The following is a 57,671-nucleotide window of genomic DNA, read 5'->3' as shown; positions in this document are numbered from 1 at the left end:
ATTTTAGAGCGGTTCATAATCCATTCTGCTCCACCACGTGCCTGTTCGTGCCCCTTATAAACACCGCCAAACTGCGCATATACTCCCCAATGGATAAACATGCCAAACCGGGCTTCCTCCCACCATTTCATGCGTACACTATCGGGCAAGCGGTTCACTTGCGCAGTCAATGATCCCCTACCTATCACCATGATGAGGACAATTGACAAGAACATATTATATATAGCTTTCATACCTGAATTTTTCTTTTTCTTAATTTAGAAACCTGGTGTTTGCTTAAAATTGTCATTGCCTAAACTTTTGGCCATATCTACCTCAGATTGAGGTACTGGCCATAAGGTATCTCTTGCCATGAATAACCGTGAAGCTCCATCGGGATCCTTGGTTTTATCCATCACCTCTTTGATCATCCCCCAGCGTTTCAAGTCAAAATAACGTTGCCCTTCCAAAGCCAATTCAATCCTCCGTTCATGACGGATAATATCGCGGAATTCATTTTTTGTCAAGGAACCGCTAAACTCTAAGAGCGGCATTTTCACATCAGCCCTGGATCTTACCTTATTCAACGCGTCTACAGCTGTCTGATCAGGCCCGGCACTTTCATTTTTCGCTTCTGCGTACATCAATAAAATATCTGCATAACGTAAGAATACCCAATCCTGATCACTTTGTGTCGCGTAACTGGTTGGCCATTTCGATTCGTTGATATATTTTCTCGGTAAAAAACCACCCAAAACCCCTTCGGCAACCGGATCAAAAGCTGAAGATGCAGTGGTACCTCTCCATACACCGCGGTACATGATTGTCGACTTCAACCGTGGATCTCTATTTTCGTAAGGATTTTTAGCATCGTAAACCGTCGATTCCTTAATATCTTTTCCATCGATGGCATAATAAGAATCCACCAGATACCCCAACGGTTGTATTGTCTTCAGATAAGAATACATCATATCTGCTGGGCTATACATATTGGGCGGTAAAAATCGAGCGGAGAACATGATTTCGGGATTGTTATTTTGTCCAGGTTTTCGGAACAGATCACGGTAACCACCCTGATAGATCGAAAACTTGTTTTCATCCATAACAATCTTCGCTGTTGCCGCTGCCTCGGCCCATTTTTTTGCAGTCAACAACACCTTTGTTTTGTAGCCTAATGCAGCTCCCCTCACAGCATGCCCCTTATATCCTGTATTTGGCAGTTTTTCACTCGCGTAATCTAAATCTGCTAAAATCGCTTCGATAACGTTGGTTTTAGGTGTTCTACCCAACCGAATACTCGCATCGTCCATACCTAGGGGTTCTAAAGTCAATGGCACATCACCGTACAGATTGGTCAACAAAAAGTAGTAATGGGCCCGGATAAAACGAGCCTCTGCTTTATATCGGTCACGGTCCTGCTGGCTCATGCTTGTAATGCGGTCAATATTGGCAATCAATTTATTACATGCAGCAATGGCCTGATACGAAATCTCATACCCCTCAGATTGCATTCCGCCGGTTGTTGAGGAGATTCCGGATCGCGAAATAATATTGAAGTTATTGGAGGTACTGGACACAAAGGCATCGTCTGAAAGCCCATCCCAAAACATACTTGCTCCCCCCCAACCACCGCGTGCATTGGATGAAGACGTCGAATTGTATCCCCGGCAAAGAAATTCATAACAGCCCGATAGTGCCAAATCAGCATCAGTCTGCGTTTTCCAAAAGGTTGATTCCGAAATTTTATCCGTTGGGTTTTTATTTAAAAAATCTTTTGTACAACTACCTAGTGAAGCTAGGGTAGCTAAGCTTAGGTATAGATATGTTTTTTTTACGCTATTTTTCATCTTTATTTTTTTTTAGTTACCACTAGATTAGAATGTGATGCTCGCTCCAAATGCGAATACTTTATTCTGAGGATGAGTCACATAACGTCCTGATGTTGCACCACCACTTGATGAAACGCCACGTTCGGGATCTAAACCGGGGAACTTGGAGAATGTGACCAGGTTATCCGCCGCAAAATAGATGCGAAGGCCAGAAATACCAGCTTTGGACAAGGTGCTCTGTGGAATAGAATAGCCTACCTGAATATTTTTAAGACGCAGGAACGATCCATCTTTTAAAAAGAAAGTCGACGCAGTCCTTACGTTATTTGCGGCAGGGGTATTTTCAGCACCGACTATTGGAAGCGATGCATTGGGGTTTTCTGGAGTCCAAGCATCCATCCAGTCGCGGGTGAATGTACCACCTTGCCTGAAAGGAACTATTCCCCACTCACTTACAAATATTTTTTGTCCCTGAGAACCGAAGAAAAAGGCTGTAAAATCAAAATTCTTCCAAACAGCCGTCGCGTTAAAGGAATAATCGAAATCTGGATAAGCGCCCGGCACGACAATACGATCATTATTGTCCACAACTTTATCGCCATTTACATCGGCAAATTTCAGATAACCCGGTTGCGCCGGAATCTGTTGCACCGGAGAGGCTGCCACCTCTTCCTTCGAACGGAATATACCCGTGTTCTCCAAAAGATAAAAACTACCATAAGGTAAACCTTCCCGGATAATGGTATTGCCCGAGATACGTTCGGCTCCATATTTCATCACCTTATTGCGATTGGCCTGAATATTTCCATTGAGGGTCAGCGATACCTCTCCAATTTTATCACGGTACTGAAGACCGAGTTCTATACCTCTGTTACGCAATTCACCATAGTTTACGGTCGGTGCAGTCAGCCCAATATAAGAAGGGAAAGCCGTAGAAGCGGATAAAATATCTGATGTTACTTTGTTATACCAATCGAAAGAAGCGGTCAATTTGTTGTTCCATAGCCCGAAGTCCACACCGAAATCCAGGACTTTGGTACTCTCCCATTTGATCCTGTCATTAGCCATGGCTACCTGGCGAGCCCCCTGTTGGAGTGTTTCATCAAAAGGATAAGCAAAAGAAGAATTGTAAACAATCTGATAAGGATAGTTACCAATATTCTGATTACCCAGTGTTCCAATAGAGGCTCTTAATTTTAGTTCATTAACAACTTCTTTCAATTTAGGCCCATAAAACGTCTCGTCCGAAACTTTCCAACCTCCGGATAATGAAGGAAAAAATGCCCATTTTCTATTTTCAGGAAAACGTGAAGAGGCGTCGTAACGCGCATTACCTTCAAGTAGATACTTGCCTTTGTAGTCGTAGTTTAATCGACCATAGTAAGACCTCAATGACCACTCATTGGTCACACCGCTATTAGACTGTTGGCCAGCTCCGCCACCATCAAGCTCAAGCAAATCATTGTTGGGAAATTGCAACCTACTTCCGAACAATTTTTGTGTTTTATTGTATTCTGCCTGGGTTCCTGCCAGCACTTTAATGTTATGATTTCCAAAAGACTTATCGTAAGTCAGTTGCGTGTATCCCACCGGATACACATTGTTGTCGTCCGTTACTTCTAGCCCTTGACCACCGACATCAAGCTGTCTGGCGGGTAGGTCATCGGGTTTGGCGAACCACATGTATTGATTAATCACAGGTTTGTTGGTATAGTTTTTTGTAAAGCCATAGGTCAACCCGCCGCTAGTCTTCCAATCCAGTCCATCCAATATTTTCACATTTAAAAAAATATTGCCTTGCATAAAATAATTGTTCAGTCTTGTAAATGCATTTTCAGCAACTGCAACAGGGTTTTTATTTGGGGACTGAAAAGGATATGCCCTGGACGTATAGCGACCACTACCATCTGGTAATACAGGTCCATAAAGTGGTGATTGACTAATGGTAGACAAAAACTGATCTTCACTACCATTTCTAGGGTATTTCCGATCGCCATAATTCAAGGTAATACTTGAACCAAAACTTATCCGTTCATTGATTTTAGAACCTAGGTTAAGCTGTAGATTATACTTTTTAAAAGAAGTCCCCATCATAATATCAGGTTGATTGACGTAGCCCAGTATGACATTGTAATTTGTTCCCCCTGCACCACCACTTAAGCTTAAATTGTGCGTTTGCACCGGGACAGTTCTAAAGACAGCATCCAACCAGTTAAAATCGGGATATAATTTTTTATCTGTTGCATTTTTGTAGGCATCAATCATCTCCTGGCTAAAGGAAGCATTTGGATTTGTGACACCGGAGTTTTTATTTGCCTGATTATACAGGTTCATGTAATCAACGGAATTATACACGAGGTCTGGAAGAGCTGAGGCTTTGGTAATTCCGACATTATAATCGTAGCTCAGTTGTGTTTTTCCAGCTTTACCCTGTTTTGTCGTCACAAGAATAACCCCATTTGCTGCTCTTGCCCCATAGATAGCGGCTGAGGCAGCATCCTTCAATACGGTGATATTCTCGATTGCTTGAGGATTTAAATTTTCCAAACTCCCGGGGATACCATCTACGATAACCAGTGGAGCGGAAGAGGCGCCGTAAGAACCCAATCCCCTTACCTGGAGATTCACATTTTCATTCCCTGCTTCTCCTGATCCTTGCGTAACACGAAGGCCGGGCATGCGACCTTGAAGTAATTGCGTTGGATTTGTAGCGATACGTTTGTTAAGCACCTTTCCATCGACAGCAGCAACAGCACCGGTTAAATTACTTTTTTTCTGGGTACCATAGCCTACAACCACCACTTCATCAATCAGGCTACTGGACTCCTGGAGAACGAGATTAATGTGATCTTTCTTATTGACCTGGACTTCAGCCTTCTCTTTGCCTACCAGCGAGAATATCAGGACATCAATGTCTCGCGCAAGAATCTGATAATTGCCGGCCCCATCGGTTACAGTGCCGTTTTTCACCCCCTTTATCTGTACTGTAACCCCCGCAAGAGGCTCGCCTGTTGAGGAGCTTACTTTTCCGGATATCTTTATTTGCGATTGGGCAAGCACCACTGGTGCAGACATGCTCATCAACGAAAATAAAAGTAACCCCTTCCCTACCGTTTTGGTTATCGGTGTTATCATAGTTGTTTTGGTTTATTTGGTTATTTAACGAAGTAAATGAACTCAAATATCAAAAATCGTTCACAGCAAAAGGAGTATTTTTTGTTCAAATAGGTGGAATAAATAGCTTCATTCCTGATTTTCAACACGATTAAATGGTTCCATCGGTTCAGCTCCAAAATAAGAAGGAGATCTGCCGGAGCTCCCAGAACTCCGTACCGCGAGGGAGATTATCAATTCTGCGATAAAATCGATATATTGTCCCCAAAATCAGTTTAAAGTGAGGGAGTCGATGACAACAAAAAAATATAGTAACGTCTATATCTTTTGGTTTTGCAGCATTTTATTTTTTTTAATGCACCCTGGCTATTGCCAGACAATCATACCTACAGGAACACCTTTTGTAAAACAATACAAAAAAGACCAATACAAGGCTGGAAATCAGAACTGGTCTTTGGCAGTCGATAAAGATGGTCGCATTTATAGTGCAAATACCGAGGGACTGTTACAATTTGACGGACAATACTGGCGTATCTTTCCACTGCCAAATCATTCAACAGTCCGAAGTGTTGCGATTGGTAAAGACGGAAAAATTTATACAGGCGGAAGAGGTGAATTTGGCTATTGGACTTCCAAACCTTTCGGAAACTTGACCTATCATAGTCTCTCTAAACTTGTGCAGGACAAGACCTATTTTCCAAACGAAGAAATCTGGAAAATCATTGTTGAGGACCAACGGGTATTTTTTCATACATTTTCCAAATCTTATATTTGGGAAAACAATCGTATACGGCAGCTAACCGCCAAAGGTGAACCCTTTTTATTTCCGCATCAGCTCGATAACAAGTTATTTTTCGAACAGCTGCCAAGTGGTCTGCATGAATTTAAACAGGATAAACTTATCCCTGTAAAAGGAAAAGAGGTCTTGAAAGATAAAAATGTACTTGCCATCTTACCTTTCGACGCAACGACCTCGCTTATTGCCACTTCGCGAAACGGCCTTTACCTGATGAAAGCCGATGGTTCCATCCTACCCTGGCCTGTTCCGGCAAACCAGCTCTTGAGCCAATCACAAATCAACAATGGCTTATACCTCTATGACGGACAATACGCTTTTGGCACCATCCAAAACGGTGTTATTGTCATCAATAAAAATGGTCAGGTCATTCAGCATATCAATAAAAACAATGGTCTCCAAAACAATACCGTTCTCAGTATTGTGAAGGACAATCAGAAGAATATCTGGGTGGGACTTGATAATGGTATAGACCGCATTGAAATCAACTCCCCGTTATCATTTTATACTGATTTTGTTGGAAAAATTGGTACGGTTTATACATCAATTATCTATCAGGGGAAAATCTATCTTGGAACCAATAAGGGATTATTCTCAAGCGAATGGAAGGGATTAAACAATTATAATTCGTTAAATTTTTCTCAGATTCCCAATTCAAACGGTCAGGTATGGACCTTAGCCATATTTGGCGATGAACTTATCTGTGGACATAATGATGGAACCTTCAAATTGGTTAATGGGCGGCTCGAGAAGATTTCACAGATCACTGGCGGCTGGATATTCAAGCCTATTTTTGGAACAAAAAATATTCTTCAAGGAAACTATACGGGCCTATCGAAATTTAGCTTCGATGGTATACACCTTCAGTTCGTCCAGCAATTCGCGGGCGTTAAAGAACCCGTTCGATTTTTGGCGCAAAAAGATAACCATACCTTTTGGATTGGCGATTGGGGACAGATACAACTACTCGGATTTGATGCGAATTTCCAACAGGCAAATATTTTATTTTCCTCCAAACAGGACAGTATCGCTTCAAAGAGGCAATTTACAGGGATTTATACATTAGAAAATAATCTTGTATTTGCGACGGACAGCGGATTTCTCCAATTCGACAATATTGTAAAAAGATTCAGCTATGCCGATGAATTAAACACAGCATTAGGCACCTATAAAAATTCAAATAAGGTCATACCGATCAATACAAACAGCTACTGGTTTATTCAGAAGACAAAAATTGCTAAAGTAGATTTTGACAGTAAGGGCAAACTTCATATTGACTCCAATCTGCTCAGTCCCTTACAGGATCGAATGATGAATAACTATGAAAACATTCTCCCTATTGAAAACCAATACTATCTCATCGGCTTAGATGATGGATTTGCAATCTATCGTCATTCCGATAAATCACAAAAATATAGGTTGCCACTTCCACAAATAGCACAACTCATCAACTTGACAACAGGACAGGTTATTATTCCAGATTCAGCGTTCAAACTATCATCATCGGACAATAATCTTAGAATTAGCTTTTCAAGTCCATATTATTCGTCATCACCGATTCAATACCAATATTATCTCGAAGGTTACTCGGACAATTGGTCCGAATGGAGTGAAACTGCCTATCAAGATTTCACGAATCTACCTTATGGAAAATTTCAAATTAAAATAAGGGCGAAGGACAATATGGGCTTGGTTTCGGAAATTCAAACGTTTTCCTTTACTATTCGGTATCCATGGTACCTTTCTTGGTGGGCAAAGGTATTTTATACACTGGTGCTGATAACGCTCATCTATTTAGCTTATATATTTAGTCTTCAGCAGGAGCGCAAGCGTCAGTTTCAAATACGGCGAAAATGGTTGGAAGAGAAAAAGATTGCTTTGGAACGCGAAACCGAGCAAAAAGAAAAGTACTGGATCAAACTTAAAAACCAGCAATTAGAAGATCAGCTTCAATTAAAAAATAAAGAACTGGCCAATGCAGCACTCAATATCGTTTACAAAAATGAAATGTTGAACAATTTACACGACGAGCTTAAACAGCTTAAAGATGCTGATGGCAACAAACTGAGTTCGGATGAATTGAAAAAAATAAACAAGCTCATTGATGATGCCCATAATGACGATCGTGACTGGCATATTTTTGAAAGAAGCTTTAACGAATCACATGAGAATTTTTTCAAGAAATTGAAACAAGAGTTTCCTGATCTTGTCCCCAATGACCTTAAACTATGCGCCTACTTAAGGCTCAATATGTCGAGTAAGGAAATTGCCTCATTGCTTAACATTAGTACACGCGGTGTCGAGATTAGACGCTATCGATTACGTAAAAAGTTAGGCATTCCCACAGACAAAAACCTCTCTGAATTCCTGATGGAACGTTAAATTCCCATCACAAACACTACATCATTACCACACACGAGCTTTAGTGTATAAAACACACTAAAGCTCGTGTTATTTCGTTTAAAAATACTACCTAAAAAGCTGACTATCAAAAACATAAAATACAAAAAAAGGTAAGCTGAGCAAGCTGAAATTTCATGTAGTAGTGATGTGAAAATGTTAAATTTTGGCAAAGTTGTACTACATCAACATCTTTGCTTCAGGGAAATAACCAACGTATTTTAAACAAACACCAAAAATTAACGATATGAGGAATCTATCCGCATTATTTTTGACATCCATGGTCGTATCTGTTGCCTATGGACAAACTTCCATACAAGGAGTGGTCAAAGATGGCTCAAGCATGATCTCCATGCCAGGCGTCACCATCAGTATCAAAGGGAAAGCAGTCGCTACAAAAACCGACGCAACGGGGAAATTTCAAATCAACGCCTCTCCTACCGACTCATTGGTCTTTAACTTTCTGGGTTATCGCACACAAACCGTCTACATTGGCAATCAAACGCAACTCAATGTATTCTTAGAAAATCAAAACCAAGCACTGGAAGAGGTTGTGGTTATCGGTTACGGTACGCAAAAGAAAGCGGATCTGACAGGATCGATCAGCTCCTTGAAATCATCCGATATCACGAAGCAACCTGCCATGTCTGCGATGCAATCCATCCAAGGTAAAGCTGCAGGTATCAATATTATTGCAAATGAAGCCCCCGGTTCCTCACCTAATGTAATTATCCGGGGCTTAGGAACGGCATTATCAGGACGGAATCCACTCTATATTGTCGACGGAATTGCACAAACAGATATTAATAATATCAACCCATCAGATATTGAATCTATGGATGTTTTGAAGGATGCATCCTCTGCATCTATTTACGGTCTTCGGGCTGCAAATGGTGTTATTATCGTGACCACGAAGAAAGGTAAAACGGGGACGACAAACATCAATTATGAAAGCTTTGCAGGCATAAAAAATGTCCTCAATCGTGTGAAAATGGCAAATGCTGATCAGTTTAGAACATTTGCCAATGAATACCTAACCTCGACCAATGGATCGTACCGTTTAGCAGAGAATCAAAAATATAATACAGATTGGTATGACGAATTATTACGTACAGGTTCTGTATTTAATAATTCCGTTAATATTTCTGGGGGAACTGAGAAAGTTGATTACTTCGTATCCGCAAACAATTATACCGAAAATGGTATTCTTGATGGCTCCAAATTTGTAAGAAATACCATACGCAATAACAACGTATATAAATTTTTAAACAATCGCCTAAAGTTCAGTCAAAATTTAAATCTTACATTAACAAACGCAACGCCCAAGCCCTATAGTGCTTTCACCACGGCTTATCGTCAGTCACCGCTGGCTCCCGTGATGTTTGATAATGGCCGTTACGGTTTAGGTCGTGTAAATACAACAACTGGTGTTGCCGGTATTGAGGCAGCTCCTGGGCAAGCTATCGGAAACTTAAATTCCATTGGAAATCCAGTGTATGAGGTTTTACGTCAAAATGAAAGAACAAATACGCTCCGCCTACAGGGAAGTTTTGAAGGAGAATTCAAAATAACCGATTATCTGAAAATCAATTCGCGTATTGGCGGGAATAAATTTTATTCGAAACAACGGATTTTTAATAATGTAAAAGATCAATGGTTAAATGCAAATACGTTATTGAATGAATCTGATTTCATCAAATTAAAGGAAAACAATCCAAAAGCCCTTGACTACGTAGATAATAGTCTGAAATATGAAAATCTGGAACAATTCCGTTGGTCTATCGAGAATTTCTTGACCTTCAACAAGAATTTTGACAAGCATCATATTGAGGCGGTTGTGGGGATGTCACGTGAGAAATACGACATTAACAGCATGAGCAGCCAAACGGGTTATAATGTGCCTGAACAAGAGCAATACTGGAATATTAATCTTGCAAAAGGAACAACCAATTATGGTATTGTTGCGCTGCAAACGTCTTATACTCCAAGGGCCTTAGCTTCTTATTTCGGACGATTACAGTACAATTACGATAGCAAATATTATTTAACGGCAACATTGCGTAGAGATGGATCAAGTGTTTTCCGTAATACAGGAAAATACTGGGGTACCTTCCCATCGGTGGGATTAGGCTGGACGGTAACCAATGAAAGCTTTATGAAAGATGCCAGCTGGATTAATTTATTGAAAGTGCGCGGAAACTGGGGTAAATTAGGTAACCAAGATATCCCGTTAAATGTATCCACAATTTTAACAAGTCCAGAAAGTTCAAATTATAACTACGTTTTCGGTCCTGAACAGAATATGGTGTATGGTAGTGCTTATGGTACTCCTGCCGTAAATCTAACCTGGGAAGTAACCAGAGAAACAGGCGCTGGCGTAGACTTTGCGTTTCTAAACAATCAGCTTTCAGGATCCATTGACTACTATCATAAGCTGAATACCAATACTATTCTTGATGTAACGCCAACTTACACTTCTCCTTCAGAGAAAAATTTCTATGCGCATGGTGCCAAAGTACTGAATCAAGGAGTTGAAGTAGCTTTAAATTGGAACAAAAGCATTAATCCTGAATTCAGTTATACCGTCGGCGTCAATTATGCCTACAACAAAAACAAAGTAACAGAAGTGGTTCCTGCCTATGACCGTGCTACTGGAGGTAGTTTAAATAATGGGGAGATTACCAAACAACTCCGTGTCGGACAACCGATCTATGGCTGGTGGATGTTTGAAGCAAATGGTGTCTTTCAAGACGCTGAAGATGTAAAAAATTACCCATCGTTTGGCGCTGCAAAACCTGGCTATCTGAAGTACAAGGATCAAAATGAAGATGGTGTCATCGATTCCCGCGACAAGGTTTTCTTTGGATCATTTTTACCGACTTCAACATATGGTATCAATGTTGGTGTTAATTACAAAGCTATTGATTTTAATGTCTCCGGATATGGTGTTGCGGGCAATAAGGTTTACAATGGTTTAAATAGTGTCCGTTCCAATGCGGGTGAGAATATCGCGTTGTCAACTTTTGAAAATCGCTGGACTGGCGCAGGTTCAACCAATGAGCATCCTGGTGCAGAAAGAGCATATTGGGCTTCGAGTTATTTCCTTGAATCGGGCGCTTATTTCCGTATCAATAATATCACCGTAGGATACACTTTCAACAACTTATATAGCTCGAGATCTAAACTAAGATTATATGTTACTGCACAGAATCCATTTATATTTACGAATTATAGTGGTTTCTCTCCTGAACTTGCAGGCGACGGTAGTCCAAATTTAACTTCTGGTATTGAGCTTTCGGCTTATCCAACGACACGTAATTTCTTATTTGGACTTAACATGCAATTTTAATCACCTTAGTTTTGAAGACAATGAAAATTAACAAACTTTATATAGCAATTCTTCTTAGTGGGGGCATTGCATTGCAAGGCTGCAAAGACAACAACTTCTTAGATGTACCTTCTAAAGAATATGTTGAAGCCGAAGACAGTGAAGAAATCTACACACCCGAGCAATTTGTCAATGGTGTATATGGAATGTTTACGGACTGGGATTATTCTTTCTCTTACATTGGTATCACGGACATGCTTTCCGATAATGCGGATAAAGGTAGTTCAGCGACAGATGCCGGTGGTGATAAACTAAGTTTAGACGAGTTGACTTACACTTCAACAACAGGTTCCTTTCTTTCCATGTGGACACGTTGGTATAAATCCATTGGGCGGGCTACGCAAGCTATTGCATACACGGAAAAATTTGGATTGACAGACGAAGCTTATAAAAACAGATTGATTGCCGAAGCCCGTTTTCTACGTGCATTGAACTACTTCTATCTTGTGCGTGGATGGGGCGATGTTCCTATTCAAGAACGTGATTTAATAAAAAGAGAACCCGCAGCTGAGGTTTACGCTTATATTGAAGCTGATTTACAATTTGCTATCGACAATCTTCCAGTCAAATCTGCTTATGCTGCAAAAGACTTAGGTAGAGCAACCAAAGGTGCTGCACAAGGATTAATGTCAAAAGTCTATTTGTATCAAAGCAAATGGCAACAAGCTGCTGATATGGCGAAAACTGTCATCACATCTGGAGGATACAGTCTCGAACCAGATTACGCAACAATTTGGCGTTTAGCGGGGGAAAATGGCCCTGAATCATTATTTGAATTTCAAGCAAGGGGTACCTCTATCGCACATGGTATCCAACAATATAGTCAAGTACAGGCACCTCGTGGAGGAGCGGTCAACTTAGGCTGGGGTTTTAATATCCCAAGCCAAAACTTATTGGATGCCTTCAATGCCGAAAAAGACAATATCCGTCGCGATGCCACGATTATTTTCAGAGGCGAAACCCTGTATGATGGCCGTCTTATTGACAATGGTGTAGAAAATCCAATGTACAATGAAAAAGCGTATTCCTCTGCAAATGGAGGTGCCGCTGATGGCGATAAAAACGTACGTTACCTCCGTCTAGGTGAAATTTATCTTATCCTGGCCGAAGCAGCTAATGAGGTTGGCAATAGCAGCGAAGCGCTGAACGCATTGAATATGGTACGGACACGTGTAAAATTAGCCAATGTAACGACAACCGACCAAGCGCAGCTCCGCCAGTTGATCTGGAAAGAAAGACGCCTTGAATTAGCTTTTGAGCATGACCGCTGGTTTGATTTAATTCGTACAAAACAGGGAAAAACTGCCATGGCAGCCAATGGAAAAACGTTCCAGGATAAAATGATGCTTTTTCCAATTCCGGAGAATCAACGGATCCAAACGCCAGAAATGCCGCAAAATACCGGTTGGTAATCATTTATACAAAATAACTCCGTTCAAACGACCTATGGTCGTTTGAACATTTTTTCAAGAATTAAACAACATATCCATGAGAAAACGAATAGCATATCCAGCACTTAGCGGTATCGCTTTGGCGCTTATTCTCAGCAGTTCGTGCCAAAACGCTACTAATAGCAGTCCAGACAGTCCCTCAAAGATTGATTCAACCGATGGAAGCAAAATCAATGAAGATTCGCTATTAACAACTATTCAGCAACATACATTTCAATATTTTTGGGAAGGTGCCGAACCTACTTCCGGTCTCGCCAGGGAACGTATCCATATGGATGGTGTTTACCCTCAAAATGACCGGAATGTCGTGACCATAGGTGGTAGTGGCTTCGGGCTCATGGGTATGATTGTCGCCATGGAACGTGGGTTTATCAGTCAGGAACAAGGTGTTCAAAAGCTGGATCACATCATGGATTATCTAGGCAAAATCGAACGGTTTAAAGGAGCCTGGGCACATTGGTACGATGGAGAACTGGGTACAGCGAAACCCTTTAGTGAAAAAGATAATGGCGGTGACATCGTTGAAACTGCATTCTTAGCCCAAGGCCTAATCGCCATTCGGGAATATCTAAAAGACAAAGGTGATTCTGCCCAACTCGTTGCCCAAAAAGCAGATAAACTATGGAAAGAAATCAATTGGAATCATTACACAAATGGACAAAATGTTATTTATTGGCATTGGAGTCCTAAATTTAACTTCCAGCAAAATCATCCGGTCAGAGGATACGACGAATGTCTGATTACCTATATTTTAGCAGCCTCCTCACCTACATACCCTATTGCACCCCAAGTGTATCATGAGGGTTGGGCAAGAGCTGGAGCCATTAAAAGCTCCGCTAAAAAATATGACATTCCACTTGTACTGAAGCACAATGCCAAAGAAGGTGAAGTGGGCCCGTTATTCTGGGAACATTACTCCTATTTAGGTTTGAGTCCCAAAGGATTAAAAGACCAATATGCAGATTATTGGGAAGCGACAAGCAACCATGCCAAGATAAATTTGGCTTATGCAGATCTAAACCCAAAAGGTTATAAAGGTTATGGTTCGGATAAAGGCTGGGGCTGGACCGCCAGCTATTCCATCAACGGTTACGATGCACATCACCCAGACAACGACCCTGGGGTGATCTCGCCTACAGCAGCTTTGTCTTCCATGCCCTACACCCCACATGAAAGCATCCAGTTTGCGCAATACCTAGATAAACAACTCGGCAATAAAGTCTGGGGTAAATATGGTTACTATGACGCCTACAGTGAAACGGCAAATTGGTATCCACAACGTTATCTAGCCATCGATCAGGGGCCTATTATTGTCATGATCGAAAACTATAGAACAGGTAAAATCTGGGAGCTATTTATGCAGGCCCCAGAAATTCAACAAGGACTAAAGAAACTCGGTTTTACAAGTCCTTATTTAAAATAGTGGTCTGTGGAATCATTTTCAATCCGTCACACGTTGAGAATGGTTCCTTCCACGAAAACAACAGGACATCCCATAAAAGTGCTTCAAGAATCATCTTGAGCGCTTTACATAAACTTACCATGTAGCGAGGGAAGCAAAATCCATGCGCACAAAAAAATAATACGATGAAAAAAGTAGTAGGTACTTTCCTTCTTGCATTGATCGCCTGGCATACAAGTCCGGCGCAATCCAATCAGAAAATGGACACGTTCATTGATCAGCTTATGGCTAAGATGACTGTCGACGAAAAGATTGGACAACTTAACTTGGTAACCGGTGGTGAAGCGACAACCGGAACCACAGTATCCACGGGAGTAGAAGCGAAAATTAAAAATGGTCAAATCGGTGGGATTTTCAGCATGAGTACACCAGCGAAAATCCGCAAAACACAGGAAATAGCGATCAAGCAATCCCGGTTAAAAATACCCATCATTTTTGGGATGGATGTTATTCACGGGTATCGTACGGTGTTCCCAATTCCTTTAGGTCTTGCCGCTACCTGGGACATGAACTTGATTCAACAATCTGCACGTATAGCAGCCGAAGAAGCGACCGCCGATGGAATTAATTGGGCATTTTCGCCCATGGTAGATATCTCGCGCGATCCACGCTGGGGCCGTATTTCCGAAGGTGCAGGTGAAGATACCTATCTAAGCTCTCGGGTAGCAGAAGCCATCGTCCATGGCTTCCAGGGGGATAACCTGGCAGCACACAACACCATGATGGCCTGTGTTAAACATTTCGCCTTATATGGTGCAGCTGAAGGTGGCCGTGACTACAATAGCACAGATATGAGCCTCCACCGCATGTACAATGAATATTTACCGCCTTACAAAGCGGCATTAGATGCTGGAGCGGGAAGTATTATGACTTCTTTTAATGATATCAATGGAGTCCCTGCCTCGGCAAACAAATGGTTAATGACTGATGTCTTACGCAAGCAATGGGGCTTTAAAGGATTGGTCGTAACCGATTACACTGCGGTAAACGAATTAACAGCACACGGTCTCGGTAACTTCCAGCAGGTCTCTGCTTTAAGCCTGAATGCTGGCGTTGATATGGATATGGTCGGTGAAGGATTTCTGACGACGCTAAAAAAATCTTTGGATGCTGGAAAAGTCAAAATTGCCGATATTGACAGGGCTTGCCGTTTTGTTTTGGAAGCCAAGTATAAATTAGGCTTATTTGACGATCCCTACCGTTATTGTGACGAAAAACGGGCAAAAACTGTGATCGGATCGGCTGCCAATCATGCCAAAGCCCGGGAAATTGCAGCAAAGTCATTTGTTTTGTTGAAAAACGAAAACCAAGTGCTTCCATTAAAAAAAACAGGAACAGTTGCTGTCATTGGCCCATTAGCCAATTCAGGTCCAAATATGCCCGGAACCTGGAGTGTCAGTGCTGAATTGGACAAAACAGCCTCTTTAGTTGAGGGAATGAAGGCCGTGTTAGGCAACAAAGTAAATATTCTCACCCATCTCGGAAGTAATCTGTTGGAGGATCCGATTTACCAAAACCACGCAACCATGTTCGGCCGTACCATCGCACGCGATTCCCGAAAAGAAGAAGAGATCATTGCTGATGCCCTGAAAGTTGCCCAACAATCCGACGTCGTTGTGGCCGCACTTGGTGAAGCGTCTGAAATGTCAGGTGAAAGCTCCAGTCGCTCAGAACTGGATATTCCGAAAAATCAACAAAATCTGTTAAAAGCACTATTAGCAACAGGAAAACCAGTTGTACTGGTATTGTTTACAGGTAGGCCGCTAACGCTCACCTGGGAAGATGCTCACGTACCCGCAATATTAAACGTTTGGTTTGGCGGAACGGAAACAGGAAAAGCAGTAGCCGATGTTTTATTTGGGGATGTCGTTCCTTCAGGAAAGATTACGGCCACTTTTCCACGCAATGTTGGTCAGATTCCGATCTATTATGCACACAAAAATACCGGCAGACCTTATGGAAACTCGGGTGATTTTGAAAAATTCAAATCAAATTACCTGGATGTAAGCAATTCCCCGCTCTACCCTTTTGGTTACGGATTAAGTTATACAACTTTTACCTATAGTGACATCCGTCTTGACCGCGACACAATCGACGATAAAGGTACTCTTCAAGCAAGTATCGACATCAGTAATACAGGAAATTATGATGCGGAAGAAACGGTGCAACTCTATATCCAGGACTTAGTTGGCTCTATTACTCGCCCCGTAAAAGAGTTAAAAGGGTTTCAAAAAATATTCCTCAAAAAAGGAGAACAAAAAACCGTAAACTTTAACATCAAAGTAGACGATCTTAAATTCTTCGACAACAACCTCAATTATGTTGCCGAAGCAGGGAATTTCAAAGTCTATATTGGTTCGAACAGTCGCGATGTAAAAGAAAAAGAATTTGAATTGCTTTAAATCTATTGCATCTGTATAAAAAACAAGGCGGCCTTTAGGAAATAAGGGCCGCCTTGTTTATGTTAGGCTGTCGTTACGCCTACCTATTTCATATTCCCATCAAAGCTTTCAAACAATACGCGCAATTCCGCCGCTTTTTCTGGATAATCCTTTAAAATATTGGTTCTTTCACTCGGATCCCAGGCAATGTTATGTAATTCTTCAATAGCATCATAGGGTTTGCCCGAAATCTGATTGACTCCGCCTGCTATCCGTCGATACTTCCAGTCGCCTGACCGAACAGCCTCAACATGTCCATAATTCACCAAAAATATCGGTCTGTGTGCTGTTTTTAAATCTTCCGATTTCCCATTCAACAAAGAATCGATCGCTTGGCCATCAATGGATTTCTTCGGCAAGGATGCACCAGTCCATTTGGCGATAGTAGGCAACACATCCAAGTTGCTTATTGCCTGCCGAATAACTTTCCCTTCTTGCGCATAGCCTTTGCCATATACAATGAAAGGCACACGGACACCACCTTCTGTTGTTTCCGCTTTCGAACCTTTGAAGACACCTGCGGTACCCACATGCCAATTTTTTGTGGCATGATCATCAGACATCCGCGATGGATAAGATATCCAAGGCCCATTATCACTTGAAAAAATCAAAATGGTATTATCGGCCAGGCCTTTTCGCTCAACCGCTTTCCAGAGCTCCGAAAAATTATGATCCAACTCCTGCATCACCGCACCAAGTGGGCCTGCATTTTGCTGATCTGCAAATCGGTTCTTTTTATTGGCAAATGCCAAAGGAAGATGCGGGAAATTATGCGCATAGTATAAAAAGAATGGACGATCTTTATCTTGGTCTTCTATAAACTTCACTGTTTCTTTGTGATAAAGTGCGCTCAGGTCCGAATCATCGGGCGCAACGACTTCGGGTTTCCGATTCCTGAAGATCTTAATGACAGAGTCTGTTTTTACATAGGGATCGCGGTAGTCGTGGCTATACAGCATGCCATAAAAAGAATCGAAGCCTTGCTGATTAGGATGATGGTAAGTCTGTTTATCCCCTAAATGCCACTTCCCGATTAACGCAGTTCTATAGCCTACCTTTTTTAATAATTCGGCAATCGTTTCCTCATCGTCAGGCAAACCTAAATTGGATCCTGGACCGATCGGTGCGGGAAGATTATAACGGGAAGCATATCTTCCGGTTAATAAAGACGCTCTTGACGGTGTACAGGAGGGCGTAGAAACCATAAAGTTTGTTGCTCTCACGCCCTTACTGGCGATCGAGTCCAAAAAAGGGGTTGAGATATTCGGACTTCCATAACAACCAATGTCGCTATAACCAAGATCATCGGTCAGAATCAAGATAATATTAGGCTTTTTTTGCTGGGCATTGGCAAAAGCCACCAGTAAAAATAAAGCCATAGAGGTCATAAGTTTAGTGTATCGCATCATATTTGTATGAGTTAATTGGAATCGTGCCACAAGATAACAATTTTTACCAATTTGGATTCTGTTTTAGATTCGGATTGAGGTTAATTTCCCGTTGTGGAATGGGCCAGAGATAATGCTTTTTCGCATCAAAAACACGGCTTTCAGAGGCCGCTTCAACGACAACTGCCTCTCCGTTGTTATTTTGATAGGTGATGCCATACACTTTACCAGGAACAACCTTTTCAGCAGTTTTCCATCGTCTTATATCCGCGAGATGCAATCCCTCAAATGCCAGTTCCACTGTACGCTCGCGACGAACCAACTGGCGAAGTTGTTCCTGATTTACTTGATTACTTATTATTGGAAGTTTTACATCAGTTCGTGAATTTCTAATTTGGTTGATGGCATCGTAAACACTTCCATCAATTTCGCCGAGCTCAATCTTTGCTTCCGCATAGGTCAATAATATTTCGGCATAACGCAGTAGCATGATATTCAACCCACTTTTTGAGGGGTTTGCCAAATCTTTTTTATCGATATATTTCTTTATATTGAAACCTGTTGTGGAAGCAATATAAGTACTCCCCACAGCATCAGCAGTCCCACTATTGGGTGCAGGATGAAAAATAGCGCCATTGGGAAGCGGATCGCCATCCAAAAAAATTGAAAAAGCAAGCCGCGGGTCGCGATTTTTAGAGGGATTTTTGGGATCATAACCACTATTGGTATCCGTAATAACCAACCCACTTGAAGTCTCGTAACTATCTGTCAAGGCTTTGGTAGGCACATAGGTACTCTGCCCATTTTGCTGGCTATAGGGGGCTAAGAGGTTAAAAACACTTTGTGTGTATATATTTTCCAGAAATTGCTTATCCAACAGCACCTCTTTGTTATTTTCAGCCGCATACGTAAAGAGATTTGCATACAGGGGGTAAAGCTCGAATCGTTTGCTATCGATAATCGTTTTTGCGGCTTTTGCTGCTGCTTCAAATCGCCCTGCGTATAAATCTGACCGTGCTTTCAGGCCCAATGCGGCCCAACGGGTTATGCGCCCCACATCGTTACTGGAGTAGCTTTCAGGCAAACTTGCCGCAGCCAGTTCCAATTCGGTGTCAATAAAATCGTAAATTTCTTTAAGGTCGGCGCGTTGTACCGCCCTTCCCTCTTCCAAGGTCAGCGGCGCTTTTACCAAAGGTACCCCGCCAAATAAATAGGCCAATTTGATATATTGATAGGCTCTTAACACACGAGCCTCGCCGATAAATCTGGCGATTAGTGCTTCATCCCGGCTGCCCTCGATTTTACCAACATTCGCCAAAAAGTAATTGGCCGCACCGATTCCTTTATAGGCACTACTCCAGGTATTGTACAATCGGGAGCTTGAAGCGTCATAAGTACCAAGCTCGATATACGCATCCACAGCGAAAGGCTGATTGACATGCGCTATGTCCGTCAATGCATCTGAATAGAAGATTTCCGCTCCATCAAGATCATTGTAGAGCGCATTTACAGCAAGCTCCGCATCGGCTTGGCTTTTCCAAAATATATTCTCCGACAGACGATCAGTTGGTACGGCATCCAACAGATTCTTATCACAGCCCATCAGCATAAGCGAAAACAGTCCGAAACTGAAAATCCAGTTTCCTTTTTGACATAGATATTTGTAAAAATTCATGAGTCCTCAATTAAATAGTATAGTAACAATCACCCTACAGGGTCAAATTTACACCCAGTGTATAAAGTCCAGTTTGCGGATAATATACTGCTCGACCAGATTCCGCTTCGGGATCCAAATTCCATTCGTTCAATTTTGAAATTGTCCATAAATTTGTCGCGGATAGGTATACCCGTAGTTTGTTGATTGCTGTCTTTCCGATTGCATTTAGGGGTATTGTATACCCCAACTGTATATTTTTCAAACGCAGATAAGAACCATTGACCACTAAACGGTCCGACGTTGCGACATTGCGCAAATCATATTTGACCACACGCGGAAAGCGTGCATCGGTATGTGTCGGTGTCCAATAATTGTCCGTAAATATTTCATGTGTAAATCCTTCCTGATTTCCCATCTCCGCCAATGCACCGGACAATCGCGTATCAACTTTCGCTGCCCCTTGAAAAAGGAGATCAAGATCAAAATTTTTAAAATTGAAACTCCCATTAATTCCGAAGGTATATCTGGGAAAGGAATTCCCGATGGCGGCCATGTCATTTGCATTGATTATACCGTCGCCATTCAAATCCACATATTTCACATCTCCGGGCTTCGTATTGGTGGCATACGTAGCACCATAAGCTTTAATTTCCTCCGGAGACTGAAAGATACCGTCGGTCTTATATCCCCAAAGGGTATTGATCGGGAGCCCTTTGGCAATGATATACCTTGGGTCAATATCCGACCCTGCGATATAGGGTCCTGTACCTTTTAGATCTGTTACTTCATTATGGTTGATACTAAAGTTTGCATTTAATTGGTACGCAAAAGCCCCAGGAGCGCTTGGTCTTTGCTGATAATTTGCACTGAATTCCCAGCCACGATTCAGTACCGTACCAGCATTTTGGGGTGAAGGTTTTAATCCCAAAACGGCGGGAATATCCAGATTCAGTAAAATATCGTCGGTAACCTTGTTATAATAATCCAAGGTAAACGTCAAGCGATTGTTTAGGAAAGCGGCATCCAAACCCAAGTCATACTGTGTCGTAGACTCCCAACCCAATTGCTGATTGGCATAACTGTCCAGCCGGTAACCCTGTACAGATTTACCCCCAAAATCATATCCTGCTGCAATTAAGGCCGAATAATAACTATACAAGTCGACAGATTGGTTTCCCGTCTTTCCCCAGGAAGCACGCAACTTGAATTCGTTCAACCAATTCCCTATGGGTTTCCAAAACTCTTCCTTGGATAGTAGCCATCCTGCTGATGCCGAAGGGAAAAAACCGTATTGTTTATCTCCCGTAAAACGGGATGAACCATCATAGCGGCCATTCACTTCAAGCAGGTACTTGCCCTTCCAATCGTAGTTTATCCGACCAAAAAAAGAACGCAAGCCATACTGCACATCATAACCGCTATTATTTTTTGTAGCGTCGTCAGCCCCCTGTCCAATAGAGGTAATGTCATTGTTGTAGAATCGTTCGCGATAGGCCGTAAGATAATTTTGGTAATTGTGAATCTGTGAATACCCAGCTAATGCCTTGATATGATTTGGCCCGGTCGTCAACTGATAGGTCAACAGGTTGTTCCATGTATACTCGCTGCTATTATCACGAATTTCGGTTAACGAATTGATCGGAAAACTCTTTACTATCCCTGTATTTCGGTCTTTATTGTCAAAAGCGTTCAAAAAGGTTTTGCTGTTGTTGAAGTTTACCCTAACACCAAATTGGGAAGTAAACAACAAATTTTTCACTAATTGAATGTCTGTTTTAACGATGGAGCTTAGGTAGTTTTCATTTACCTTTTTAAAACCACTTTTTTCAATCAACATTAAAGGATTATTTCCTTGCGTACTTAATCCGTAGGTACCATCATCATATTTAGGCACCACCCACATCGAGCCATGGAGAAAGTTATTGATCGGATCACGTCCGGGCTCGGCGGCTTTGCTATATCGGTAGTTTATACTTCCCGTAAAATTAAGCCAAGAGGTTGCTTTGTAATCGTTGTTTAGCCGGATATCCGCCAATTCAGCACCATAATGCTCAATAATACCATCCTGCTTGTTATAACGAACGGCCAATCTGGAGCGCAGGATCTCATTTCCACCAGCGAATGACAAGGCATGATCTTGTTGAGGAGCTGTTTTCAACAGCGTGTCAAACCATGTATTCGGTAAAGGATATTTTTCACGATCAGTTGCCGTTTGGTAGGCCGTAATGGATTCGTCACTAAATCGCGCTGGTACCGCCAGTCCCGCATTACGGTAGGCGTCCTGTTGCAATTGAAGGTAGGATACGGCATCCATCTGCTTGGGCTTATTAATTGATTTCTGTAAAGCGTAATAGCCATTATAATCAATCACAACATGTCCAGATTTTGCACTTTTGGTGGTTACAATAATTACACCGTTGGTCGCGCGTGATCCATATATCGCCGTGGAAGCCGCATCCTTTAGGACTGAAATTGAGGCAATATCATTGGGGTTTAACTTGGACCAGGGTTGTTCAATTCCATCCACGATGACCAAAGCATTATTCTTGCTGAGATCATATCCACTGGTGCTGCTCGAATTGGTATTAAATGTAGTCAATCCTCTGATTCGAATATTGGCAGCTGATTGTCCTGGTTTTCCACCAAGGTCTTGCACAGTTACCCCCGGCAATAGGCCCTGTAAAGCTTGCTGCGTATTAGAAACCGGTCTTTTCGTCAGTTTATCACCATCAATACTGGCGACTGAATTGGTCAACGAGATTTTTTTCTGCGTTCCATAGCCAACAACGACCACTTCATCAAGGTCCTGTGTAACTGGATCCAATTCAATTTTCGTGGGAGATTCGGAAACTAACACGGTCTTTTTTTTGTAACCAATGCGCGAGAGTGTAATCGAAAAGGGTAATTTCTGTCCCGTTACAATTTGAAAAAAACCTTTTTGATCTGTTGTAACAACGTGAGTTACGGCTTCGAGTTGAATGGTTACGCCTTCAAGAGGTCGTTTAAGCTGGCTATCATATACATATCCCGATAAGGATGCATTGATAATCGGTCTGACATCTGTTTGCGCATATACCTGATGCCCAACGCCAGATAATAGTAAACATAGCGACAAGGTAGAATACCGGAGTACCCTAAGATTTTTCATAGATAAAGTGTTAATGGTGAATACGAACAAGTGCCAACGCCAATCGAAAACTTGTTTTTATTTTGAAGACATGGGGGGAAGCGAGCGCCTCCCCTGCTGTCAGTTTGAGAAAAGATAAGGGAAATTATCCTATATGGCACATTCGCATCTTTCTTACATCTGGGGATTTAGCCTTCAAAGACTTTGCAGTAATACTTACGAAAAATGTGCTTTTACTAATATTGATATGTTCCATAATAATGTGTTAATTCGCCGCCCTGAAATTAATACATGTTTTCATTCGCGACCTGTTATCTTCTCACAAATATAGAAGTAATTTTAATATAATCTACTAATTCTATAGATTTTATTAAAAGAAATAAATAGGATATGCAGCGGGGCTATAAAAGCGAGCTGGCAGGCTTAAAAGATTGTCGATTAGGGATAAGCAAGAAGATTCTATTGTAGTGTTTCTAAATAGGTTTTAATCAGCAGTATTCCTTCATCATGAAGTACAGTAGTCCCCTTTTGAGGCATATGTATCTCTCCCAATGTAGACATCCGTCCAATAATCTTAGCTTGTTTTAACCAAATCCCAGTTTCATTCAACGGGCTTTCATACCTCAGATCCAGCATGGTCATATAAGCCGTTCCTTTAGGGTTGTGACAATGGGCGCAATTGATCTCGAGATAAGCTCGGGCACGATTTGCAGTCGATTGACCAATATCCTCATAACCGGGCAAACTATTGGAAACTTTGAACGATTTCAGATCGAGAGCCTCCATCTGAGTCAACCGGACCAATTGCTGGATACTGTCACCATCGTGAACGATTATCCGGTTTAGATTTCTGATCTTCGGACCTATCGGGAGCAAATGATTTCCTTGTCGATGGCATGCCATACAATCCTTTCGGGAAGGAATAATATAATTTGTTTGTCGCTCGACACCTTTGTTGTCCAAAAAGGAGACATGCACGGAAGCACTGTCCATCAACAGAAAAGCTTCATCTTGGGCCGCATTCCATTGATAGGTAGCTGCGTTCCACTGTCCGTCTTTATGAATCAAAAGCCGCGTTTCAAGCAGCCACTGTCTCGAGTCCCCTACCGCATCTCTCGGGGGATAAAAAAAAGTTTTGGCAATGATGGTACCATCGGGGAAGCTGGGCAAACCATCGTCTGTGGCGATCATTTTTCCTCCCTTAGGAAGAAAGATGACACGCTTTTTATCGGTATAGTCTGTAAATAGGGCCGAAGCTAATTCATAAGAGACCCCCTGGTCATTTGGAACAAGATCAGCAATTTTGCCCTTGAATAAATTGTAATCAGATAATTTATCCCGAAACACAATATTATCTTTAGCGACTGTTCCCCGGCCCGTATTATTTAGTATAATAAAAAGTATAGGGATCAATAAAACACCCATCAAAATTAGCACTTTCTTCATTTCCCTAATGCTCTTCTACCCTTCCACCGTTATCTTAAATTCGGACGAAGATAAGATAAAAAAGAGATTACAGCGGCGGATGCCCTGTTTTGATTTTCAGATTTTACACTTAGGACAGAAAACAATAAAAAACCAGTTATTTTATCAAAAAATAAAACAGTTTCATGGATATATACGCAAATAAAATGGCTATATTTAACTGTCTTTTAACCAAAACTTCGGCTACATGGAAGATATGATTCTCTATAATCGACTTCAGTTCGCATTTACAATTACATTCCATTATTTATTCCCTCAATTGACCATGGGTTTATCCTTAATGATCGTCTATTTCAAATGGAAATTTCTGCAAACAAAAAATGAAGACTACAACCATGCTTCCAAGTTTTGGATGAAAATCTTTGCGCTTAATTTCACCATGGGCGTTGTAACAGGCATTCCCATGGAATTTCAGTTTGGTACCAACTGGGCCAAATTTTCTGAACTTACGGGTGGTATTATCGGACAGACCTTAGCCATGGAAGGTATGTTTTCCTTTTTCCTGGAGTCTTCCTTTCTGGGGATGTTTCTTTTTGGAGAAAAGTTGCTGGGGCATAAGCTCCATTTTTTATCCGGACTCATGGTCTTTATTGGATCTTGGGCCAGTGGTTTCCTGATTATCGCCACGCATTCCTGGATGCAGCATCCTGTTGGGTATGAGATTCTTGAAAATGGCAAATTTGTACTGAACAATTTTAGTGCATTATTCAGTAATCCATGGTTATGGCCATCTTATCTACATAATCAAGCCGCTTCATTGGTGACCAGCTCGTTTTTCGTTGCTTCTATTGGAGCCTTCTATTTGTTAAGTGACAAGCATAGTAAGTTTGGAAAGATATTCGTTAAAAGCGGCGTTATTTTTGGCGCTATTTCCTCCGTTATGCTGGCGTTTCCTACAGGAGACCTTGCAGCCAAAAACGTAGTCAAATATCAACCCGCAGCCTTTGCTGGCATGGAGGGAATTTTCAAAACTGAGAAAGGCGGATCGGAGATTATTCTAATCGGTCAACCGGACATGGAAAACAAAAAATTGGACAATAAGATAGCCGTACCGAATGTATTGAGCTTCCTGACCTACCAGCGTTGGGATGCAGAAATTAAAGGATTAAATGAATTTGACCAATCTTTACATCCAACGAACGTGCCCGGACTGTATTACAGTTATCACATCATGGTAGGTTTGGGTACCATATTCATTGGCATTATGGTCCTTGGAGCACTACTGCTTTGGCGGAACAGGCTGTATCAAACGAAATGGTTGTTGTGGATCATTATGTTTATGATTCCTTTCCCCTACATCGCGAATACTGCAGGCTGGTATACGGCGGAACTGGGACGACAACCTTGGCTAGTTTATAATCTCATGCGCATGGTAGACGGTGTATCCCCTACTGTATCTTCTGGAAATACATTATTTACCTTTCTCGGCTTCGTCGGTTTATACATTCTTTTGGGTTTGTTATTTCTGATGCTGGTCTTGAAGATCATTAGAAAAGGCCCTGAAACGACAGTTGCATTAACCTAATTAGCTATGGAAATATTCTGGTTTATCGTATTAACTTTCATGCTGGGAATTTATATCGTACTCGATGGGTACGATTTTGGGGCGGGAATCGTCCATCTATTCTTTGCTAAAACCGAACAGGAGAAAAAAGCTGTTACTAACGCTATTGGGCCGTTTTGGGATGCCAATGAAGTCTGGCTCATCGCTTCGGGCGGTGTCCTATTCTTTGCTTTCCCAACACTTTATGCCTCCTCTTTCAGTGGATTTTACTTGCCGCTCATGCTTGTATTATGGCTGCTTATTTTTAGAGCGATAAGTCTTGAACTCAGAGGGCAGGTTCATCATCGTCTTTGGGAGGCTTTATGGGATAAAGCTTTTGGTCTAGCAAGCCTGTTGCTGGCACTTTTCTTTGGCGCCGCCCTAGGCAATGTCGTTCGCGGAGTAAACCTAGGTATGGTAGAAAATGGTGTATCGACCCAAGAGCCACATTATTTCTTTTTAGCGCTTTGGAATCCGACATTTGACCCATTAGCCCAACATCAAGGCATTATAGACTGGTTCACCATCATATTAGGTTTAGTTGCCGTCGTTACATTAACAATCCACGGTGCAGGCTGGGTCATTCTGAAAACATCCAGCACACTAAATACCAGATTAAAGGATATTGTTTTTAAACTCAACTTTGTCTTGCTTATTCTCGTCCTACTATCGGCCTATGTATGGCATTATGTGAAACCCATTTCCTTAAACAATCTTCAAAATCATTATTGGCTGTGGATATTTCCTTTGATTGCTGCCGTTGGATTACTTGGACAATTTTGGATCAAAACCTTTAAGAAAGATGGTATTGGCTTCCTATTTTCTTCCCTGTTTATACTGGGGAGCTTTGCCACGACCGTTGCTTCCATGTTCCCTATATTATTGCCTTCAACGAATGACGTAAATCCTTCCTTGACGATTCAAAATGCTGCAGCACATGAATATGGTCTTTCAGTAGGTTTAGGCTGGTTTATGTTTGCAGCAATTCTGGTAGTTGCCTATTTTATTATCCAATTTAGGGTATTCAAAGGTAAGCTTGATGACGTCGGTTACGGTGAACACTAAGGGCGGTCTCTATTCGAGTCCCAACAACTTATGTTTCATCGCAAGCTGTACAAGTTCAATCATATTTTTAACTTTAAATTTAGTTAGGAGATTGCGCCGATGCGTTTCCACGGTAACTGGACTTAAAAATAAACGCTCGGCAATCTGGTTTGTAGTAAGTCCATTGGAGATCAACGTCAAAATCTCTTTTTCACGCTGTGTAAGCCTAGGTAGACTGCTGATGGTAGAAATTGCGCCACGATAAAGTTCTTTTGCCCGATCACAAATTGCTTCTTTGCCGTCCAATCCGAGCTGTACACAGCCCAGGAATTCTTCGTTGCTAACATCCTTTAAGATATAGCCATTTCCACCTGCCTGCATAAACTGAACAATAAGGTTGCCATCGGCCAAATTACTCAATGCAACAATAGGAATCATAGGAAACAGTTTCCTCACCTGAGTACAGACATCCACTCCATTTGTCTTCAACAGCTGCATATCCATAAGTAGGAGATCCGCTTTCGTGACCTTTAAAAATTCAATTAACGTAATTTCTTCCAAAAAGGGATATACAAGATACCCATCCTGATTATTGAGAAAAGAGGCAACACCTTCCAACAATAAAGGATGATCGTCTAACACTGCAATTATCTTCATGACTCAGCCTATTTAAACAGTTACACCAATTTCGATTTGAGTTCCGGATCCAAGCTTACTCTGAATATCAATTGATCCATTGATCCATTTCACTCTATTGACCATATTATTTAAACCCAATCCATAATTTAACACAGCGGAATCAAAGCCTTTGCCATTATCCTCAACGAGGATATGCAGTACTTCGTCCGATTTACTTACCTGAACGATAATTACATCTGCGTTTGCATACTTTAATGCATTTGAAATAGCCTCTTGAACAATTCGATATATGGCCAATCCTTTTTGAAAATCCACATTCAATTCAGGTTCATAGTTTTCAAATTGGATCGAAACATGACTATTTTTCATTGCCAGACACAATTGCTCCAATGCTGCTATCAATCCAAACTGACGCAACGATTCGGGCATTAGATTATGGGATATCCGCCTTACTTCGCCTAAGATGTCGTTCAACTTCTGCGGCACTTCATCAGTCAAGAGCGTACCCTTTGCTACATCGCCGGCAATCTTAAATTTTAAACCTGTTAACATACCTCCTATGCTATCGTGCAGATCTTGGGCTATACGCTGACGCTCCTGCTGCTCCCCCTTGAGCATAGATTCCGAAATTTGTAGCTGTTTTTCCTTTTCCAATTTGTCCAACACAATTTCGTGGTTGAGCTGAATCTGTGTATTGAGCTTCCGTTGTTTTCGATAGAAAAAAGCAACAAAAAGCACAATACAAAAAAGCAAAACGGCAATACCCAAAACGAGAAAAATCCGAAATTGGTTACGGTCCTTTTCTGCGCGTAGATTCAAAATTTCTTTTTCTTTTTCAACGGTCTTATATTTCGTCTCCATCTCATTCATTTTTTCCAGCAATTGGACCTTCTGAATGCTATCGGATAGTTTATTTGCCATATTGGACATCTTCAGCGCATCCTGATAATTACCCATAAGCTCATTCACACCCGCCAGTTGACTGTACACAATTTTACTGTTGTAAAGATCTCGCGTTAATAATCCATTTTTCACGATTTCCTCCAACTGCAGTTTAGCATCAGCATACTTTTTCTGTAAGAGATACACATTAAACTTTCTGAACCGCATCATCTGGAATAATTTCCAATTGTTCATTTTCACCGACCAATCCAAACCGATATCCAACAGGCGAAGGGCTTCATCAGTCTGTTGCTTTGTGGTAAAATAAAGCGCTTCATTGTAATAGTAGTTGGGTAATTGGGAAGAATTCGGGTATTCGTTCAGGAGCTGTTTGACCTTGTCCAACAGTACTCTTGCTTCTTTGGATTTCACCTGATAGCAATAATTACTGACTGTATTGAGATAAGCCACCACAAGTGCGGCACTCGGCGTTTGCTGCTCGAGCTGTTTTATGGCCAATTGATGGTATTCATCAGCTTTTGCAAGCTGATTGGACGACATAAACGTCATTCCGATCATCGTATTTATACTACCTTCCATGATGGGATCATGTGCTTTCGCATAAGGCAAGCACTTCCCGTTAAGAATATCCAGAAAATCAGCAAATCCTTTTTTAGGAAATCGAATTAAGCCCAGATTATACCAAGCTTTGGCCAAAAGCCCCTGCTGAAAAGGCTTTTGCGCATTTCCAAGGAGGTCTACACATCGTTGGGCTTCAACTCCTGCATTTTTACTATCCAGAAATTGCCCATAATAAAAGCTTTTGTAAAGTGCCCCCATCGCCTGTAAGCTCCGGAACGGTTTGGCTAGCCGCTCCCCCTGTCGCATATGATCCCAAAATTTGGTCGTATCTCTAAATCTATAGTAATCTGCCAAATAAAAATGCTGCATTGCTTTCACACTGTCCTCCGAACTCGATAGCAATAACTTTTCCGCATCAGATCGATATTTATTTTCATCCAATGGCAAACAACTCTGTGCAGCTACAGCGTGTACAGTAAAGTATACTATAAAAAAGGCAATTATCTTCGTTAACTCTTTCAACTGAAACATCATTAATCCAATATCTTAATCATTTAAACAATTAAACTAAATGGGGCCTTTTCAGCCAATGGTTTCATAATATGTGACAAGAAAGTCTTATGGTGGTCAAAGACTTCTCTCTACCTCTAAATTTGCCGTCGATGAGGCTTCTTCAAAGTCGACAATAGAACATATAGGTCGGAAAACCGCGTAATCAAATGGCGGGTCCAAAAAACAAAGATATATCTCCGCGATGAATTGCTAAAGATATTCTTCTACTTTTTTGAAATTAATTTTCCATATAGAGTTTGGCTAATCTATTTAAATATAGGCTAAAACATCTCTCGTTGATAAAAAAGCCTCTCGAATTATCGAGAGGCTTTTTTATCAACGAGATTCGCTATTCTTTTTCGTAGCAATATCGATCAGCAAGTCCAGCTTACACTGGTAAGCCGAAGACAGCACATTTGGATCGTCGGACTCAAAAAGCGCAGATTTCATGATGGGCACACTAAAGGGCAATGTCCAGGCGCGGAGCGACTTCGCGATAGCATCCATTGCATTAATGCCCTGTAGTGCATGCACACCATCGGCCCAACAAACCAGTCCGATATGTTTATCCGTCAGGTAAGCCGGTTTATTTTTAGCGCTGACTTCAAGCCAATCCAAACAGTTTTTCATGACACCGGGAATACTTCCATGATAAAGCGGAGACAACCAAAAATGTATATCTGCCTCAAGAAACAAGGTATTCATAATCTTAACAGCATTGGGTACCCGATTGAGACTCAAATCAAATAAGGGTATTCCGCTATCAGCCAAATTAAAAATAGTATTTTCAACCCCCCTTTGGTTCAGTTGGTCGGAAAAATAGTGTGACAATTTTCCCGATGTAGATTCTTGCCTTCTTTCCAAGGCGCCATTGAATATTAATGCTTTCATTATACTTTCCCTTTTTTAAAAATAACTTTTGGCATACCAACCTCACCATACATCAACGTCTGGACAATAGGAATCAATCGTTCTGTCGCTAACATATAAAGTGACGCCGGAATATTAGGGCGGGCCCTTATGACAACTTTTTGCTGCTGAAAATTCGACAAATCTATCGCTTGTAAAGCCTGCATCCATAGGTCTATTTCCAAATCCTCCATCGCCTTAAAATCGTAATACGCTGCAACAGGATGAAGTTTTTCCGCCAGGGCCATATAGACCCAAGGCGGGATAATTGCGTCCACAGAACAGCTAATGGCAACCGCCTTATTTCGAAAAGCAGACCAGTCCACCGCCGCCAAAGCTTCTCTGAATTCTTTTTCTTTAACGATTGCTTCCTGATACAACAATGTTTTGATGTCAAAACTTAGGATAGCAAGATTGGTCTTAAAATCAATTAGATCTAAAGCCAATATACCCGTGTTTTCAACTTTATTTATAAACATATCAAACCAAGCCTGCAATCACAGCATCGTATTTTTGTTCAACAATAGACCAATCCAAAAGCGACCAAAATGCATCCAAATAATCGGCTCTTTTATTTTGATATTTCAAATAATAAGCATGCTCCCAAACATCGACCCCCAAAATAGGGAAACCTCTGCCGATCGATTGTGTATCCATCAGCGGATTATCCTGATTGGGAGTAGCTACGATAGCTAAGGCGCCAGAATGTTTTACATAGAGCCAAGACCAGCCCGAACCAAACTGCCCAAGTCCCGCATTTTTGATCTTGGCTTTGAGTTCTTCCAAAGAACCAAAGGCGGCGTTTATCTCATCGGCTAACTTCCCAGTGGGTACCGTTTTTGGATTGGGCGATAAAATTTCCCAAAATAGCGTATGGTTAAAGTGACCGCCACCGTTATTGCGGACTGCTGGGCTATATTTACTTACGCTTGTTAATATATCCAATAGATCGTTAGCTTCGCCTGCTGTTCCTTCCAATGCCTTATTTAGATTGTCAACATAAGCTTGATGATGCTTTTGATGATGAATCGTCATGGTCTCGCGATCAAAATATGGTTCAAGTGCCGCATAGGCATATCCTAACTGGGGTAATTGAAATTTGTGCATAGTTTTATTGTTTTTATGATAAGTCAAAACTAGAGAATCAAACTTAATAAAACAACTAATTAGTTGTTTTATTAAAGTCATAAAAATAAATCAAAAAGGATAAACCTGTGTTTGAAACACATTTTAGAACAAAAAATAAAAACACTACCTTTGCTGATGTTATATAAAACAACTTTTTTATTGTCAAATGCAGAAGAATCCAGCTGATCGAATATTAATGTTATTAAAAATGCGCCGAGAAGCCACTGCAGCTTTGATTGCAACAGAGTTGGCTATAACAAAAGAAGGGGCCCGTAAACATTTATTGAACCTCGCGAATCAAAACCTAATTGTCTCCAATGCCAGGAGCGAAGGTATAGGCCGCCCTTCGACTTATTACAGTCTGTCACCGCAGGGCATGGCACGATTTCCAGATAGTCACGCCGACATTACAGTACAATTGCTGCAGTCGATTAAACAAGTGCTCGGCGAGAATGCTTTGGATCTACTTATCAGTGATCGGGAGTCTAAAGTATATCAAAAATATACTGACGCGCTTTCGGATATTGAATCCATCGAAAAAAAACTTGAAGTTATTGCCGCAAAAAGAACGGAAGAAGGTTATATGGCAGAATGGAAAAAAGAGGCTGACGATTATCTGCTCATTGAAAATCATTGCCCCATATGTGCAGCAGCAACCGAATGTCAGGGATTCTGCCGTTCAGAACTGAATAATTTTCAGCAACTCATCGGTCCGGCATATCGTATCTGCAGAACAGAATACATCATCGAAAATGCCCCCCGCTGTACCTATCGTATTTCAAAGGCGAAATAAAACCAATTTCTAAGGCATTCCTGCACAAATTATTAATATACCAAAAAGTATTTTTTATATTTGCATTAAAAGAACAGGAATTACATGTCAAAAGCAGAACAGACACGACAATATATCATTGAAAAGACTGCGCCCATCTTTAATAAAAAAGGCTACTTTGCAACTTCACTCTCGGACATTACGACAGCGACAGGTTTAACAAAAGGAAGTATCTACGGTAATTTCAAGGACAAGGATGACCTGGCTACCCATGTCTATACCTATCAGAGTAGAAAAATTTCAGAAGCTGTTAATCAGCAGATTACACAGCAAAAAACATCGCTAAAGAAGCTTTTGTCTTTTCTAGATTTCTACAAGGACAATTTCAAAAATATCGCAGCTTCAGGAGGTTGTCCCATGATGAATGCGGCCGTGGAGGCCGATGATTCGCTATCTTTTTTAACCCCCAAAGTCAGACGTTCCTTTGACCTTTGGAGACAGCGGCTAATTCTAATTCTTGAAGAAGGAGTTGCCAGCGGTGAATTTAAACAGCATATTTCTGCTGAAAATTATGCCATCACCTTTATGGCGATGGTCGAAGGCGGAATCTTGCTTTCCAAGATTTCCGGACGAGGAAAAGATCTTGCCATTGTATTGGATAAAATGAAGGAAATGGTGGATCGGGAGATTAAGGCTTAATTTTTTTTTACAAAAACAAATACCAATTGGTATATTTATAAGTTTATATTAAAATAAAAAGAGATGAAAAGAGTTGTAATAACTGGCATGGGAACAATTAACCCGCTGGGAGAAAACATAGACATATTTTGGGATAACATTTTGCGAGGCGAAAACCACACAACGCTTATTAGCCGTTTTGATGCTTCGTTGTTTCGAACACAGATTGCAAGTGAAATTAAACACTTTCAACCTGAAAAATACTTAGATAGAAATGAGATTAAAAGGAGTGATCTCTTTACGCAATATGCTTTATACAGTGCAGCGCAGGCAATGGAAGATTCGGGACTAGATCTCGATGCCATGGATCCATTTGATATCGGTGTCATCTGGGGTGTTGGCCAGGGCGGCATGGAAACTTTCGAAAAAGAAGTAGAAGGCTACGTGACAGGAGATTACAAACCAAGATTTAGCCCTTTCTTTGTTCCTAGACTTATCGTCAATATGGCTTCAGGCATGATTTCAATGAAGTATGGTTTAAAAGGAATCAATTACACTACCGTATCGGCTTGCGCTACATCCAATACGGCCTTTATGGACGCTTTTAATTACATTCGGCTCGGCAAAGCCAAAGTCTTTATAAGCGGCGGTTCCGAAGCCCCCATTACCCCGGCTTCAGTTGGCGGTTTTTCTGCCATGAAAGCCATGTCGAGCCGGCATGATAGCCCACAGACAGCAAGCAGACCCTTTGATCGGGATCGTGATGGTTTTGTTATGGGTGAGGGAGCCGGAGCACTCATCTTGGAAGAATACGAACATGCCAAGCAAAGAGGTGCAAAAATTTACGCAGAGCTTGTCGGAGCTTCGATGACCGCAGACGCTTACCATATGACCTCACCCCATCCCGAAGGGATAGCGGCAGCAAAAGCCATGTCTCTGGCTTTGGAGGAGGCTAAAATTAATACCAGTGCGCTCGACTATTTAAATCTTCACGCGACTTCAACGCCAGTTGGAGATATTGCCGAACTTAAAGCCGTACAACGAGCTTTTGGAAAGCTAAATAATCTATGGGTCAGTTCCACCAAATCAATGACAGGACATTTACTTGGGGCAGCCGGCGCTATCGAAGCAATCATTGCCATAAAATCCATCAACAATAATGTAATTCCGGCAACAATTAATATCGAAAATATCGATCCCGATATTCCCGAGGGGATTCAAATTGTAATCAATAAGCCAATAGAGAAACCCGTTCAGACTGCGATGAGCAATGCTTTTGGTTTCGGTGGGCACAATTCGAGTATCGTTTTCAAAAAGATTTAATTTTTTTGAAATAATTCTTGACAAAGTGTAATAAACACACTATCTTTGTACTATCATAATTTAGGTTTATAATTGGTTATTTAAGGTTTTCATTCTCCCCGTTTGAAAACCTTTTTTTATGCCTGTTCAACTCTTGTTATCAGCAAACTAGATTTTTTATTTTTAACCGATACGACAAAACTATTTGGCCCATTTATCCATTTACCAGATATAAATCCGTTGAGGACCTTCATTACCAGATATAAATCCGTTGAGGACCTTCAATAGTGTGTCACTGGTGTTATTTTTCAGAACGGAGTCCGTGTCTTATCTACTATTTAACCCCTTCTTCGAAGATCATTCGAGGCATTTTCGGGCCTTATTCGTACTTAGGAGCAGATAAGAGCGTTTTCTGACATGTCCATTCCTGAAAAAGGTTTACAAAAACCGAATATTAAAATCTTAAATTTAATATTATGAAAAAGCGTATGACAAAACGTAAATCAGGGGGACAGCAAGTTTACAGTGATAGCTTCAAGATCCTCGTTTCCAGAGAATACCTTGCGGGCAAGCTGAGTTATTCGCAACTTGCCCAGAAGTACAATCTTCCGGGGGAAGCCACTCCGCGGTATTTTATGAAATGGTACCAGCAGTGGGAAAACAATCTGGAGCTGGAAGTTTCCCAGACTGTTGAGCCAGAAGACACTGGGGTGAAAAATGAGCAGGATCTCAGGGATGAACTCTTCCAAGCGAACCTCAAAATTACTGCCCTGGAGATGTTGATCAAAAAAGCGGAGGAGCTCCATGGGGCTGATTTTGTAAAAAAGTCTGGGGCCAAATCGTCCAAGAAATGAAGTCGTGTTACCAGAATGTTTCGGTCTCCAGACTTTGTGGACTATTTGGCAGAACAAGGCAATCCTACTATAAATATATGGGCAGAGAACAGGAATACTCCGTTCGCAGCGGGCTTGTGCTGGCGCGGGTACGTGAAATTCGGAAGGACTCCCATCGCATGGGTACCCTTAAACTCCGCAGCATATTGGTCAAAGAAATGGGTAGTGCGATGGTTGGACTGGGAAGGGACGCTTTCTTCAGACTGTTGCGCGAAAATGACCTTTTGGTCAAATGCAAACGCAGGTATGCCATCACCACCCAGTCCGACCACCGTTTCAAAAAGTGGCCCGACCTTGTGCAACGCAGGCAAGCCCTGCGTCCCGAGCAGATATGGGTAAGTGACATCACCTACATCCGCATCCGGGACAAATGGATCTACCTGTGCCTGGTCACAGATGCCTATTCCCGAAAGATCGTGGGCTACAAACTTACCCACAGACCAACAGCACAGGCCTGTATATCAGCGCTCAGGATGGCAATATCACATAGAATGTATCCACAGAGCGATCTGACCCACCACTCCGATCGCGGCATCCAGTATTGCAGTACAAATTATGTCACTATATTGCAGGAAAATAGGATTGCAATAAGCATGACACAATCCGGAAGCCCATACGACAATGCCGTGGCAGAAAGGCTAAATGGCATCCTAAAAAGCGAATATCGCATGGCTGAGACCTTTCCAGACTACAAAACGGCACTTGCACAGCTGGTCAAGGCAGTCAATATATACAATCATTTTAGGCCACATATGTCCTGCAATATGATGTCTCCCCAACAGGCACATCAGCAATGGCAGAACCAAAAAACTCCCAAAGTGTTTCAAAGACGTAACGCTGAGTCAAAAAAGTTCCGCAGTAAAACCAGGGAAACTGTGGTCAGGGAACGGACAACTGATAATAGTAAGAAAACAGACAATGACAACTATATCCAGTAGAAAAAAATAGAATGTAAAATCTATATAGTAATCTGTTCGGTATATGTAAACCTATTTCAGTATAAGACAACAGCCATGCTACTGTCTTATCTCCGAGTATAACTCGGACTCACCACGGACTCATGTCGCACTCACCACGGATACACCCAGACTCTGATACGGAGATGTATCGGAGGAGACACGAAACGATAGCGAAGCAGAGGTCTTGCGTCCATGCCATAATCAGAACATTCAAAATCCCGCCCCTGTCATTGATGACTAAATGAAGCTTGTAGCCAGCCCATTGTAGATTTTCCAACTTCGGCTATTCCTTTAAATACCCTCTATTCGCCTTAATCCGCTTATTCATGCAAACCCTAACCGGTGTAGAATCGAAAGAAATCATAAAAAAACAGCGGGATAACCGAAGTTACCCCGCTGCGTAAAAATAAACATGTGAAACTATTCTTTGCCATTATCTTTAGCCCACCATAACCGCTTACCCCAATTGTAATCCACAGTTCCAGCTGCAGCCGCGTTAACATTCTCTGTATTATACAAATACTCATTATTCGGATACGGCAAACGCCATGGTTGATCGGTGTGTACTTTTTTGAATTTTTGAATTTTCGAAGGATAGTTTGTACTAGGTATACCAGTTCTTCTGTACAGGTTCCAAGCTTCAAAATTTTCTTTAAACAAAGCTACCCACATGTCCCAGTAAATACGGTCTTTAGTATTATCAAATTTACCTGCATCAGCGAGATAAGCCGCGATGTCATCTGTTGCGATATTATTATCTTGCATGGACAGTGTAACCCCTGTTTCATAGGCCGTTTTTGCGGAAATACCAACATTGTATCCGGATAAAGCAGCTTCAGCTAACAGGTAATACGTTTCACAAGCCCTATAGAAAGGTACCGCTCCAGCAGGATCATTGATATAATGATCGCCAATCCAAGAAATCGAGGTTGAAGGAGACGGATTTGTCAATGAACCATTTACAAATCCAACATACTTGCCTTCATTATTTTTTCGGGCGATAGAAGCTATCCTTGGATCTTTGGTCTCAATTAAATGATCAATAAAAATATCAAACATTCCCCAATTATTGATCCGGTTACCGTTGATACCTGATTCATACCAAGGTTCCATATAGGGTAAAGTACCAGGGAAAAACATCTGGCAGTTTTCTGCGTTTGTCTCAATAATAGGATATTTCTCTTTATTCTTGGCAATTTCCTCAATAGTCGATTTTGCCAATGCAGGCGCAACAGAAGAAATCCGCATTGCCATCCGTAAGCGCAACGCGTTACAGAATTTTTGCCACCTTAACATTTGCTCCTTTATATCCGCACTTCCACTATTGGTTTTTCCATAGATCACATCATAATCCCCCATTTCATCCGTACCTATCCCTGCCGCCATTTCATCCGCAATTGATTTAAGATCGGCCAATACAGCAGGGAAAATATCTTCCTGTTTATCATATTTAGCTTTCAAGATGGAGCCGTCCTCTGGACGCCCTTGAAATGCTTCTGAGTAAGGAATATCTCCCCAACCATCCAATAAATAAGACCACATATAATTATTCCATATCCTGGCAACAATCCGAATATTTTTGTAACTCTCTGCTGCACCATCTGTTTTCTTCAATAAATCCTTCATCTGAGTGATATTGTAGTAACAAGCAGCCCAGCGATTACCATAGGTATTATTCGAAGGAATTAATCCCCCCAAATTGTCTGGATATTGAATTTTAACAATATAACCTGCAAATGTACCATACCCGTCAACGTCACCACCAAATTGGTCTCCGGCATAACGCATGACATTTACTAACATGTTTTGCGGAGGGACATCTGACAATGCATCTGGATCGGTATTAATTTTTTCAAAATTTTTAGTACATCCCGACACCAATAAGGCGGCTAGAATTGGTGTATATTTAAGTTTTTTAATCAAAGTATTCATAAGTGTAAAATTATTTTTATTACGTTTTAAACCTAATAAAGAAATTAAAATGTAAAACCAAGTTTAAGACCTATACTTCTTGAATTAGGAACAGTCGCTTGTTCAAATCCTACTCCTCTTGAATCACTCGAAACACCACCTGCTTCTGGATCCAAACGCATAGTATTAGATTTATGAACCCATAACAAAGCTAAATTAGTTCCCGTAATAGAAATATTGGCACGTTTTATTCCTTTTATCTTACTATACAAGTGTTTAGGCAAGTTATACGAAACATAAGCTTCTCTCAATTTCAAGAAAGAACCGTCGAAAACATACATTTCAGAAATACCGCCGTTTTCGTACCAGTCTTGTGCACTAGTTTCAATCGTATTTTCAACCCAGCCATCTTTTCCGTCCGACATTGCGAATCTTTCATTTGTCATTACATCCTTACCAGCTACAATTGCACGTTCGCGAATGCCATTCGCTGCTGTAATTTCTGCAATACCTGTCGTATAACCATGGGCCATAGTTTGCGACCACACATCACCACCTTTTCTAAAGTCGAGCATAAATCCAAACCTGAAATCCTTGATAGTAAAATCGTTGCGCATAGAGGCTAAGAAATCGGGTACAGCTTGACCAATATCCTGACCATCCAATGGTGTAGAAACCAAACCATTATTACCGACTTTTATTGCTCCCTTCATTGGACCATCTTCTACACGATCAAAACCAGAGCCAACTAAAGTTCCCCAAGGCTTACCAACGGATGCCATATTGGAAATACCCCAAGTCCAGCCAAGTCTGTAATCTTCTAAGCCCAATTGCGGATAAAGTTCAACGACCTTATTCTTATCTCTTGAGAAGTTAATGGTCGTTGTCCAATTTAGCCCATCTCCTCTTTTTAGAATGTCGCCTCTTAATTGCAATTCAACACCTTTGCTTTTAATTTCACCAGCATTTAGGAATATAGAACTAAAACCAACCACATTCGATGTTGCCACCTGAAGCAATTGTTTTTTGTTGGTTTTATTATAGTAGGTAAAATCCACATGTAGGCGATCTTTGAATAAACCTAACTCAGTTCCGATTTCGTATGAGGTAATTGCTTCGGGTTCTAAGCCCTCAATTGCATACGTCATACTCTTATACATCTGAGCTAAATTATTATAGGAATCTGTCTGTGCATAGTAGTAATTTCCGTTTTGATACGGACGAGTTGCATTACCTACCTTAACAATGTTGAACCTCAATTTCCAAAAATTTAAATAATCACTTTTTAATCCTTCAAAACTAGCCGTAGGCAACCAACTTAAACTTGCTGAAGGATAAAAAAATGATTTTTTCAGCGTTGAAGACCAATCATTCCGCGCGGTTAAATCTAAATATAACTCGTCTCGCCAACCTAAATTGGCTTGTGCATAGACAGAGTTTGATCGACCTTTAGAATGATCCATTAAAGTATAGGCATCTCCAATTTTATTACTGATCGTATAGACCCCTAGTACATTCAACCCTCTGGCTCCTAACGTGTTTGTTTCAAACTGATAATCCCGATAATTTGCACCCAAAATCCCTGTCAAGCTCAGTTCTCCAAATTGTTTATTGAAGTTTGCAATAAAATCTGCATTGAATTCGGAATTACTATTCTTCATTTCATCGAATTTTCCATTCCTGTTGTCGAAATTAAAATAGGTTGTCTCAAAAGTATGCGTATTATAATAATCCAATCCCACCCGACCTTCAAATCTCAAAAAATCAAAAGGTTGATAATACAATGAAGTTTTCCCAAAAATACGATTCATTTTGAGAGCATTTTGAGACTCATGCATGGTATAAAATGGATTCATATGATAGGCGGAATTCCAGTTGTAGTACGTATAATTTCCGGCCTCATCACGCTGATCCCAATTATTTTTCAGATCTTGCATATCTACCTGACGGCCGAACCAGATCAACCCATTCATCGGATTAGCACTATCGTAACCTTGCATTACGAGATTATTACTTTCAGTACGTGTGAAATTACTCATAATGTCATAAGAAAATTTATCGCTTAACTTATATTCATTATTTAACTGGGCTGTATATTTCTTTTGATCTGTATTGGGTACCGTCCCGCGCTGATCTCTAAAGGAAATGGACGCCCGGGTAGAAGACTTATCTGTTTTAGAAAGTAAAGAAATATTATGATTTTGAGAAAAGCCTGTTTGAAAAAATTGCTTGACATTATTTTTATGGGAATTCCATGGAGTTGCTTGGCGTACACCGTTAACTTCAGGGCTATTAAATTGTGGAATCATTAACCCAATATCCATTCTAGGCCCCCAAGATTCATCAATATTATCGTTGACACCAAATTCTCCTGTACCATCTACATAACTAAAAGAATTCTTAACTACATAATCCTGATAAGATTCTCCTCCTCCTAAAGTATTGTAACTATATTCATCTCCTCTTGACCCTTGACCATATAAATTTTGATACTTTGGTAAATTGACTACTCTATCAATAGAAAAATTACCATCGTACGAAATTTGTACGCCATTGGCAGCGCGTTTGCCTGATTTGGTAGTAATCATAATAACACCAGCGCCTGCTCGCATACCGTAAAGTGCGGCTGCTCCACCTTTCAAGATATTTAAGCTTTCAATATCATCTGGATTAATGTCATTCAAGCCCGACCCATAGTCAACCCCTGAATAAGTATTATCTCCCGAACGTTGTGCTTCATTTGTAATGGGAATACCATCTACGACAATCAAGGGTTGTTGATCTTTCTGTAACGAAGAATTACCTCGGATGGAAATACGAGCTGAAGAACCTATTGCACCCCCAAATTGATTAACTTGAACTCCAGCAGCTTTACCAGCCAATGCGCCCGTTAAGCTATGTTGCCCAGCATCTGTCAATTCACTCGCCTTAATTTCCTGCGTGGCATAACCTAAAGATTTCTTATCTCTAGTAATTCCCATCGCAGTTACCACAACTTCGTCCAAATTGCGCTCATCAGTCGTTAATGTGACCTGAAGTGAAGTCTGATTGGTCAAATTTACTACTTTACGGTCATAACCCACTGCTGACACACTTAATGTCCCCGCCTGCTTATAGTTAATCGTAAATTCACCATTTTGTCCACTTTGGGTTGCTGTTCCATCTCTTAGCGTGATTGTAACTCCAGGGATAGGTTTCCCGTCTTGGTCGATCACCTTCCCCTTCAAAACTGTCTGTGCGTATACTGCCGAGCTTACCAAGAAGGTAGCAGCTAGCATAGCGATACTTTTTCTGTTCATAAGTTTAGTTTCAGATGTATTAGTTTATAGTGCTTTTTGTAATAACTAAGTTATAAGTACTTGATTGGCATTGATAACTAAATTTTAACAAGTATTGCCCAGTTATTAACCCAAAGTGTTAAATAGCTAAATTTAACCCAACCAATCACAACATAAAAAACTCTTACACGAGTACATCTTCACAACAATAGCCTACCTATCCACTCCCCACACACCGATTTACAAGTAAAACCACAGAAACATATTAATCTAATTTATTTTACTACATTTTTTGGTAATTTTATTGGAAAAAGCTTTAAAAAACCAAAATAAAAACCAAAAAAAAGAGAATTACCTACATTTTTCACAAGATATTTCAAAAAAAACTTAAGATAAATAGCTTTTAAAAAAGTTTAGGCACATAGGAAAGAAAAAAGACATCTAAATAAAAAAGAATAAAATTCTGCCAAGAATAGCCATATGCGTTCCATTCTTAGCAGAATTTTACTTCCGAATTCATATAGTTTAAAAGTCTAGCCAACCGAGCCGCTAGCGAGATTAATTAAGAAATCTAGACTTATTTACTCGTATTCCTTATTCCGGTACAATCTAATTCTCCATTGGAATTTCTTGAACTAAATAACAGAATAGAGTGTTTGTTTATATTGCTGCACATATTCCTTTGGATTGCAGCCCACAATTTGCTTAAAAACTCGGTTAAAATTAGTAATACTATTAAAGCCGCTGTTGTATGCAATAAACGAAACACTGTCTAGGTGTTCTTCGTTTAGTTGATTACAAACTTCTTTGACTCTTATCCGGTTAAGATAGGTCACAAAAGTAACACCACAATGCTTTTTAAAATATCGACAAAATGCCTGCGGAGTAAGATTTGCATGGTCAGCAACATCTTCCAGCGTAATTTCGTCTTTAAAGTGCTCCTTAATATAATTGCAGATGAAATTAATGCGATTTGATCCGTGCATCGTATCAAAGGCAACTTCTACCCGTTCGTTACAAAGTGCTTCCGCCTCCCGTGAAATATTTGCCAATGCTCGTAATAAATAGAAAAAGTGCATTAACTTATCCATCTGATCAGCTGACTTCAATTGACAAACCCGTTCCGATATCTGCTCAAAATACGTTTCCGGCACCTTAAATCCTCTAGAGTTATTATAGATAAATTGATTCAGCGATTCAAATTCATCCAAAGAAAATAGTGATTTCAGTTTACCATTGGGATCAAAAAAGATAGAAACAGAACGTGATTCATTGGAAAGACCATCTTGGGACGCAGACTTAAAAACATGTGGTTGATTCGCACCTAAAAAGAATATATCATTTTCCTTAAAGGGATGGAGCGTATCTTCAACAATCAAAATTCCACTACCCTTTTTTATCCACATTAACTGAGCCTCCTGATGACGATGAAAATAGGGATAGAAAGCTTCCAAAACATCTTCTTGCACAGTTAAACTTTGCCCTCGGGTTGTCGGCACGTTAAATTGAAGCGTTTTCATAGTTTATTTAGTTTTATGTTTACTGTTTAGTAATATAAATATAACAACTACAATGGAAGATTACTTCTTGCAAACAAAACATAAAAATACTATACCAAAATATGTTTAGAATCCGACAATATTTAATAATCCCTAAGAAATACGCAAACCAAAACAGATAATTTACACCAAAAATTCATCAGCATAAAAAAAATGGGTTAAAATACAATTAGACTTTGATAAATTGTGCAAATTATTATTCAACAGAAAGGCTGAACTTTATTTAATTTCGTTGTTTGACCTTTTTAGAGACAAAATGGCGAGCATATTCATTTGTAACAACAGCAAACACCGCACTATCAAAGATAGACCTTTAAATAAATGATTTTGACATGCATAAATTTTACGATATTCGTATTGGACAATAAACCGCTAGGTAGACAATTCTACTTCAAGCCGAAGCAGATTACAAACAATTCATGATTTTAGCACAACAGACACAGTACCTCCTTTAATTCCCAAAACTTATGTTCAAAAAAGAAATATATCTTAATCGCCGAAATAATCTATTATCAAAGATCACGACTGGCAAAATTCTTTTGCTAGGCAGCATTGAAAATCCGATCAATTTTGAGCACAATACCTATCCCTTCCGTCAAGACAGTAGCTTTTTATATTATATCGGTATCAAAAGCCCACGTTTGGCGGCTGTATTGGACACTGAAAAAAACGAGACCATACTATTTGGTGATGAAATGACCATTGACGATATTGTGTGGATGGGCCAACAGCAGACTTTAGCTGAAAAGGCTGACCTTTCCGGTATCAGCAAAATCCTGCCTTTCAATCAACTCTTTGACTATCTTAACAAAGGAAAACAGGAAGATGTTCACTACCTTCCTCCTTATCAGTCGCATAATAAGTTATTACTTGAGCAGCTAACCGGCCGTTCCGCAAATCAGCTCCAGCCCTCTGTGGCTTTGATTAAAGCTGTCGTTGCCCAGAGAAGTATCAAAACGGCAGAAGAAATTATCGAATTAGAGAAAGCCGTAGATATTGCTGTTGATATGCACCGCATTGCTATGCGAATGACAAAACCTGATCGTTACGAATATCAGATCAGCAATGCCATGCAACATTTTGCGCAAGATCAGGGAACGTCCTTCTCCTATCCTCCGATAGTCACAAAACGGGGTGAAATTCTGCACAATCATATGCAATTTCACCAGCTTTATGAAGGTGATCTCCTGCTCAATGATTCGGGCGTAGAAACGGCCATGGGCTATGCTTCGGACCTGACCAGAACCTTTCCCGTAGGAAAACGTTTTACGGCTTTACAAGAGGAAATTTACCAGATTGTCTTACATGCGTTTAAATCTGCAGAGCAGCTGCTGACATTCGGAATACGTTTTAAAGAAATACATTTAAAAGCCTGTGAAGCGCTTGTAGACGGACTTATACAAACCGGATTCATGAAAGGCAACGCACAAGATGCGGTCATGAATCACGCGCATGCGCTTTTCTTTCAATGCGGACTAGGCCATATGCTCGGTCTTGATGTGCATGATATGGAGGATCTTGGTGAACAATATGTTGGCTATACTGAAGCTGAGCCAAAAGATACCAAGACTTTTGGAATCAAATCGCTGCGGCTAGGTAAGAAATTGGAGGCTGGCAACGTGCTAACCGTTGAACCCGGCATCTATATTATTCCTGAATTAACGCAGCTTTGGGAACAGCAAAATTTACACAGGGACTTTATCAATTATGATTTCTTAAAAAAACATCTCGATTTCGGCGGGATTCGTATTGAAGATAATTATCTTATTGAAACAGATGGATACCGTCGTTTAGGAAAATACCTTGAACGCGAGATTCAGGAGATCTATCAACTCAAAGACAATCCAATTGATTAATTAACGAACAACTCACATAATGATAAACCCAAAAAGTAAACTTAAATTCTTTTGGGGTCAACTCAAACAGATAAACAAATGAACAGCATTAAACAGTCGATCTTTATTATTCTAATACTGATTTTTCAGGTTCCAGCTTCCCTTTTTGCGCAGCGACTCTGGACAGATCATGGTGATCAATATTATGAATTTTCCGACAAGGGAATAGAAATGGTCAACCCCAAAAATGGGGTGCGCTCCATCTTCCTTTCACAGCAATCGCTTATTCCGAAAGGAGCAACAGCAGCCTTGAAAGTCGAAAATTTTTCCATTTCCAAAAACAAGGAGCTTATTTTGATCTATACCAATAGCAAAAGAGTATGGCGCGAGAATACAAGAGGCGATTATTGGGTTTACAACAAAAAGACCAATCAGCTGCAGCAACTAGGCCAAAAATTCCCGGCCTCACAACTGATGTTTGCGAAGTTTAACCCGCAAGCAGATAAGGTCGCCTACGTCAATAAAGCCGACCATAATGTTTACGTGGAAGATCTCGCCAGTGGCAGCATCGTTTCCGTTACCAAAGATGGAACAGACCGTTTAATCAATGGTACTTTCGATTGGGTTTACGAGGAAGAATTTGGATGTAAAGATGGTTTCCGCTGGTCGCCCGACGGTGCTTCCATTGCTTATTGGAAGCTTGATGCCCGCAACATCCGTAATTTTCTGATGATCAACAATACGGATAGCCTCTACTCCTATACCATTCCCGTGGAGTATCCTAAAGTTGGACAATCGCCGAGTGCCTGTTCGATATGGACCTATGAAATCGCCACTGGAAAAAATACCATGCTGAATATCCCGGGAGATCCCAACCAGCACTATATTCCCCGCATGGAATGGTGTCTTGATAGCAAGCAGGTTATCCTAGAGCAGCTCAACAGAAAACAAAATGAGAGCAAAATCTATACCGTAGCTCTCTCCGATAATAAAGCGCAAAACATACATCAGGAGCAAAGCGACTCGTGGATTGATATCAAAGCACGATGGAACAACAACGATCCTTCGGGATGGGACTGGGTTCAAGGTGGCAAGGCCTTTATCTGGGTCTCGGAAAAGGACGGCTGGCGCAAAATCTATCAGATTGATTTATCGGGCAACGAGAAGCTGGTTATGAAAGCGGACTATGATATGATCAATCTTGACTTTTTCGATCCGAAAAATGAAACGATTTATTTTACCGCCTCTCCAAGCAATGCAACGCAGAAGTATCTGTATAGTGTATCGACGAAAGGCGGAGTTCCAAAAAGACTGACCCCGGCCTCATACGAAGGCACCTGCGATTATGATATTTCAAAAGACGGTAAAATTGCCATCTTCAGCTTTAGCAACCGGGCAACATTAAAACACAATGCCGTTATTGAGTTACCGACACACAAAATACTCGTAGACTTTGATTTTAAACGTGAAAAAAAAGTCAGCGATGGTATTGCCGAGTTTTTTAAAGTTAAAACAACGGACGGTATTGAGTTAGACGGCTGGATGGTAAAACCACTTGATTTCGATCCCAATAAAAGGTATCCTGTCGTCTTTATGGTCTACGGCGAACCAGCATCACAAACTGTATTAGACAATTTCGGTGCAGGCTATAACAGTTTATATAAAGGAAATATGGCGCAGGATGGCTACATTTATATTTCTTTGGATAATCGCGGAACTCCTGCTCCTAAAGGCAGTTTGTGGCGAAAAAGCATCTACCGCAATATCGGGCAGCTCAATATTCGCGACCAGGCTTTGGCAACACAAGAAATCCTGAAATGGCCTTTTGTCGACAATTCACGTGTGGCCGTCTGGGGCTGGAGCGGTGGCGGATCAAGCACGCTGAACCTACTGGGACAATATCCTCAAATCTATAAAACGGGTATCGCCATTGCAGCTGTAGCAAATCAGCTCCTTTACGACAACGTATATCAAGAACGCTACATGGGCCTCCCCCAAGAAAATCTTGCAGACTTTGAAAACGGCTCTCCGCTGAAATATGCAAAAAACATCAAAGGTAATTTACTCTATATCCATGGAACCGGAGACGACAATGTGCATTATCAAAATGCAGAAGTCCTGATCAATGAACTGATCAAAAATAACGTGCAGTTCCAGTTGATGTCTTACCCCAACCGCAGCCATTCGATCAGCGAGGGACAAGGTACACATGAACATTTAAAAACATTATTTACAAACTATCTAAAATTACATTGCCCTCCGGGTGGAAGATAGACCGAATAGTTATCATTTACAGATGAAAAGAATACTATTATATGCATTGGGAACCTGCGGTCTACTGACCGCAGGCATACAGCAATCAGCGGCCCAGCTGATGAAAGAAAAAAATGAATTCACAAGAGCGGATTCACTGCGCGGATACCTGTCACCGCTGCGAACCTGCTACGATATCCAATACTACCATTTGGATGTTAAGGTAGATATAGACAATAAGTTTATTTCGGGTTCAAACCTTTTCCGTTTCAAGGCCACAACTGATTTTAATCGCCTGCAATTTGATCTTTTTGCAAATCTCAACGTAGACAAAGTCGTATATAAGGGGAAAGAACTTTCCTTTACCAGAGAACACAATGCTGTCTTTGTCGAATTTCCTGCGACTATCAAGAAAGGAATACAGGAAGAGTTTACGGTATATTACGAAGGCCATCCTACAGAAGCGGTCAAAGCTCCCTGGGACGGCGGCTTTGACTGGAAAAAAGATAGCAATGGAAAGCCATGGGTGGCCACGGCCTGCCAGGGTATGGGTGCGAGTGTCTGGTGGCCAAACAAAGACCATCAATCCGATGAAGTGGATAGTATGCTGATTTCCATCGCTGTCCCGAAAGAGGTGATGAATGTTTCCAATGGACGTTTGGTCAAGGTAGAAAAGATGAAGGATGGTTACACCAAATACCACTGGAAAGTTGCCAATCCGATCAACAACTATAATGTCGCCATCAACATCGGCGACTACGTTCATTTTAAGGAAAAATACAAAGGTGAAAAAGGGCCATTGGATATAGACTACTATATTTTGCGCGAAAACGATACGGCAGAAAAAAAAGCCCATCTTCAGAAAAACGCCAACCAGACCTTAGAAGCCTTTGAACATTGGTTTGGTCCATACCCATTCTATGAAGATGGCTATAAACTTGTTGAAACCTACCATACCGGCATGGAACACCAGAGTGCCATTGCCTATGGTAACCATTACCAGAATGGCTATCGCGGCGGGGATGCGTCGGGAACCGGCTGGGGACATAAATGGGATTTTATTGTGGTCCACGAATCTGGTCACGAATGGTTTGGCAACAATATTACTTCAGCTGATCTGGCCGATATGTGGATTCACGAAAGCTTCACTAATTATTCCGAAGGCTTATTTATCGACTATTTCTATGGTAAGGAAGCCAGCCAGGCTTACGCCCATGGTATCCGGAGCGGGATCCAAAATGATAGCCCCATCCAGGGCCCTTACCATGTAAATAAAGAGGGATCTGGGGATATGTATCCCAAAGGCGGTGTTATGCTTAACATGATCCGTACGATGATCGACAATGATGAAAAGTGGCGGAATATTCTGCGGGGATTAAACAGCAAGTTTTATCACCAACAAGTCGATTATACTGATGTTGTCAACTACGTAAGCCAGCAGTCCGGCCTAGACCTGCTGAAAGTGTTTGAACAGTATGTAAAGCATACTGCCATTCCTACACTGGAAATCAAACAAGATCCTTCAGGCAGAATATTGGGCCGCTGGATCAGCGAAGTCAAAGGCTTCCATATGCCCATACATATTGGCGTAAAAGGTCAAAAAAGAGAACTTATCCAGTTGGACCAACATTTCAGACCGATTAAAGTAGCCGGTTTAACGAAAGAGAATATCGATATTGATACGTTTAACTATTATGTCGGCGTATTGTTCGAATAAAAACAGCTTCAACGTTACCAACATGAAATAAACACAGCGCCCCAGAAAGTTAGCTACTTTCCGGGGCGCTGTGTTTTTGAACCACTCTTATCGCTTCATACCTATTCCCAATTGAAATAAAACCTTCATGACTTCGCAGACACCAACAGCAATAAAAGCATACCGAAGGTCCTTTCTGGCCAATAAGATCAGACTCGTCAAAAAAAGCAGGAAATAGGCCTGCATTAGCGGATTATTGTTCTAATGAAAGATCAATACTGATTCCAGGCAGGCGGATCTACGCCAAGAAGATGTTTTACAAAATAGTCCCTTCTTTTTCGTTCACCATAATCTCCCCCGGAAGAATGCCCCATTCCAGGAACCATGATAAAATCATGATTCTTACGCGCTTTAATCAAAGCATCAACCAATTGGAAAGTGGATGAAGGATCCACATTATCATCAAGTTCTCCAACAATCAGCAAAAGATTTCCTTCCAGCTTAGCGGCATTTTCAATATTAGAGCTAGCCGCATATTCAGGACCTACAGGCCAGCCCATCCATTGCTCGTTCCACCATATTTTATCCATTCGGTTATCGTGACAACCACAGGAGGAAACGCCAACTTTGTAAAACTCGGGATGGAATAACAGCGCTCCGGTTGAACTTTGCCCCCCGGCAGATGTGCCATAGATCCCTACCCTGCCGATATCCATGTATTTATATTGTTTTGACGCGGCCTGCATCCAGGCAATTCGATCCGGAAAGCCCGCATCTTTCAGGTTTTTCCAACAGACATCATGGAAAGCCTTCGAACGATTTGAGGTCCCCATCCCGTCGATCTGCACCACAATAAAGCCCAATTCAGCGAGTTCGTACATCCCGCTCGGGTTGCTGTAAAATGATTTTGGTACGAAAGAACTATGCGGTCCCGCATAAATGTATTCGATGACAGGATAGCTTTTAGCAGGATCAAAATTCGTCGGCCGAATAATAATCCCCCAGATATCCGTTGCGCCATCACGTCCCTTAGCTTTAAAAACCTCCGGTGCACGCCACCCTGCAGCTTCGAGCAGACTACTGTTTGTTTTCTCCAGCTCCATGATAAGACGGCCATTTTTGTCGCGCAATACTGAAATTGGCGGCTGATCGACCCGGGAATACGTATCCACAAACTGCGAATAGTCTTTATTGAAAAAAGCTTGATGATTTGCATTTTCTTCGGTCAGCAGTTTTAAGCCCTTTCCGTCTAAACCGATAGCGTAATAGTGGACCAAATAGGGATCTTCTGCAGCATTCACTCCGCTGCCTTCGAAAATAACCGTTCGTTTTTCAGCATCAACATGCACAATTTTCCGAACAACCCAGTTTCCTTTCGTTATCTGGTTCTTTACTTTACCAGTAATTCCATCATAGAGATACAGGTGGTTCCATCCATCACGCTCAGAGGCCCATACAATCTCCTTTCCATCGGCCAGATCCTCACGGTATTTCTTGCCGCTATAATCAATAAAGGTCTTATTCTGCTCTTGAATCAGAAAACTCGAGGTACCGCTATTTGCATCCATCTGCATGACGCCATAGACTTGATGCCCCCGTTTGTTATACTCGAAGGTAAATGCTCTGCTGTCATCGCGCCAGGAAAGATCCGAAAGGTAAAATTGATTTGGTATGAGTGTAGCATCAAACACCGATAGTCGGTCTTTTTCAAGATCATATAAAATGGGTAGTTTTTGCGCAAGCTCATCTCCGGGCTTCACGTAATCGCGTGTCTGAATTTTAGGCTGCAGCTGATCTTTAGGAGAAGATTCAATAAGCGTCAGTTGCCTGATCTCTATTTTTTGAGTTTTTACTGTAGCCAGCTTACGACTATCTGGTGCCCATTGAATATCATTGCTATAATAATTTGCCGTGTTGCCATCAAAGGTAATTTGTCGGGCCTCGTTTGTATTTCCCTTTTTTGCCAGGAATACATTATTATTGCGGATAAATGCCACATATTTTTTATCTGGAGATTCGACTTCCCTATAGGCATTTCCCTGCTCACGCTGCCCCCAATATCGCATATTTCGTTCTTTATTTCCACTTGCAGCGCCCTGGCTCAATTGCGAGGAACGACGGTTCCAGATCCACAGGTAGCCCGCGATATCGAGCGATACTTGATCCTCATCCAGCAATTTTATCTGATCATTGGAAATAACACGATTTTCGATTTTCCGCCCCAGCTTTTCATCCACTAACGAAAATACGTTCGTCAGATCAAACAGCTGTTCTTTTGTTTTTGCCTGGGGATTGACCAAAATATACTCTTTTCCCTGCAACGTATTTCGATCATACCAAAAGAGATCCCCCTTATCATTCCAATAAAACTGGCCGGGCAGATTTTCAATTTTGTTGGTCAATTGTTTTTTTAAGTTTTGTGCACGCGTATAATCTGCCACAGTTCCTTGACCAAACAGAAACTGTGCAGACAACAACAAAACCGCTGTACTAAGAAACTTCATACTTTCTTCGCTTAGGATTGATTAAATAATAGATCGGGATTCCCAATAGTGCAATGATAATGCCCGGCCAGGTATAATTGGGTTTGAAAATGACCATCAACCCAATAAAGGCAAGTCCCATCAGAATATAAAGAATGGGAAGAAAAGGATAGCCAAATGCTTTATAGGGTCTGTTCAAATCTGGACGTGTGATACGGAGACGAATAATACCCGCAATCGCGAGTACATAAAATATAACGACCACACAGGTAATCATGTCCAATAAATCACCATATTTTCCGCTTAAACACCATATTGACGCAGCGACACATTGTATCCAGAGTGCCCAGGCAGGTACCGCATGCGCATTGAGCTTACCTGCCCTTTTAAAAAACAAACCATCTTTGGCCATAGAATAATACACCCTCGCTCCTGCCAGGATAATCCCATTATTACAGCCAAAAGTGCTGATCATGATCATAATCGCTATAATAGTTATCCCAAATGGGCCAAAAACTTCTTGAGCGACACTCATGGCTACACGATCTTTTGGTGCATTGACCATAGCTTCCAAAGGCAATATGCCGGTGTACATCAAATTAGTCAGAAGATAGATTACGGTAACCAGTAAAGTCCCTAATGCAAGACTCAAGCCGATATTACGTTGTGGATTTTTAATTTCGCCGGCTACTGCGGAAGATGAGTGCCAGGAATCGCTGCTGAAGAGCGCACCGACCATAGCCGCAGAAAAAGCGCCCATTGCTGAAAATCCATCATAAGATGCGTACGTTCCATCCGTATTTAAACGGCGCATTGACCAAAGTGATATATTGTCCCAGTTCCAAGCCCAAACTTCATGTTTCAAAGCCAGGAAGCCAAAGAGCAACAAGAGCAACAGGCTCCCGATCTTGATCAATGTGATGGATGTCTGTACGCGCTTTCCGCTATTTACGCCTCTTGAATTAATATAGGTTAATACAATAATGACGGTAATTGCCAGCAGCTGCGCTGCCGATACCCGATAATCTGACCATTCTAGCAGGTAAACATCTTCATCCATAAAGGGGAAGAGATAGGCTGTAAATTTCGCAAAAGCTACCCCCACAGCAGCTATTGTCGCAGTTTGTATAACGGCAAAAAATGTCCAGCCAAATACAAAACTCAATACCGGCCCATAAGCCTCCCGAAGGTAGATGTATTGCCCTCCTGCCTTTGGAAACATCGCACTCAATTCACCATAGCTCAACGCTGCAGTCAATGTCATAAAACCACATATCAGCCATACCACCATCATCCAGCCCGCAGACCCCGTGTTACGAGCGATATCCGCAGATACAATAAAAATCCCAGAGCCGATCATACTTCCAACCACCAGCATAGTAGCATCCAGCAACCCGAGGGACTTTTGAAAAGTTTGTTTCGACTCACTCATAAACATTTAGTTATTAAAATGATAAAACTTCCAGTTTGTCTCGTAATCGGGCTTTAACTTCTCGCCCTTGATAATCGCTCTCAACATTTCCATCGGTAGATAATTTTCTTTGATCACACGGTCATGGAATTCCACAAATGACATTTTCCCTTGATCTACGACCTCCTCTTTGATACGCATCAATTGCAAGCCGCCTACGAGATAGGCCAACTGATATAAAGGATCATAGGAACCTTCAAACGATCTCTTTACTTCACCATGCGCATTAGCCGACTCAAATCCCACGCGGTTTACCAGATAATCGATGCATTGCTGCGGCGTCCACTCACCTAAATGAAATTTGATACTAAAGGTTATTCTTGCACAGCGGTGCATGCGCCAAAATAACATCCCGATTCGCTCCTCTGGAGTTTTTGCAAATCCCTTGCTATACAGCAGCAGTTCCCAGTACAGTGTCCATCCTTCCGTCCAAAATGGCGTGTTAAATGCCTCTTCGCGGTAAGGCTTGTAACGCCTATTCATAAAATATTGCAGATGATGACCGGGAATCAATTCATGCTGGACTGTGCCTCGGGAGAAATAAGGATTATTGCCACGCATACTCATCAATTTCGCCTGCTGATCCATCGTGTTTGTCGGATAGGATATGCTAATTTCCCGTCCGCCTGTAAAAAAGGGATTGACCCGCTGCCGTTCAGGTGTCATCATGATCATACCCCAAGTCTCGTCTGCCAGCTCAGGAATATTCATGAGTTTATTTTGTTCAATAAATTGCTGCGCATCGTTATACAATCTCAAGATGAGCTCCGGCTGTTGTCCAATGGGTACGTAGGAGTTTTTAACCTTTTCCTGTGCAGCCCGCCAATCATCGCCGAACCCCATTTCACGGCTCGCTTTCAATAACTCGGCCTCACACCATTTAAACTCCTGATCGGCCAATTTTAAAAGATCGGCAGCGGTATAACTGATCATTTCTGCTTTGAGTCTTCTGTTTATCTCTTTTTCCCCAATAGGCCAACCAGCAATCTGACTACCGTCATCAAACACTTTCCAATCACTTTTTGCAGCCAATTTCTCCTTATAATCCGAGAGCTTGCCTTTCACCTGCTGAAATATAGCCGGTACCCACCAGCTAAATTCAGGGTCGTATCCATTATAAAAATCGAAGGTGCTGGTGATCCTTAAGTCCAGTGAATTTAATAAGGTAACCAGAAAGTTGACATCTGAATAAGGAATATTGGTCTTTTCCTGTAGAGCAGCTATTGACCGATCGATTTCACCAGCAACCAGCGTCAGCTCTTTCGCGACATCTTCTCCTGCCAGACGCTTCCCCCTACGGCGTTCCTTTTCAAGTGCAAAAATTCGCTGTGCGAAAGGTAAATACACAGATAACCGGTTGTAATTCGACTCATCTTCTTTCAATGAAAGGAGATCACTTTTTAGTTTGCGCTTCAGTAAGATAAAATCTACCTGCCCCGATGTTTCGAGTTCTTCATAGGGGAACTTGTCCAGCTTGTTCAAATATTCGTTATCCAAACGTTGAAGACGTGCTAACTGTTCGGGCGAAGCGGCAGCCCGCTGATTGCCCCAGCCTTTGGGCATAGGGCCATAAAAATAGTTGATCGCCTCAACATCATGCCCATATTGTACAATATAAGGCTCTATAGGAGTTGTATGGTCGTATAATTTCATCTTTTGTGCATGCATGGGGACCGGGAATAGAAAGAGCAGTCCATAAAACAATGTTTTGGGGGCTATAAAAGAAAAAGAACGATTCATAATTCGGGTGTTGGTTTATATCATAATTTTATCAGTCGAAACGATCAGGTCTAAAACCAGTGATTTCAGACTCTATTTTCTGTCCTGCCAATAAATCTGCAACAACTTTCCCATAGGCAGGGCCCAAGCTCAAGCCCATCATACCACCCCCACCGGCAACTAGGACATTATCAAATTTTTTCAATCTTCCCAGATAGGGCAATCCGTCAGGCGAGCAGGGTCTGTAACCATACCATATTTTTTCGCTTGGGTAATCGACCTTCAATTCCGGATAATATTTAGGAATGGATTCTACAATTCCGCGGACACGGTTTTCATAAATTTTGTCATTTGCTGGTCCCAATTCCATCGTACCGCTGAATCGGATCTGGCCATTCATGGGGGTTACAGCAACACGAGCCTCCAGTAATAATGCCGCATGATTCAATGTATTCTCTTTCTCGGGCTGATACATAAAAGAATACCCTTTTCCTGGCATAAGCGGTGTATTTACGTGCAACTTTGATGTCAGCTGCGGTAAATAAGCGCCACCAGTCAAGACAAAAGCATCCGCCTGAAAACTTCCTTTGTTGCTGATCGCCTCTTTCACCTTATTTCCGGCTGTTATAAATTTACTGACCTCTGTTTCTTCGAAAAAAGCGACCCCTGCGGCTTTCAAATATTGAATCAATTGCCGCATTAACTTTGGTGGGTATAATTTTCCATCACAGCGATAAAGTATAGCACCTAAAACATCCAGCTTCAGATTAGGCTCCAGTTCTTGAACGGCATTTCCCTCTAGAATATCGACATCAAGTCCAAGATCCTGAGCACGATGAGCCAATTCAATTTCTTCATGCTTCATTTCCTTAGATTTATACATCATCAGGATCCCGTTCTGCTTCAGTTCAAAATCAAACCCTTCCTCCTGCGCCAATTCATCATATAATCTGCTGCTGTAGAGATTCAAATCACGTATTGCAGTCGCATGCTGTTCTACATGTGAGCGATTAGCATGTTTTAAAAACTTCAATCCCCAATTGATCATTCGTGGATTTAGCGAAGGCCGTACATAAAAAGGGCTTTTACTATTGAACATCCACTTTATCCCCTGCGCTACAATACCAGGGGCAGCCAAGGGCGTAAAATGACTGGGGACAATCATGCCGGCATTGCCATAAGAACAGTTATTGTCCAAGGTATTTTTTTCGAGGATTTTCACATTCCATCCGTCTCTTACAAGGTAATAGGCGGAAGCAAGTCCTGCAATTCCTGCACCAACGACGACAACCGTACCTCTATTATTTTCTTTCACGTTGCTCTTGTCTTATTATTTTTTTAAATCACCTGAACTATTAAATCACTTGAAAACCGCCAAAATAAGGATCCTCATCATCCAAGAAAATGGTATTATAGCCTGTTATCCGTGCCCAGCCTTCTATGGATGGGACAATGGCCGGTCTGCCATCGACGGTTGTTTCAGCTTCAATTTTACCGGTAAATTGTGACCCGATATAACTTTCATGTATAAACTCCATCCCTTTCTTGAGTTTCCCTCTAGCATACCATTGCGCCATACGGGCTGATGTACCTGTACCGCATGGAGAACGGTCTAATGCATTATCGCCAACCAATACAGCATTACGCCCTGATGAGTTAGGAAGCTTAGGATTTCCCGTCCATTGGATGTGAGTCAATCCATGTATATTAGCATCTTCGGGATGAACAAAAGAATATTTTTCATTCAGCAGCTGCCGGATTATTTTTCCATAATGAATGAGCTGGCTTGCTGAATAAGAACTGATATCTTGAAAATTAGTCTGTGGGTCAATAATGCCGTAAAAGTTTCCACCGTAGGCAACGTCAACGCTGATGTTGCCTAGATCCGGGCAATCGACCGTTAAGGCTTCAGCGTATAAAAAGGATTTGACGTTGGTAAGCTTTACGCTTTTCACCTTAGATCCCTCTTGGACATAGTCGATATGTACAAGTCCAGCCGGAGTTTCCAACCTTAATTTTCCGGGAACCTTAGGTTGAACTAGGCCCTCCTCTATAGCAATCGTCACTGTACCAATAGTCCCATGTCCACATATCGGTAGACAACCACTGGTCTCAATGTAAAGGACACCAATATCATTTTGCGGATCAAAGGGTGGATAAAGCATACTGCCACTCATCATGTCATGGCCCCTTGGTTCAAACATCAATCCCATACGGATCCAATCGTATTCACGTATAAAATGTAACCTGCGCTCCATCATCGAGTTTCCTTGTAACAATGGGGTTCCACCGGCCACCAATCGCACGGGACAACCACAGGTATGCGAATCAATACAAAAAAAAGTCTTCTTCATTTCTGGTTACTTGTTTATATGGTCACTTGTTTCTATTATGCTTTAGTCCATTGCTGGTTGACCAAACGGTCAATTTGTAATGGGTTTCCGTCCTGCAGTTCTTTAGGCAAAAATTCATTTGGCCAATTTTGAAAACTAATGGGACGAATAAAGCGCTTTACTGCATCGGGCCCGACAGAAGTGAAACGTGCATCTGTGGTTGCCGGATAAGGTCCGCCATGATGCATAGCATACTGTACTTCAACCCCAGTTGGCATCCCCTGAAACAAAAGCCTTCCACATTTGTCCTGTGCAATTGAAAAGAGTGCCTGGCATTCGCGGATATCCTGCGCCGATGCCGCAAAAGTGATGGTAATCTGTCCTTCGAGCTGCTCCATTACATTTTTCATTTCATTGAGGTCCGCACAAGATATAATTAGCCCAAAAGGTCCAAAAACCTCTTCCAATAACTTAGGATTAGCCAAAACTTGGCTTGCTTCCGCCTCAGCAAGCAGGGCCTGCGCAAAATCTTGCCCTGTATTATCCTGCCCTTCTTCCAATATACTGACACCATCGTATTGAACCATTTCCCCTTTTAAACGGTTGTAGCTATCCAATATTCCTGCGTGCAGCATTTTGCCGGTCGCGGCAGCTTGAAGTTCTTTCTTCAACGCCGCTTTAAGAAGATCTAGCTGTTCGCCGCCAATACTTACCAGAACACCTGGATTGGTAC

At 41.4% G+C, this 57,671-nt stretch carries 36 protein-coding genes (2 of these 36 only partly in view); 15 read left to right on the top strand and 21 right to left on the bottom strand.

Annotated elements, in window-relative coordinates; translation table 11 throughout:
- The 3 genes in view from CBM24_RS09095 to CBM24_RS09085 are tightly spaced (at most 27 nt apart) and all read right to left on the bottom strand, a layout consistent with a single transcriptional unit that may run on beyond the window.
- Positions 1 to 233, bottom strand: the start of a protein-coding gene (locus CBM24_RS09095) for an alpha-L-fucosidase (RefSeq protein ID WP_088160963.1). The gene continues 1,213 nt to the left of window position 1, outside the view; only the first 233 of its 1,446 coding nucleotides appear in the window; the start codon lies at positions 231 to 233; its stop codon lies off the left edge, out of view.
- A 24-nt stretch (positions 234 to 257) separates the two neighbouring features.
- Positions 258 to 1,826, bottom strand: a complete 1,569-nt coding sequence (locus CBM24_RS09090; protein WP_088160962.1) for a RagB/SusD family nutrient uptake outer membrane protein — start codon at positions 1,824 to 1,826, stop codon at positions 258 to 260.
- 27 nt (positions 1,827 to 1,853) lie between these two features.
- On the bottom strand, positions 1,854 to 4,943 hold the full coding sequence (locus tag CBM24_RS09085) for a SusC/RagA family TonB-linked outer membrane protein (protein WP_232475738.1): 3,090 nt from the start codon (positions 4,941 to 4,943) through the stop codon (positions 1,854 to 1,856).
- Positions 4,944 to 5,214: 271 nt separating this feature from the next.
- Here CBM24_RS09085 and CBM24_RS09080 point away from each other — a divergent pair, with 271 nt between their 5' ends.
- From CBM24_RS09080 to bglX, 5 genes are all read left to right on the top strand, one after another.
- Positions 5,215 to 8,100, top strand: coding sequence for a triple tyrosine motif-containing protein (locus CBM24_RS09080; protein WP_088160961.1), 2,886 nt, complete (start codon positions 5,215 to 5,217; stop codon positions 8,098 to 8,100).
- A gap of 265 nt (positions 8,101 to 8,365) precedes the next feature.
- Positions 8,366 to 11,467 carry a SusC/RagA family TonB-linked outer membrane protein gene (locus tag CBM24_RS09075; RefSeq protein WP_088160960.1) on the top strand — a complete coding sequence of 1,034 codons (3,102 nt, stop codon included), beginning with the start codon at positions 8,366 to 8,368 and terminating at the stop codon, positions 11,465 to 11,467.
- 20 nt (positions 11,468 to 11,487) lie between these two features.
- Entirely contained in the window at positions 11,488 to 12,918 is a 1,431-nt protein-coding gene (locus CBM24_RS09070) for a RagB/SusD family nutrient uptake outer membrane protein (RefSeq protein ID WP_088160959.1), read from the top strand.
- Positions 12,919 to 12,994: 76 nt separating this feature from the next.
- Positions 12,995 to 14,380, top strand: coding sequence for a glucoamylase family protein (locus CBM24_RS09065; RefSeq protein ID WP_088160958.1), 1,386 nt, complete (start codon positions 12,995 to 12,997; stop codon positions 14,378 to 14,380).
- A 164-nt stretch (positions 14,381 to 14,544) separates the two neighbouring features.
- Positions 14,545 to 16,821, top strand: a complete 2,277-nt coding sequence (gene bglX, locus CBM24_RS09060; protein WP_088160957.1) for a beta-glucosidase BglX — start codon at positions 14,545 to 14,547, stop codon at positions 16,819 to 16,821.
- 83 nt (positions 16,822 to 16,904) lie between these two features.
- On the opposite strand, the gene CBM24_RS09055 is transcribed toward bglX, so the two are convergent.
- The 4 genes from CBM24_RS09055 to CBM24_RS09040 all read right to left on the bottom strand — a co-directional run bounded on the left by CBM24_RS09055 (position 16,905) and on the right by CBM24_RS09040 (position 24,478).
- Positions 16,905 to 18,239, bottom strand: coding sequence for a sulfatase-like hydrolase/transferase (locus CBM24_RS09055; RefSeq protein ID WP_232475737.1), 1,335 nt, complete (start codon positions 18,237 to 18,239; stop codon positions 16,905 to 16,907).
- 73 nt (positions 18,240 to 18,312) lie between these two features.
- Entirely contained in the window at positions 18,313 to 19,923 is a 1,611-nt protein-coding gene (locus tag CBM24_RS09050) for a RagB/SusD family nutrient uptake outer membrane protein (RefSeq protein ID WP_198386072.1), read from the bottom strand.
- A 34-nt stretch (positions 19,924 to 19,957) separates the two neighbouring features.
- On the bottom strand, positions 19,958 to 23,053 hold the full coding sequence (locus CBM24_RS09045) for a SusC/RagA family TonB-linked outer membrane protein (protein ID WP_088160955.1): 3,096 nt from the start codon (positions 23,051 to 23,053) through the stop codon (positions 19,958 to 19,960).
- A 438-nt stretch (positions 23,054 to 23,491) separates the two neighbouring features.
- The gene (locus tag CBM24_RS09040; RefSeq protein ID WP_088160954.1) at positions 23,492 to 24,478 is read right to left on the bottom strand and encodes a hypothetical protein; all 987 of its coding nucleotides are present in this window, start codon (positions 24,476 to 24,478) and stop codon (positions 23,492 to 23,494) included.
- A gap of 226 nt (positions 24,479 to 24,704) precedes the next feature.
- Here CBM24_RS09040 and CBM24_RS09035 point away from each other — a divergent pair, with 226 nt between their 5' ends.
- Together CBM24_RS09035 and cydB are read left to right on the top strand one after the other, a co-directional pair.
- Positions 24,705 to 26,042: a cytochrome ubiquinol oxidase subunit I gene (locus tag CBM24_RS09035; protein WP_088160953.1), complete on the top strand. Its 1,338-nt coding sequence runs from the start codon at positions 24,705 to 24,707 to the stop codon at positions 26,040 to 26,042.
- A gap of 6 nt (positions 26,043 to 26,048) precedes the next feature.
- Positions 26,049 to 27,125: a cytochrome d ubiquinol oxidase subunit II gene (gene cydB, locus CBM24_RS09030; protein WP_088160952.1), complete on the top strand. Its 1,077-nt coding sequence runs from the start codon at positions 26,049 to 26,051 to the stop codon at positions 27,123 to 27,125.
- 9 nt (positions 27,126 to 27,134) lie between these two features.
- Here cydB and CBM24_RS09025 read toward each other — a convergent pair whose 3' ends face one another.
- The 5 genes from CBM24_RS09025 to CBM24_RS09005 form a co-directional block, all read right to left on the bottom strand.
- Positions 27,135 to 27,761, bottom strand: a complete 627-nt coding sequence (locus tag CBM24_RS09025; RefSeq protein ID WP_088160951.1) for a response regulator transcription factor — start codon at positions 27,759 to 27,761, stop codon at positions 27,135 to 27,137.
- Positions 27,762 to 27,773: 12 nt separating this feature from the next.
- On the bottom strand, positions 27,774 to 29,741 hold the full coding sequence (locus CBM24_RS09020; protein WP_088160950.1) for a sensor histidine kinase: 1,968 nt from the start codon (positions 29,739 to 29,741) through the stop codon (positions 27,774 to 27,776).
- A 354-nt stretch (positions 29,742 to 30,095) separates the two neighbouring features.
- Entirely contained in the window at positions 30,096 to 30,650 is a 555-nt protein-coding gene (locus CBM24_RS09015) for an NADPH-dependent FMN reductase (RefSeq protein ID WP_088160949.1), read from the bottom strand.
- Positions 30,650 to 31,147: a DUF2480 family protein gene (locus tag CBM24_RS09010; RefSeq protein WP_088160948.1), complete on the bottom strand. Its 498-nt coding sequence runs from the start codon at positions 31,145 to 31,147 to the stop codon at positions 30,650 to 30,652. Before CBM24_RS09010 ends, CBM24_RS09015 begins: the two co-directional genes overlap by 1 nt.
- Before the next feature lies 1 nt (position 31,148).
- A complete protein-coding gene (locus CBM24_RS09005; protein WP_088160947.1) occupies positions 31,149 to 31,775 on the bottom strand; it encodes a superoxide dismutase in 627 nt (208 codons plus the stop codon).
- 229 nt (positions 31,776 to 32,004) lie between these two features.
- Here CBM24_RS09005 and CBM24_RS09000 point away from each other — a divergent pair, with 229 nt between their 5' ends.
- From CBM24_RS09000 to CBM24_RS08980, 5 genes are all read left to right on the top strand, one after another.
- Positions 32,005 to 32,589, top strand: a complete 585-nt coding sequence (locus CBM24_RS09000) for a helix-turn-helix transcriptional regulator (RefSeq protein ID WP_198386071.1) — start codon at positions 32,005 to 32,007, stop codon at positions 32,587 to 32,589.
- 84 nt (positions 32,590 to 32,673) lie between these two features.
- Positions 32,674 to 33,267: a TetR/AcrR family transcriptional regulator gene (locus tag CBM24_RS08995; RefSeq protein ID WP_088160945.1), complete on the top strand. Its 594-nt coding sequence runs from the start codon at positions 32,674 to 32,676 to the stop codon at positions 33,265 to 33,267.
- A 63-nt stretch (positions 33,268 to 33,330) separates the two neighbouring features.
- Positions 33,331 to 34,569 (top strand): beta-ketoacyl-ACP synthase II, encoded by a 1,239-nt coding sequence (gene fabF / locus CBM24_RS08990; RefSeq protein ID WP_088160944.1) that lies wholly within the window; start codon positions 33,331 to 33,333, stop codon positions 34,567 to 34,569.
- A gap of 455 nt (positions 34,570 to 35,024) precedes the next feature.
- Positions 35,025 to 35,402, top strand: coding sequence for a hypothetical protein (locus CBM24_RS08985; protein ID WP_075993755.1), 378 nt, complete (start codon positions 35,025 to 35,027; stop codon positions 35,400 to 35,402).
- Positions 35,399 to 36,379: an IS3 family transposase gene (locus CBM24_RS08980; RefSeq protein ID WP_157698413.1), complete on the top strand. Its 981-nt coding sequence runs from the start codon at positions 35,399 to 35,401 to the stop codon at positions 36,377 to 36,379. Before CBM24_RS08985 ends, CBM24_RS08980 begins: the two co-directional genes overlap by 4 nt.
- 441 nt (positions 36,380 to 36,820) lie before the next feature.
- On the opposite strand, the gene CBM24_RS08975 is transcribed toward CBM24_RS08980, so the two are convergent.
- The 3 genes from CBM24_RS08975 to CBM24_RS08965 all read right to left on the bottom strand — a co-directional run bounded on the left by CBM24_RS08975 (position 36,821) and on the right by CBM24_RS08965 (position 43,109).
- The gene (locus CBM24_RS08975; protein WP_088160943.1) at positions 36,821 to 38,332 is read right to left on the bottom strand and encodes a SusD/RagB family nutrient-binding outer membrane lipoprotein; all 1,512 of its coding nucleotides are present in this window, start codon (positions 38,330 to 38,332) and stop codon (positions 36,821 to 36,823) included.
- Positions 38,333 to 38,376: 44 nt separating this feature from the next.
- On the bottom strand, positions 38,377 to 41,610 hold the full coding sequence (locus tag CBM24_RS08970) for a SusC/RagA family TonB-linked outer membrane protein (RefSeq protein WP_088160942.1): 3,234 nt from the start codon (positions 41,608 to 41,610) through the stop codon (positions 38,377 to 38,379).
- Between the two features lie 614 nt (positions 41,611 to 42,224).
- On the bottom strand, positions 42,225 to 43,109 hold the full coding sequence (locus CBM24_RS08965) for an AraC family transcriptional regulator (protein WP_088160941.1): 885 nt from the start codon (positions 43,107 to 43,109) through the stop codon (positions 42,225 to 42,227).
- A gap of 506 nt (positions 43,110 to 43,615) precedes the next feature.
- On the opposite strand from CBM24_RS08965, the gene CBM24_RS08960 reads away from it, so the two are divergent.
- From CBM24_RS08960 to CBM24_RS08950, 3 genes are all read left to right on the top strand, one after another.
- Positions 43,616 to 45,004, top strand: a complete 1,389-nt coding sequence (locus CBM24_RS08960) for an aminopeptidase P family protein (protein ID WP_088160940.1) — start codon at positions 43,616 to 43,618, stop codon at positions 45,002 to 45,004.
- Between the two features lie 78 nt (positions 45,005 to 45,082).
- Positions 45,083 to 47,257 (top strand): S9 family peptidase, encoded by a 2,175-nt coding sequence (locus CBM24_RS08955; RefSeq protein WP_088160939.1) that lies wholly within the window; start codon positions 45,083 to 45,085, stop codon positions 47,255 to 47,257.
- A 22-nt stretch (positions 47,258 to 47,279) separates the two neighbouring features.
- A complete protein-coding gene (locus CBM24_RS08950) occupies positions 47,280 to 48,953 on the top strand; it encodes a M1 family metallopeptidase (RefSeq protein WP_088160938.1) in 1,674 nt (557 codons plus the stop codon).
- 251 nt (positions 48,954 to 49,204) lie between these two features.
- Here CBM24_RS08950 and CBM24_RS08945 read toward each other — a convergent pair whose 3' ends face one another.
- The 6 genes in view from CBM24_RS08945 to CBM24_RS08920 are tightly spaced (at most 40 nt apart) and all read right to left on the bottom strand, a layout consistent with a single transcriptional unit that may run on beyond the window.
- Positions 49,205 to 51,436 carry a S9 family peptidase gene (locus CBM24_RS08945; protein WP_088160937.1) on the bottom strand — a complete coding sequence of 744 codons (2,232 nt, stop codon included), beginning with the start codon at positions 51,434 to 51,436 and terminating at the stop codon, positions 49,205 to 49,207.
- Entirely contained in the window at positions 51,423 to 52,847 is a 1,425-nt protein-coding gene (locus CBM24_RS08940; protein WP_088163503.1) for an APC family permease, read from the bottom strand. The genes CBM24_RS08945 and CBM24_RS08940 overlap by 14 nt, the downstream gene beginning before the upstream one ends.
- Before the next feature lie 6 nt (positions 52,848 to 52,853).
- Positions 52,854 to 54,626 (bottom strand): DUF885 family protein, encoded by a 1,773-nt coding sequence (locus CBM24_RS08935; protein WP_198386069.1) that lies wholly within the window; start codon positions 54,624 to 54,626, stop codon positions 52,854 to 52,856.
- 31 nt (positions 54,627 to 54,657) lie between these two features.
- Positions 54,658 to 55,920 carry an NAD(P)/FAD-dependent oxidoreductase gene (locus tag CBM24_RS08930; protein WP_088160936.1) on the bottom strand — a complete coding sequence of 421 codons (1,263 nt, stop codon included), beginning with the start codon at positions 55,918 to 55,920 and terminating at the stop codon, positions 54,658 to 54,660.
- A gap of 40 nt (positions 55,921 to 55,960) precedes the next feature.
- Entirely contained in the window at positions 55,961 to 56,959 is a 999-nt protein-coding gene (locus CBM24_RS08925; RefSeq protein WP_088160935.1) for a 4-hydroxyproline epimerase, read from the bottom strand.
- A 35-nt stretch (positions 56,960 to 56,994) separates the two neighbouring features.
- On the bottom strand, positions 56,995 to 57,671 hold the 3' end of the coding sequence (locus CBM24_RS08920) for an aldehyde dehydrogenase (NADP(+)) (protein WP_088160934.1). It continues 781 nt past the right edge of the window; the window shows 677 of its 1,458 coding nt (coding positions 782-1,458); its start codon lies off the right edge, out of view; its stop codon occupies positions 56,995 to 56,997.

The organism is Sphingobacterium sp. G1-14, from assembly GCF_002196555.1.
GTDB lineage: Bacteria > Bacteroidota > Bacteroidia > Sphingobacteriales > Sphingobacteriaceae > Sphingobacterium > Sphingobacterium siyangense.
Note: the sequence above shows the minus strand (reverse complement) of the source record. Positions and strands in the feature narration are given on the sequence as shown.

Coding starts and splice junctions, on each gene's coding strand:
- bglX (WP_088160957.1), top strand. CDS start 14,545: ATGAAAAAAGTAGTAGGTACTTTCCTTCTTGCATTGATCGCCTGGCAT.
- fabF (WP_088160944.1), top strand. CDS start 33,331: ATGAAAAGAGTTGTAATAACTGGCATGGGAACAATTAACCCGCTGGGA.
- CBM24_RS09055 (WP_232475737.1), bottom strand. CDS start 18,239: ATGGCTTTATTTTTACTGGTGGCTTTTGCCAATGCCCAGCAAAAAAAG.
- CBM24_RS09040 (WP_088160954.1), bottom strand. CDS start 24,478: ATGAAGAAAGTGCTAATTTTGATGGGTGTTTTATTGATCCCTATACTT.
- CBM24_RS09080 (WP_088160961.1), top strand. CDS start 5,215: ATGACAACAAAAAAATATAGTAACGTCTATATCTTTTGGTTTTGCAGC.
- CBM24_RS08940 (WP_088163503.1), bottom strand. CDS start 52,847: ATGAGTGAGTCGAAACAAACTTTTCAAAAGTCCCTCGGGTTGCTGGAT.
- CBM24_RS08955 (WP_088160939.1), top strand. CDS start 45,083: ATGAACAGCATTAAACAGTCGATCTTTATTATTCTAATACTGATTTTT.
- CBM24_RS08975 (WP_088160943.1), bottom strand. CDS start 38,332: ATGAATACTTTGATTAAAAAACTTAAATATACACCAATTCTAGCCGCC.
- CBM24_RS09045 (WP_088160955.1), bottom strand. CDS start 23,053: ATGAAAAATCTTAGGGTACTCCGGTATTCTACCTTGTCGCTATGTTTA.
- CBM24_RS09065 (WP_088160958.1), top strand. CDS start 12,995: ATGAGAAAACGAATAGCATATCCAGCACTTAGCGGTATCGCTTTGGCG.
- CBM24_RS09010 (WP_088160948.1), bottom strand. CDS start 31,147: ATGTTTATAAATAAAGTTGAAAACACGGGTATATTGGCTTTAGATCTA.
- CBM24_RS09020 (WP_088160950.1), bottom strand. CDS start 29,741: ATGATGTTTCAGTTGAAAGAGTTAACGAAGATAATTGCCTTTTTTATA.
- CBM24_RS09075 (WP_088160960.1), top strand. CDS start 8,366: ATGAGGAATCTATCCGCATTATTTTTGACATCCATGGTCGTATCTGTT.
- CBM24_RS09005 (WP_088160947.1), bottom strand. CDS start 31,775: ATGCACAAATTTCAATTACCCCAGTTAGGATATGCCTATGCGGCACTT.
- CBM24_RS09090 (WP_088160962.1), bottom strand. CDS start 1,826: ATGAAAAATAGCGTAAAAAAAACATATCTATACCTAAGCTTAGCTACC.
- CBM24_RS09025 (WP_088160951.1), bottom strand. CDS start 27,761: ATGAAGATAATTGCAGTGTTAGACGATCATCCTTTATTGTTGGAAGGT.
- CBM24_RS09050 (WP_198386072.1), bottom strand. CDS start 19,923: ATGAATTTTTACAAATATCTATGTCAAAAAGGAAACTGGATTTTCAGT.
- CBM24_RS08985 (WP_075993755.1), top strand. CDS start 35,025: ATGAAAAAGCGTATGACAAAACGTAAATCAGGGGGACAGCAAGTTTAC.
- CBM24_RS09015 (WP_088160949.1), bottom strand. CDS start 30,650: ATGAAAGCATTAATATTCAATGGCGCCTTGGAAAGAAGGCAAGAATCT.
- CBM24_RS08950 (WP_088160938.1), top strand. CDS start 47,280: ATGAAAAGAATACTATTATATGCATTGGGAACCTGCGGTCTACTGACC.
- CBM24_RS08925 (WP_088160935.1), bottom strand. CDS start 56,959: ATGAAGAAGACTTTTTTTTGTATTGATTCGCATACCTGTGGTTGTCCC.
- CBM24_RS08960 (WP_088160940.1), top strand. CDS start 43,616: ATGTTCAAAAAAGAAATATATCTTAATCGCCGAAATAATCTATTATCA.
- CBM24_RS08970 (WP_088160942.1), bottom strand. CDS start 41,610: ATGAACAGAAAAAGTATCGCTATGCTAGCTGCTACCTTCTTGGTAAGC.
- CBM24_RS09070 (WP_088160959.1), top strand. CDS start 11,488: ATGAAAATTAACAAACTTTATATAGCAATTCTTCTTAGTGGGGGCATT.
- CBM24_RS08965 (WP_088160941.1), bottom strand. CDS start 43,109: ATGAAAACGCTTCAATTTAACGTGCCGACAACCCGAGGGCAAAGTTTA.
- CBM24_RS08945 (WP_088160937.1), bottom strand. CDS start 51,436: ATGAAGTTTCTTAGTACAGCGGTTTTGTTGTTGTCTGCACAGTTTCTG.
- CBM24_RS08995 (WP_088160945.1), top strand. CDS start 32,674: ATGTCAAAAGCAGAACAGACACGACAATATATCATTGAAAAGACTGCG.
- CBM24_RS09035 (WP_088160953.1), top strand. CDS start 24,705: ATGGAAGATATGATTCTCTATAATCGACTTCAGTTCGCATTTACAATT.
- cydB (WP_088160952.1), top strand. CDS start 26,049: ATGGAAATATTCTGGTTTATCGTATTAACTTTCATGCTGGGAATTTAT.
- CBM24_RS08980 (WP_157698413.1), top strand. CDS start 35,399: ATGAAGTCGTGTTACCAGAATGTTTCGGTCTCCAGACTTTGTGGACTA.
- CBM24_RS08935 (WP_198386069.1), bottom strand. CDS start 54,626: ATGAATCGTTCTTTTTCTTTTATAGCCCCCAAAACATTGTTTTATGGA.
- CBM24_RS09000 (WP_198386071.1), top strand. CDS start 32,005: ATGCGCCGAGAAGCCACTGCAGCTTTGATTGCAACAGAGTTGGCTATA.
- CBM24_RS09085 (WP_232475738.1), bottom strand. CDS start 4,943: ATGATAACACCGATAACCAAAACGGTAGGGAAGGGGTTACTTTTATTT.